The organism is Nocardia yamanashiensis, assembly GCF_021183565.1.
GTDB classification, from domain to species: domain Bacteria; phylum Actinomycetota; class Actinomycetes; order Mycobacteriales; family Mycobacteriaceae; genus Nocardia; species Nocardia yamanashiensis.
Genome location: NZ_CP089226.1, coordinates 3,529,392 through 3,586,892 on the forward strand (window position 1 = coordinate 3,529,392; position 57,501 = coordinate 3,586,892).

The 57,501-nt window shown below is 69.3% G+C and carries 51 protein-coding genes and 1 pseudogene (2 of these 52 running past the window's edge); 15 read left to right on the forward strand and 37 right to left on the reverse strand.

Features of this window, described 5'->3' with window-relative positions:
• Positions 1–922 carry the 3' portion of an MFS transporter gene (locus LTV02_RS17020; RefSeq protein ID WP_233040928.1) on the forward strand. The gene continues 314 nt to the left of window position 1, outside the view, so the window shows 922 of its 1,236 coding nt (coding positions 315–1,236); its start codon lies beyond the left edge, outside the window; its stop codon occupies positions 920–922.
• On the opposite strand, the gene LTV02_RS17025 is transcribed toward LTV02_RS17020, so the two are convergent.
• The gene (locus LTV02_RS17025; RefSeq protein WP_233040929.1) at positions 850–2,001 is read right to left on the reverse strand and encodes an epoxide hydrolase family protein; all 1,152 of its coding nucleotides are present in this window, start codon (positions 1,999–2,001) and stop codon (positions 850–852) included. The two genes, LTV02_RS17020 and LTV02_RS17025, sit on opposite strands and share 73 nt — an antisense overlap.
• A gap of 63 nt (positions 2,002–2,064) precedes the next feature.
• On the opposite strand from LTV02_RS17025, the gene LTV02_RS17030 reads away from it, so the two are divergent.
• Together LTV02_RS17030 and LTV02_RS17035 are read left to right on the forward strand one after the other, a co-directional pair.
• A complete protein-coding gene (locus LTV02_RS17030; protein WP_233040930.1) occupies positions 2,065–3,012 on the forward strand; it encodes a helix-turn-helix transcriptional regulator in 948 nt (315 codons plus the stop codon).
• 72 nt (positions 3,013–3,084) lie between these two features.
• Complete coding sequence (locus tag LTV02_RS17035) at positions 3,085–3,360, forward strand: hypothetical protein (RefSeq protein WP_233040931.1); 276 nt, start codon at positions 3,085–3,087, stop codon at positions 3,358–3,360.
• A 6-nt stretch (positions 3,361–3,366) separates the two neighbouring features.
• On the opposite strand, the gene LTV02_RS17040 is transcribed toward LTV02_RS17035, so the two are convergent.
• From LTV02_RS17040 to LTV02_RS17055, 5 genes and pseudogenes are all read right to left on the reverse strand, one after another.
• Positions 3,367–3,810 carry an SRPBCC family protein gene (locus tag LTV02_RS17040; protein WP_233040932.1) on the reverse strand — a complete coding sequence of 148 codons (444 nt, stop codon included), beginning with the start codon at positions 3,808–3,810 and terminating at the stop codon, positions 3,367–3,369.
• A gap of 106 nt (positions 3,811–3,916) precedes the next feature.
• On the reverse strand, positions 3,917–4,363 hold the full coding sequence (locus tag LTV02_RS17045; protein ID WP_233040933.1) for a flavodoxin domain-containing protein: 447 nt from the start codon (positions 4,361–4,363) through the stop codon (positions 3,917–3,919).
• Entirely contained in the window at positions 4,360–4,584 is a 225-nt protein-coding gene (locus tag LTV02_RS39630; RefSeq protein WP_408639371.1) for a hypothetical protein, read from the reverse strand. The genes LTV02_RS17045 and LTV02_RS39630 overlap by 4 nt, the downstream gene beginning before the upstream one ends.
• Before the next feature lie 41 nt (positions 4,585–4,625).
• Positions 4,626–4,886, reverse strand: a pseudogene (locus LTV02_RS39750) (sigma factor); the annotation flags it as partial.
• 13 nt (positions 4,887–4,899) lie between these two features.
• Positions 4,900–5,562, reverse strand: coding sequence for a respiratory nitrate reductase subunit gamma (locus LTV02_RS17055; RefSeq protein ID WP_233040934.1), 663 nt, complete (start codon positions 5,560–5,562; stop codon positions 4,900–4,902).
• A gap of 282 nt (positions 5,563–5,844) precedes the next feature.
• On the opposite strand from LTV02_RS17055, the gene LTV02_RS17060 reads away from it, so the two are divergent.
• Positions 5,845–7,245, forward strand: a complete 1,401-nt coding sequence (locus tag LTV02_RS17060; protein WP_233040935.1) for a serine hydrolase domain-containing protein — start codon at positions 5,845–5,847, stop codon at positions 7,243–7,245.
• A 32-nt stretch (positions 7,246–7,277) separates the two neighbouring features.
• The gene (locus LTV02_RS17065) at positions 7,278–8,285 is read left to right on the forward strand and encodes a poly(ethylene terephthalate) hydrolase family protein (RefSeq protein ID WP_233040936.1); all 1,008 of its coding nucleotides are present in this window, start codon (positions 7,278–7,280) and stop codon (positions 8,283–8,285) included.
• A 76-nt stretch (positions 8,286–8,361) separates the two neighbouring features.
• Here the strand turns inward: LTV02_RS17065 and LTV02_RS17070 are convergent, their stop codons facing one another.
• The 7 genes from LTV02_RS17070 to LTV02_RS17100 all read right to left on the reverse strand — a co-directional run bounded on the left by LTV02_RS17070 (position 8,362) and on the right by LTV02_RS17100 (position 16,725).
• The gene (locus LTV02_RS17070; protein WP_233040937.1) at positions 8,362–9,378 is read right to left on the reverse strand and encodes an alpha/beta hydrolase; all 1,017 of its coding nucleotides are present in this window, start codon (positions 9,376–9,378) and stop codon (positions 8,362–8,364) included.
• 120 nt (positions 9,379–9,498) lie between these two features.
• Positions 9,499–9,894, reverse strand: a complete 396-nt coding sequence (locus LTV02_RS17075; RefSeq protein WP_067714447.1) for a MarR family winged helix-turn-helix transcriptional regulator — start codon at positions 9,892–9,894, stop codon at positions 9,499–9,501.
• A gap of 142 nt (positions 9,895–10,036) precedes the next feature.
• Positions 10,037–11,044, reverse strand: a complete 1,008-nt coding sequence (locus tag LTV02_RS17080) for a pyridoxal phosphate-dependent aminotransferase (protein WP_233040938.1) — start codon at positions 11,042–11,044, stop codon at positions 10,037–10,039.
• A 17-nt stretch (positions 11,045–11,061) separates the two neighbouring features.
• Entirely contained in the window at positions 11,062–12,072 is a 1,011-nt protein-coding gene (locus LTV02_RS17085) for a 3-oxoacyl-ACP synthase III family protein (protein ID WP_233040939.1), read from the reverse strand.
• Positions 12,073–12,074: 2 nt separating this feature from the next.
• On the reverse strand, positions 12,075–12,734 hold the full coding sequence (locus LTV02_RS17090; protein WP_408639372.1) for an SRPBCC family protein: 660 nt from the start codon (positions 12,732–12,734) through the stop codon (positions 12,075–12,077).
• Positions 12,731–14,707 carry a thiamine pyrophosphate-binding protein gene (locus LTV02_RS17095; protein WP_233040940.1) on the reverse strand — a complete coding sequence of 659 codons (1,977 nt, stop codon included), beginning with the start codon at positions 14,705–14,707 and terminating at the stop codon, positions 12,731–12,733. The genes LTV02_RS17090 and LTV02_RS17095 overlap by 4 nt, the downstream gene beginning before the upstream one ends.
• Positions 14,708–14,922: 215 nt before the next feature.
• On the reverse strand, positions 14,923–16,725 hold the full coding sequence (locus LTV02_RS17100) for an AMP-dependent synthetase/ligase (protein ID WP_233040941.1): 1,803 nt from the start codon (positions 16,723–16,725) through the stop codon (positions 14,923–14,925).
• A 166-nt stretch (positions 16,726–16,891) separates the two neighbouring features.
• Between LTV02_RS17100 and LTV02_RS17105 the strand changes: the two genes are divergently transcribed.
• The 4 genes from LTV02_RS17105 (at position 16,892) to LTV02_RS17120 (ending at position 22,303) form a co-directional block, all read left to right on the forward strand.
• The gene (locus LTV02_RS17105) at positions 16,892–18,091 is read left to right on the forward strand and encodes a PucR family transcriptional regulator (protein ID WP_233040942.1); all 1,200 of its coding nucleotides are present in this window, start codon (positions 16,892–16,894) and stop codon (positions 18,089–18,091) included.
• A complete protein-coding gene (locus LTV02_RS39255) occupies positions 18,088–19,275 on the forward strand; it encodes a PucR family transcriptional regulator (protein ID WP_269821632.1) in 1,188 nt (395 codons plus the stop codon). The genes LTV02_RS17105 and LTV02_RS39255 overlap by 4 nt, the downstream gene beginning before the upstream one ends.
• A 380-nt stretch (positions 19,276–19,655) precedes the next feature.
• Positions 19,656–21,419: a sigma-54-dependent Fis family transcriptional regulator gene (locus tag LTV02_RS17115; protein ID WP_233040943.1), complete on the forward strand. Its 1,764-nt coding sequence runs from the start codon at positions 19,656–19,658 to the stop codon at positions 21,417–21,419.
• A gap of 92 nt (positions 21,420–21,511) precedes the next feature.
• Entirely contained in the window at positions 21,512–22,303 is a 792-nt protein-coding gene (locus tag LTV02_RS17120) for a VOC family protein (RefSeq protein ID WP_233040944.1), read from the forward strand.
• On the opposite strand, the gene LTV02_RS17125 is transcribed toward LTV02_RS17120, so the two are convergent.
• From LTV02_RS17125 to LTV02_RS17160, 8 genes are all read right to left on the reverse strand, one after another.
• Complete coding sequence (locus LTV02_RS17125) at positions 22,287–23,726, reverse strand: glycoside hydrolase family 76 protein (protein WP_233040945.1); 1,440 nt, start codon at positions 23,724–23,726, stop codon at positions 22,287–22,289. The genes LTV02_RS17120 and LTV02_RS17125 overlap by 17 nt on opposite strands.
• A gap of 10 nt (positions 23,727–23,736) precedes the next feature.
• A complete protein-coding gene (locus tag LTV02_RS17130; RefSeq protein ID WP_233040946.1) occupies positions 23,737–25,437 on the reverse strand; it encodes an FAD-dependent oxidoreductase in 1,701 nt (566 codons plus the stop codon).
• 18 nt (positions 25,438–25,455) lie between these two features.
• Positions 25,456–26,535 carry a polyprenyl synthetase family protein gene (locus tag LTV02_RS17135; protein WP_233040947.1) on the reverse strand — a complete coding sequence of 360 codons (1,080 nt, stop codon included), beginning with the start codon at positions 26,533–26,535 and terminating at the stop codon, positions 25,456–25,458.
• Positions 26,532–27,650 (reverse strand): flavodoxin-dependent (E)-4-hydroxy-3-methylbut-2-enyl-diphosphate synthase, encoded by a 1,119-nt coding sequence (ispG, locus tag LTV02_RS17140; RefSeq protein ID WP_233040948.1) that lies wholly within the window; start codon positions 27,648–27,650, stop codon positions 26,532–26,534. Before ispG ends, LTV02_RS17135 begins: the two co-directional genes overlap by 4 nt.
• Positions 27,647–29,560 (reverse strand): 1-deoxy-D-xylulose-5-phosphate synthase, encoded by a 1,914-nt coding sequence (locus LTV02_RS17145; protein WP_408639403.1) that lies wholly within the window; start codon positions 29,558–29,560, stop codon positions 27,647–27,649. Before LTV02_RS17145 ends, ispG begins: the two co-directional genes overlap by 4 nt.
• A gap of 62 nt (positions 29,561–29,622) precedes the next feature.
• Positions 29,623–30,612, reverse strand: coding sequence for a 4-hydroxy-3-methylbut-2-enyl diphosphate reductase (ispH, locus tag LTV02_RS17150; protein ID WP_233040949.1), 990 nt, complete (start codon positions 30,610–30,612; stop codon positions 29,623–29,625).
• Positions 30,613–30,644: 32 nt separating this feature from the next.
• Entirely contained in the window at positions 30,645–31,673 is a 1,029-nt protein-coding gene (locus LTV02_RS17155) for a polyprenyl synthetase family protein (RefSeq protein WP_233040950.1), read from the reverse strand.
• Positions 31,674–32,065: 392 nt separating this feature from the next.
• Positions 32,066–33,148, reverse strand: a complete 1,083-nt coding sequence (locus LTV02_RS17160) for a polyprenyl synthetase family protein (protein ID WP_233040951.1) — start codon at positions 33,146–33,148, stop codon at positions 32,066–32,068.
• Positions 33,149–33,666: 518 nt separating this feature from the next.
• On the opposite strand from LTV02_RS17160, the gene LTV02_RS17165 reads away from it, so the two are divergent.
• The gene (locus tag LTV02_RS17165; RefSeq protein WP_067714430.1) at positions 33,667–34,512 is read left to right on the forward strand and encodes a 3-hydroxybutyryl-CoA dehydrogenase; all 846 of its coding nucleotides are present in this window, start codon (positions 33,667–33,669) and stop codon (positions 34,510–34,512) included.
• A gap of 97 nt (positions 34,513–34,609) precedes the next feature.
• On the opposite strand, the gene LTV02_RS17170 is transcribed toward LTV02_RS17165, so the two are convergent.
• Together LTV02_RS17170 and LTV02_RS17175 are read right to left on the reverse strand one after the other, a co-directional pair.
• Positions 34,610–35,476, reverse strand: a complete 867-nt coding sequence (locus tag LTV02_RS17170; RefSeq protein WP_233040952.1) for a GNAT family N-acetyltransferase — start codon at positions 35,474–35,476, stop codon at positions 34,610–34,612.
• A 351-nt stretch (positions 35,477–35,827) separates the two neighbouring features.
• Positions 35,828–37,318, reverse strand: coding sequence for an MFS transporter (locus LTV02_RS17175; protein ID WP_332909585.1), 1,491 nt, complete (start codon positions 37,316–37,318; stop codon positions 35,828–35,830).
• 111 nt (positions 37,319–37,429) lie between these two features.
• Here LTV02_RS17175 and LTV02_RS17180 point away from each other — a divergent pair, with 111 nt between their 5' ends.
• Positions 37,430–38,317, forward strand: coding sequence for a LysR family transcriptional regulator (locus LTV02_RS17180; protein WP_233040953.1), 888 nt, complete (start codon positions 37,430–37,432; stop codon positions 38,315–38,317).
• A gap of 76 nt (positions 38,318–38,393) precedes the next feature.
• Entirely contained in the window at positions 38,394–39,611 is a 1,218-nt protein-coding gene (locus tag LTV02_RS17185) for a cytochrome P450 (protein WP_233040954.1), read from the forward strand.
• Between the two features lie 6 nt (positions 39,612–39,617).
• On the opposite strand, the gene LTV02_RS17190 is transcribed toward LTV02_RS17185, so the two are convergent.
• Positions 39,618–40,466, reverse strand: coding sequence for a 1-acyl-sn-glycerol-3-phosphate acyltransferase (locus tag LTV02_RS17190; protein WP_233040955.1), 849 nt, complete (start codon positions 40,464–40,466; stop codon positions 39,618–39,620).
• Positions 40,467–40,894: 428 nt separating this feature from the next.
• Here LTV02_RS17190 and LTV02_RS17195 point away from each other — a divergent pair, with 428 nt between their 5' ends.
• Positions 40,895–42,223: a hypothetical protein gene (locus LTV02_RS17195; protein WP_233040956.1), complete on the forward strand. Its 1,329-nt coding sequence runs from the start codon at positions 40,895–40,897 to the stop codon at positions 42,221–42,223.
• A gap of 110 nt (positions 42,224–42,333) precedes the next feature.
• Here the strand turns inward: LTV02_RS17195 and LTV02_RS17200 are convergent, their stop codons facing one another.
• Both LTV02_RS17200 and LTV02_RS17205 read right to left on the reverse strand, forming a co-directional pair.
• Positions 42,334–43,101: an ABC transporter permease gene (locus LTV02_RS17200; RefSeq protein ID WP_233040957.1), complete on the reverse strand. Its 768-nt coding sequence runs from the start codon at positions 43,099–43,101 to the stop codon at positions 42,334–42,336.
• Positions 43,101–44,051 carry an ATP-binding cassette domain-containing protein gene (locus LTV02_RS17205; RefSeq protein ID WP_233040958.1) on the reverse strand — a complete coding sequence of 317 codons (951 nt, stop codon included), beginning with the start codon at positions 44,049–44,051 and terminating at the stop codon, positions 43,101–43,103. Before LTV02_RS17205 ends, LTV02_RS17200 begins: the two co-directional genes overlap by 1 nt.
• A gap of 112 nt (positions 44,052–44,163) precedes the next feature.
• On the opposite strand from LTV02_RS17205, the gene LTV02_RS17210 reads away from it, so the two are divergent.
• The gene (locus LTV02_RS17210; protein ID WP_233040959.1) at positions 44,164–44,889 is read left to right on the forward strand and encodes a TetR/AcrR family transcriptional regulator; all 726 of its coding nucleotides are present in this window, start codon (positions 44,164–44,166) and stop codon (positions 44,887–44,889) included.
• A gap of 94 nt (positions 44,890–44,983) precedes the next feature.
• Here the strand turns inward: LTV02_RS17210 and der are convergent, their stop codons facing one another.
• From der to LTV02_RS17240, 6 genes are all read right to left on the reverse strand, one after another.
• Positions 44,984–46,399 carry a ribosome biogenesis GTPase Der gene (gene der / locus LTV02_RS17215; protein ID WP_233040960.1) on the reverse strand — a complete coding sequence of 472 codons (1,416 nt, stop codon included), beginning with the start codon at positions 46,397–46,399 and terminating at the stop codon, positions 44,984–44,986.
• Positions 46,396–47,064 (reverse strand): (d)CMP kinase, encoded by a 669-nt coding sequence (gene cmk / locus LTV02_RS17220; protein WP_233041604.1) that lies wholly within the window; start codon positions 47,062–47,064, stop codon positions 46,396–46,398. Before cmk ends, der begins: the two co-directional genes overlap by 4 nt.
• A 62-nt stretch (positions 47,065–47,126) precedes the next feature.
• The gene (locus LTV02_RS17225) at positions 47,127–48,164 is read right to left on the reverse strand and encodes a pseudouridine synthase (RefSeq protein WP_233041605.1); all 1,038 of its coding nucleotides are present in this window, start codon (positions 48,162–48,164) and stop codon (positions 47,127–47,129) included.
• 600 nt (positions 48,165–48,764) lie between these two features.
• On the reverse strand, positions 48,765–49,490 hold the full coding sequence (gene scpB, locus LTV02_RS17230) for an SMC-Scp complex subunit ScpB (protein ID WP_408639404.1): 726 nt from the start codon (positions 49,488–49,490) through the stop codon (positions 48,765–48,767).
• An 80-nt stretch (positions 49,491–49,570) separates the two neighbouring features.
• Positions 49,571–50,461, reverse strand: coding sequence for a segregation and condensation protein A (locus LTV02_RS17235; protein ID WP_233041606.1), 891 nt, complete (start codon positions 50,459–50,461; stop codon positions 49,571–49,573).
• 95 nt (positions 50,462–50,556) lie between these two features.
• Positions 50,557–51,450: a ParA family protein gene (locus LTV02_RS17240; protein ID WP_067714416.1), complete on the reverse strand. Its 894-nt coding sequence runs from the start codon at positions 51,448–51,450 to the stop codon at positions 50,557–50,559.
• Positions 51,451–51,823: 373 nt separating this feature from the next.
• Between LTV02_RS17240 and LTV02_RS17245 the strand changes: the two genes are divergently transcribed.
• A complete protein-coding gene (locus LTV02_RS17245) occupies positions 51,824–52,078 on the forward strand; it encodes a hypothetical protein (RefSeq protein WP_233040962.1) in 255 nt (84 codons plus the stop codon).
• Between the two features lie 7 nt (positions 52,079–52,085).
• On the opposite strand, the gene xerD is transcribed toward LTV02_RS17245, so the two are convergent.
• The 5 genes from xerD to steA form a co-directional block, all read right to left on the reverse strand.
• Positions 52,086–53,015: a site-specific tyrosine recombinase XerD gene (gene xerD, locus LTV02_RS17250; RefSeq protein ID WP_233040963.1), complete on the reverse strand. Its 930-nt coding sequence runs from the start codon at positions 53,013–53,015 to the stop codon at positions 52,086–52,088.
• A 102-nt stretch (positions 53,016–53,117) separates the two neighbouring features.
• Positions 53,118–53,792 (reverse strand): NUDIX domain-containing protein, encoded by a 675-nt coding sequence (locus tag LTV02_RS17255; RefSeq protein ID WP_233040964.1) that lies wholly within the window; start codon positions 53,790–53,792, stop codon positions 53,118–53,120.
• Positions 53,789–55,516: a CTP synthase gene (locus tag LTV02_RS17260; RefSeq protein ID WP_067713715.1), complete on the reverse strand. Its 1,728-nt coding sequence runs from the start codon at positions 55,514–55,516 to the stop codon at positions 53,789–53,791. Before LTV02_RS17260 ends, LTV02_RS17255 begins: the two co-directional genes overlap by 4 nt.
• Positions 55,517–55,657: 141 nt before the next feature.
• Entirely contained in the window at positions 55,658–56,575 is a 918-nt protein-coding gene (locus LTV02_RS17265) for a copper transporter (RefSeq protein ID WP_233040965.1), read from the reverse strand.
• A gap of 7 nt (positions 56,576–56,582) precedes the next feature.
• Positions 56,583–57,501 carry the 3' portion of a putative cytokinetic ring protein SteA gene (gene steA, locus LTV02_RS17270; protein WP_067713710.1) on the reverse strand. Its footprint extends 293 nt past the window's final position, so the window shows 919 of its 1,212 coding nt (coding positions 294–1,212); its start codon lies beyond the right edge, outside the window; it ends in the stop codon at positions 56,583–56,585.

Genomic DNA, 57,501 nt, shown 5'->3' on the forward strand with positions numbered 1-57,501 from the left:
GCTGGCCACGCGGCTGGCGATGGGGTTCGCGCACGGGATGTTCTGGGCCATCGGGGTGAGTATGGCCATGCGGCTGGTGCCGGAGCAGCACGCCAACCGGGCGGCGGCGGTGGCCTTGTCGGGGATCTCGATCGCCACCGTGGTGGGGATTCCACTGGGCACGTTGCTCGAGAGTCTTACCGATTGGCGGACAACGTTTTTGATCTGGAGCGCCCTCGCGGCGGTGGTGGGTGTCGCGGTGGCCGCCGTCATACCGTCGCTGCCTTCGGAGAACGCGGTGTCGGTGCGGGAGGTGTTCCGGCTGCCGCTCGACAATCCGCGGCTGCGGGCGGTGATGGTCGCCGTAATGCTGTACGTGCTCGGGCATTTCGGGGCGTACACGTTCATTCGGCCGTTCGCCGAGGAGAATTCGAACGCCTCGGCCGGGTTCGTCACCGGACTGCTGATGGTCTACGGGCTGGGCGGCGCGGCCGGGAACTTCCTCGCCGGGCAGGCCGTCGCCCGGAACCTGCGCGCAACATTCCTCACCGCCGGTGCGGGACTGGTGGTTTCGCTGCTGTTGCTGCTCGCCTTCGGCGATTCCCGCACCGGACTGGTGCTGGCCATGGTGCTGTGGGGCGTCTCGTTCGGCGCGGCCAATCTGTGCCAGATCAATTCGACGCTGGCCGCCGCACCCGACGCCTTCGAGGCCGCCATGTCCATCAACACGCTCGGCTACAACCTGTCGATCGCGTTGGGCGCGTTGTTCGGCGGCCTGCTGGCGGACGGCGCGGGGGTGAACGGAGCCGTCTGGTTCGGGGTGGCGCTGTGCGCGGCATCGCTGTTCGTCACGGCCACCACCCCGGACGGTCAGCGCAGGTCGCGGAAGAATTCGCGAATGTCGGCGACCAGCAGCGCGGGTTCCTCGAGCGCCGCGAAGTGACCGCCGTGGTCGACGTCGGTCCAGCGGACGATGGTGTTCGAGGGTTCGCAGTAGCGGCGGATGCAGACGTCGTGGGCGAAGGCCAGCACGGCGGTGGGCACCCCCGAGTTCGCGGGCCGCTCACCCCAGGAGCCGACGTTCGCGTAGCCGACGTAGGCCGCGGAGCCGGCGGTGCCGGTGAGCCAGTACAGCATGACATTGGTGAGCAGCCGATCGCGGCTGATGATCTTGTCGGGCAGCACGTTCCGGGGGAAGGTCCACTCCCGGAACTTGTCCATGATCCAGGCCAGCTGACCGACCGGGGAATCGACCAGGCCGTAGGCGAGGGCTTGCGGACGGGTGGATTGGATGGCGACATAGCCGAATTCCTCGCGCATGAAATCGTTGATCCGGCGCACCCGGTCGAGTTCCAGTTCGCTCAGGCCCTCGCGTTCACTGTCCGGGAAGGGTACCGGGGGCAGGTTGGTGCCGCCGTTGACGTGCACGCCGATCACGTGATCCGGTGCGGTGCGGGCGACTTCGGGGCTGACCGAGCCGCCGATGTCACCGCCCTGCACGCCGTAGCGCTCGTAGCCGAGACGGTTCATCAGCTCGGCCCAGGTGCGGCCGATGCGGGCCCTGGTCCAGCCGGAATCGTTGATGGGACTGGAGAATCCGAAGCCGGGCAGGGCGGGGATCACCAGGTGGAAGGCGTCGGCGGGGTCGCCGCCGTGCGCGCCCGGATCGGTCAAAGGCCCGATCACGTCGAGGAATTCGGCAATCGAGCCGGGCCAGCCGTGGGTGAGCAGCAGCGGCGTCGCCTCCGGTTCGGCGGAGCGCACGTGCAGGAAATGGATGCGCTGCCCGTCGATTTCGGTGGCGAACTGCGGGTAGCGGTTCAATTCGGCTTCGGCGGCGCGCCAGTCGTATCCGGTGCGCCAGTAGTCGACCATTTCACGCAGCCAGTGCACGGGGACGCCGGTGTCCCAGTCGTCGCCGGGCAGCGGGGCGGGCAGGCGGGCGGCATCCAGTTTGGCGCGCAGATCATCGAGCTGTTCCTGGGCGATTTCGATGCGGAAGGGAAGGATCTCGTTGCTCATGAGAACTACGGTAGGAGCCGGTTAGGACAGGTTCCGCCCTAGGTGTCGGGCAGAATCGGATTCGTGCTGGAAACCTCCGCGCGACTGCTGCGCCTGCTGTCCCTGCTCCAGACTCCGCGCGACTGGACCGGCGCGGAACTGGCCGATCAACTCGAGGTGGATGTGCGCACGGTGCGCCGCGATATCGAGAAACTGCGCACGCTCGGCTATCCCGTGCACGCCAGCGCCGGGTCGGCCGGGTACCGGCTGGGCGCGGGCGCGAAACTGCCGCCGCTGCTGCTGGATGACGAGGAGGCGATCGCCGTCGCCATAGGCTTGCGCACGGCCGCGGGCGGCACCATCGCCGGGATCGAGGAGAGTTCGCTGCGGGCGCTGGCCAAGCTCGAGCAGGTGCTGCCGTCGCGGCTGCGGCATCGCATGACCGCGTTGCAGGCCGCGACGGTCGCGGTGCCCGCGGGCGGCCCGCAGGTGGACCCGGACACCTTGACCGTCATCGCCGCCGCGATCCGCGATCAGCATCGGCTGCGGTTCGACTACCGTACCCACGCCGGCGAATCCGCCCGCCGCACAACCGAACCCCATCGTCTGGTGCACACCGGCCGCCGCTGGTATCTGACCGGCTGGGATGTCGATCGCGAGGACTGGCGCACCTACCGGGTGGATCGGCTCACCCCGCGCATCCCCACCGGTCCGCGCTTCACTCCGCGCGAGGCGCCCGACCCGGCCGAGCTGGTCTCGCACGGCATCACCAGCGCGCCCTACCGGCACCAGGCCCGCATCCTGCTGCACACGCCCGTCGAAACCGCCGCGGACCGCATCGCCCCCACGGTCGGGGTCCTCGAACCCGTGGACGCCGAATCCTGCATCCTGCACACCGGCGGACCATCGCTGGCGGCCATCGCCTTCTACACCGTGTCCTTCGGCTTCGAATTCCGTGTCCTGCACCCGCCCGAACTCGCCGATCACGTCCGTGACCTGGCCGCTCGGCTATCCCGCGCGGCCGGCGGGTGAAAACGCCGCGAATCCGACACGCCAGGCATCGATGCCACCTTCCTCCCCTCCCACTGCATACGCTGCCTGCTCATGAAGGGGATACCGCATATAGAGCCCGAGCAACTCTTCGAGGAGCACGCGCTCCTGACCTTCACCATGCTGGCCACGCAGCTGGCCGATGCCGGGCACAGCCTGGCCGATGCCGAGGTCAGCATCGACGTCACCGAGCGGACCGACGACGAGGTGGCGGCGATTCGCCGGCTGGCCGCCGAACGCGGATTCACCGCGCTACGCCTGGTGGACGATTCGGTCCTGCCGCGGCGCGGGACCGTCACCTCCGAGGCGAACGGCTCGCTGCCGCGCTGATCCGGGTCAGCGCTCGAGCACCTCGCGCAACCGCGACAGGGTGGTCTTCCAGCCGCGTTCCATGGCATTGCGCGCCATCTTCTGCCGCCGGTCCTCGATATCGAAACCGGTCTGGGTCAGCAACAGTCGCGTCCCGCGTCCCTCGGGCTGGATCAGCCAATCCACCACCCAGCGCGCGGGACGCTCGGCGCGCAGATCCACCCAGCTGATGGTGAGCCGCTCCCCCGGGCTGGCCGTCAGCACCTCGCAGGCGATCTCGCCGGGCGGCGTGCCGGGCACCGCGAAGACGAAGCGGGTGCCGACCGCCGCCACGAATCCGCTGGAGCGCAGTTGTAGCCAGCGCTCGACCAGATGCGGTTCGATGAGCGCCTCCCAGAGGGCATCGGGTGGCTGCGGGAAGAACCCGCCGATCTCGACCGCAGCCGGATTCAACTCCGCGTCGGGCAGCATGCCTCCACCATGGCACGAGCGGAGCGGTTCGGCCACGCGACGCGGCGATCTTGTGGGAATCTCCGAAAACGGCAGGTGCGCAATGGAATCGATCCCAGACGGCGTGTCACGGCCGGTCGCGGAGCTTTTCGGCGAAGGCGCGGGCGGCGGCCAGATCGGCCGCGTCTGGGCGGCCCTTGCGGATGCCGCCGACGGCTTTGAAGGGCAGCCAGGTGTCGAGGGCGCGGCAGGCGAAGGTGTCCACCACCTGGTAGCCCTTGCCTTCGAGTTGCTGGACGAGCGGATGCGTGCGGGGCGGGAATCCGCTGGTGACGTAGACGAACGCGCGACGCGGGCGGCCCTCGGGCAGTGAGCGGACGAAGTCGCGCAGACGAGGATGGAAGGCGAGGTTGAAGATGCCGGAGCCGAAACCGACGAGGTCGTAGTCCGCGAGCGCGGCGGGGTCGATCTCCTCGGGCTCGAGGATGGGGGCGTGCAGGATCGGGGCCATCTGCTCGGCGATGCGGCGGGTATTGCCGTGCGAGACCGAGACGCAGACGAGTGCGGTTTTCATGTGACGCTCCTTTTCTGGTGGGTCCGGATATCTCGGAGACACCGGCGGGGGCCGCCGACTCGGGTGAGAACGGCGGGCTGGGCGTTGTAGGCGGCGACCTCGAAATCGGTGTCGGCCAGGTATTTCCGTTGCAGGCCGAGGACGAACTGGGCGACCTTCGCGGCGCCGAGAATGGGATACCGGGCCGCGCTGACCTTGCCGCCGCCGTCGGAGATCTGCACGACGTCGGGTGCGAGCAGCTCCAGCAGCGCGCGGGTGTCGCCGGTGCGGGCGGCCTGCTGCCGACGTAGTCCTCGCGGCGGCGGGAAGTGGTGCGTAAATGGTTGAGCGCCTGCCGGGTGACCGTCCGGGTCAGGTACGCGCGCGGATGTTCCACCGCCGCATGGTCGACGGCGCTCCAGCGCAGATAGCTGTCCTGCAGCACGTCTTCGGCATCGGCCGCGCTGCCCAGGATCTCGTAGGCGAGGGTGAACAGCAGCGGGCGCAGCCGAGCGAACTGGTCAGTTCCCCCGAAGTCCGCCATGCGGACCAAATTATCAGCGCGCGACCGCGAGCACGGCGAGCCGCGAGGTCTGCCGCAGCATCCGGATGGCCGGAATGCTGAAGATGCCGGCCAGCCGGGTGTACGGCCAGATGGCGATGAGCAGCATGACGATGAGCCCGCGCGCCTGATAGAGCGCGGGGGCGTGCGCCATCACCGCGGGCTGCGGGTGCAGCGTCAGCACCGAGCGCGACCAGGTGAAAAGCGTTTCGGCACTGCGGTATCGGCCGTCGCCGGGGGTGGCGTCGAAGGTGACCAGCATGGCCGAGAGCACGGTGGCGACGAGCACCGGCAGGGTGAGCCGGTCCACCGCGGAGACGCGCCGGCGGGCGTCGGCGGCGATCAGCGGGGGCACCAGGATGAGCGCGGCGCCCGTCATGGCGAGCGGGATCGCGACGACCTGCAGCACGATGATGAGGATCCGGATGCCGCCCTCGGGACGCGAATCCGGTCCGGCGGCAAAGACTTCGGTGACGCGGGCGACGAACAGGATGGGCACGCCGATCCGGAAGGCGTGGATGCCGAAGCGTTCGGCGCGGTCGATGTGCGGCCCGTAGAGGTGACCGCGGAACCCGTCGCGGCGGTAGCGCCAGAGATGCCCGATCACGCACGAGAGGATGGCTCCGTAGGGCAGCAGCACCCATAACGCGATCATCATCGTCGATTTCCTTGCCCGCTTCGGATCCGCTCCCGACGCGCACCTTACTGTCGCACGGAACCGGTCGCTGGAAAAGTGCCGAAAGGCTCCTAACCAGTAGAGATTCCGACCGGCCGGCGACCGGTCACCCGGTTTTTCCGGTGCCGCGCCGAGCGCTTTCGAGCGGATTGCCTCAGACAGTCCATTGTGTCGGCGGTCACCACCGGCTACGGTATGTGACACCACACAGTCTCAGTTAGCTACCGGGCCGATCGACCGGCCCCGCCGAGGGGTTTGAAGTCCATGCGTTTGCATCGCACGAGCCGGGCAGCGGCGCTCGGTATCGCCGCCTTCGCGGCCCTGTCCCTGACCGCGGCCCCCGCCCCGGCCGAGCCCGCGGACAGCGGGGCGTGCGCGGAACCGGAGGCGGGCAAGGCCTTCGAACGCCGGGACGCGGGCGCGGCCGGCATGGACGCGGCGGCGGTGACCGATGCCCTGGATTTCGGGCAGCGCGCGGGCGGCTACGCGGTGCAGGTGTACCGGCACGGCTGCCTGATCGGCGACCGCACCCCGACCGCGAATCTGCCGCTGCCCCTGGCCAGCGCCAGCAAGGGGGTGGCGTCGCTGGCGGTCGGGCGCGCGGTCACGCTCGGCTACTTCGGCGTGGACGATCCCCTCATCAGGTTCTTCCCGCAGGCCGATGCCGCGCACGCGAATCTCACCGTGCGCCAGGTGCTCACGCAGTCCACCGGCCTGCACTTCAGCTGGCCCGCCGACATCGCGGGCATCCAGACCGACGAGGTGCTGCAGAGCCTCGCCTCCCCCGCGGAGTACGAGCCGGGCACCACCTTCCAGTACGCGCAGTCGGTGCTGGCGCTGCTGCCGAAGATCATCGAGATCAGCACCGGGCTCGACTATCAGGAGTTCGTGCAGCGAGAACTCATGGGCCCGTTGGGAATCGATCGCGAGAACTGGATCTGGTTGCGCGACCGCAGCGGCAATACCGCGGTCAACGGCGGGCTGGCCATGCGCCCGGCGGATCTGGCCCGCATCGGAACCCTGATGCTGCACAACGGTTCCTGGCGGGGACAGCAGCTGATCGACGCGGGCTACCTGCGCGAGGCCACCACTCCGAGCCCGGCCAATGCCGGGTACGGATTCCTCATGTGGCTCAATGCCGGTGACACCTATCGCGGTGTCGATGTGCCGACCGCGACCCTGTACGAGCATTCGGTGTTCACCGGTTCCCCGCGCGACACCTACGCCTTCTCCGGCGCGCTCGGGCAGTTCGTGGTGGTGGTGCCCAGCCGCGATCTGGTGATCGTGCGGCTCGGTGTGCCCGCCAAGATCGAGATCAATAATCTGCAGGCGCTGCTGACCGGAACCTCCAACCCGGACAACAAGGAACTGTTCCGCCGCCTGTCCGCCGCGGTCACCGATGTGCCCGGCGAACCCTACGACGATCCCTACCGGTATCCGGCGCCGAGCAAGCCGCTGGCCAAGGATCTCAGCGAACTCGCCCGGCTGATCGATCCGGTGAACGCCGCGCAGATCCTGCTGGGCGTCGGACCGTACGCCTCGACCGGCTGCAATCTGCTGTGGTGCAACGGGAAACCGGTGCCGGTGGATGTTTTCGAGCTGCTGCTCGATGTCGGCGGCCAGGTGCTCGCCGCAGCGCAAGGGCTCGGCAATACGCCGCGCTGAACAATTCGAACGACAAGGGGAGGCCCTCGACGATGAGGACGTTCACCACTCTGAAAACCGCTGCGGCCGTGGGGCTGCTGGCCTTCGCGGCGTGCGCGGCGCCCACGTCGGCGTACGCCGACGAACCCGCGCCCGCCGCCACCGCCCAAAGCCTGTACGCCACACCGGGACCCCATCGGGTGGCGACGCCGGTCACCACGAATCCGTGCCAGCAGTCGGTGTACGGCATGATCGCCCACATCACCGTCACCGTGTTCGGCAACGCCTCGGAATTGCAATGCACGCAAGCGTTTCCGGGCGGACTGGAATCGCCGATCGGCGTCAACACCTACTACCCGGCCGATATCGCCGACCTGCCGGAGGCTCCCCTGGTGGTGCTGACGGGCGGCATCCTGTCCGTGCCCGGCAATTACGATCAGCTGGCCCGGCTGTACGCCAGCCACGGGTTCGTCGTGGTCATCCCCTACGACTTCTTCAACTCCACGGTGGATGTGCCGACCCTGGGCCTGGCCGTGGCTATCCTCGCCGATCGCGACGCCGCCTCGCCGCTGCACGACCGGATCGACCTGAGCCGCACCTTCTTCGCGGGACACTCCGGCGGCGGGCAGGCGTCGCTGCAAGCGGGCACCCTCTACCCCGCCATCGCCGCGCTCATCGATCCGTCGCTGCGCATCGCGGGCGTGCTGGCCATCGAACCCGGACCGCTGGCGGTGGGCGCGCTGATCGGCGTCCCCACCCTGTTCCTCACCGGCTACAACGATATCGTCGTCCCCGATTTCGCCTGGGTGCGCTGGTGGCAGTACAACCTCATGTTCAACGCCCCGTCCTGGATCGCCAATGCGCGCGGCGTCACCCATTTCTCACCGGTCGACGCCCCCGAGAACTACCGGGCCGCGGGCACGAGCGTGGCCTGGCTGAAATACCTGGCCTTCGGTGACGAGACCGCCAAACACTATTTCGTCGGCGCGGATTGGCAACTGCCGGCCGACAAGACGTTCTTCAGCGTCGAACGCAATGCGCAGGCGAACGCCTTGAACTGACCGCGAGCGCACGGCAAAAGAAATCAGCGCCCACCGAATTCCGGTGAGCGCTGATTTTCGAGGTTTCGGAAGACCGTCAGATCCCCATGCCGCTGGCCAGCATCGGCCACGACTTGTGCAGCGCCTCTTCCCAGTACGGCCAGTAGTGGGTGCCGACCGGATTGAACTGGTAGGTCGCCGGAATGTTCAGCGAATCCAGCTTGGACTGCAGGTTATGGGTGCAGCCGTTCACCGCGGCCTCGATGATGACGCCGAGGCTCAGGTTGATGGCGCCGGTGACGCCGGGCGCGTTGTCGAGGTAGTACTGCACGTCCTCCAACAGCGGCAGACCGCTGCCGCTGGAGATGTAGAGCTGGGTGCCGCGCAGCTTCTCGGCGTTCACGACCGGATCATTGGCCGCCCACAGCGGGGAATCCGCCGGGCCGTACATGTTCTCGGTATTGCCGCCCGCCCAGGTCTCGGTGGCCAGCTTGAGGAAGCGCTGACCGGCCGGATCGGCGATCTGCGCGCAGCCGCTGTAGGCGGCGACGGTCTTCCACAGGCCCGGCTTGGCCTCGGCCAGCTGCAGCACCGAGGTGCCGGAGGTCGAGAGCCCGGCGAGGGCATTGAGCCCGGTGGACTTGAGTTCCTTGTCCAGCAGCGGCGGCAGTTCCTCGGTGAAGAACGTCTTCCACTTGTTCAGGCCCAGCTTCGGGTCCGGCTTCTCCCAGTCGGTGTAGTAACTGCCGAGACCGCCGATCGGCTGGATGACATTGACCTGCTTGTCGGCCAGCCATTCCAGGGCATTGGTGCGGGCCTTCCAGTTCGCGGTGCCCTCACCGCCGTCCAGGCCGTTGAGCATCCAGAGATTCGGCGCGGATTTGGATTCGTCGGCCGGCCGCTGCACATCGACCAGGATCTCCTTGTCCATGGCCGCCGAATACACCTTCAGATGCCAGTTGCGCCCGTCCTTGGTATTGGCGGTGATGGACGCGGGCTTCTGCGGTTCCGCCGACGTGTTGCCCACGGTCAGGCCCACCGCCAAGGCGATGGCGGCCGCGACAGCGGCGGTCCGCCCGGCGGCGGACTTTCGCGCCGGTACTCGATAACGCACCTAATACTCCCTTTTGTGCCGGGCTCGCTCAGCCCGCGGTCGAGCCGTTCCCCGTCGCTATGTCTTTCGCCGAGGCAAACGTGTTACTCGACAATGTCTTTCAAATGGGAGTGCCCCGTGTCAAGACATGGGAGGCAGGGGCGCGGGCGAAACCTGCGCCAAGCGGTCGCCGAGCTCGTTGATCCGGTCGCGCAGATCGATCAAAGTCTCGATCGGATAGCCGACCGCGTCCATGGTCGACTCGATCATGTCCTGGGCGCGGCGCTGCAATTCCCGGCCGGCGGCGGTGGCGCGCAGATGCACGGTGCGGCGATCGGTTTCGCTGCGCACGCTGTCCACCAGACCGCGGGCCTGCAGGCGCGCGATGATCGGCGAGACCGTGCCGTAGTCCAGGCGCAGGTGCTCGCCGAGCTCCTTCATGGTGATGCCGGGAAACTCCCACAGCGCCAGCAGTGCCAGATACTGCGGATAGGTGACGTCCATGGCGTCCAGGTGCGGGCGGTACGCGGCGGTCATGGCCCGGGAGGTGCTGTACAGGGCGAAGCACAGCTGGGTGCTGAGAGATAGCAATTCGTGATCCACGTCCGCGTCCGAGGCCGGGTGCCCACCGGCTTCGGACCCGGTATGTGGTCGAGCGTCCATTGTCACAGGGTACGCATTACGGGATCGCGGTCCGTACCGCGGTGAGGACGGCGGTGGTGGCCGCGTCGTCGCCGACGGTGACCCGGATGCCCTCCGCATAATCCTTGACCTGGATGCCCGCCTCGGCGAAGGCGTTCCGCAAGCCGAATCCGACCGCTTGGTCAGGGGTGAAGACAAACGCGAAGTTGGCGGAGCTGATCGGCACCGGCAGCCCGAGGGCCCGCAGTCCCGCGCCGAGCCGGGCGCTCTCGGCGCGAATGGCCTCCACCCGCGCGGTGAGCTCGTCCGCGGCGTCGTAACAGGCGCGCACCCCGACCTCGGCGAGCGCGTGCATGGCGAACGGCACCTGCCGGTGCGCCATCCGGCCCATGGTGACCGGCAGGCCGACCGCGTAGCCGATGCGCAACGCGGCCAGCCCGAACGCCTTCGAGAAGGTCCGCACCACCACCAGATTCGGATGCCGGTCGAGCAGGTCCAGGGTGGCCAGGCGCTCGCCGTGCGGGACGAACTCCAGGTACGCCTCGTCCAGCACCGCGGTCACGGCCGGATCGAGAGCCGCCAGGAAATCCGACAGCGCGCCCGGATCGAGGCGGGTGCCGGTCGGATTGTGCGGATTGCAGATCACCACCAGGCGGGTGCGCGCGCCCACCGCAGCGGCCATGGCGCGCAGGTCCTGGCAGCCGCCGGGGGTGAGCGGCACCGCAACCGCGCGGCCGCCCACCATTTCGGTGAGCATGGGGAAACCCTCGAAAGTCGGGGTGGCCATGACGACTTCGTCGCCGGGGCGGACGAATTCCTGCAGCAGGGTCATGAACACGCCCGTCGCGCCCGCACCCACCACCACGCGGTCCGGGGCGACGCCGATCCGCTCGGCGATCAGGCGGGGCAGGCGGCCGGGCCGGAATTCCGGGTAGCGGTTGGCGGCCACCAGCGCGCGTTCGAGGGCCGCGTGCACGGACGGCAATGGGCCGTAAGGGTTCTCGTTGAGCCCGAGCCGATGCCCGAGCTCGATGGTGTGCGTCATGCTCGGTTCCGATCCGTTCAGCGTCCGCCCCAGCGCACCGCGGCCGCGGCGGCGAAGTCACCGGCGTGCGCGAAGCCCGCGAACATGACCAGCGATCCGGCGGGCACCCGGCCCTCGTCCACGGCGCGGTCGAAGGTGACGGGAATGCCCGCGGCGAACAGGTTTCCGCAATCGTCGAAGGTGTCGGGGTGCTTGTCGGCGGGCAGTTGCAGGGCGTCGCGCCAGTTGCGCAGGAAGGCGCGATTGGGCTGATTGGTGACCAGCAGATCGAGATCGGTTGCGGGAACGCCGATCCGGGTGCACACCGCCTGCGCCACCTCGGGCACGATGCGATTGCCGCGCGCCAGCACCCGCACGATCTTGGATTCGGTGAAGCCGACGTGCATCTGGCCGGGGCCGGCCTCCCAGTACTTGCGCGGCGGGTCGGCCAGCACCGTCATCTGGCCGGCGTACTGCGGCAGGTGCCGGGTCTCGATATCGAGGATCGGCGAATCCCCGGATTTCACCAGCAGTCCCGCGCCCGCGCCGTCGCCGGGAATGGCGGCTTGGGGTTTGCCGCGCACCTGTTCCTGGGTGAAAACCTGTCCGGCGCAGTTCTGTACGGTCACGATGAGCGCGGATTTGGCGTCGGTGCTCGCCAGCAGCTGTCGGGCCAGTTTCATCCCGTGCACGAAGGCCGCGCAGCCGCCGTTGTGCAGGTCGATCAACCATTCCGGATTGATGCCCAGCCGCGCCGCCACCTCGCCGCCGTTGCCGACGATGCCGGTCTCGGGCAGCTGGGTGTGCACGATCAGAATGTCGATGTCGCGCAGCACTTCCCGGCCCTGCCGCGCCAGGATCGGGGCGACGGCGCGTTCGGCCATATCGGCGACGGATTCGCCGGGAGCGATATGGCGGCGGAACTTGGGGGCCTTGAACATGACGTTGCCGGTCACATCGTCAGGGTCGGCATGCTGGGCGAAATAGTCGGCGGAGACGATGTTCTCGGGCAGATACCCGGCGACGTCGAGGAGGCTCACGGTGCTCATGGTCAGTTCATCCATTCCGGCTTGATGGGCTGGCCGGCGGCGTGGCGATGCTCGCAGATGGCCTTGAGATTGCGCAGTTCCAGCAGGTGCCCGGCGGCGAAGAGGTGCCAGAAGTCGCCCACCCACACCGGGCGGTCGGCGGGGGCCGTTTCGGGGTAGCCGTTGTCCTCGTAGAACGGATGGCGGCAGTTGGTCCAGGTGATCACCGAACCCGGCTTGTTCAGCACCAGCTGCGCGTCCACCACGCGCATCAGGTAGATCATCCAGAGGTGTTCGCCCTGATCCCAGGAACAGTGGTAATCCACCGTCCGTGCCTGCGGATTGGCGACGGTGCGGGTGTAGATGCGGGTGTGCGAGCCGATGCGGTCGTCCGACACCCACAGGTCCGGTTCGCCGGTGCGCTCGAATCCCCGCATGCTGTAGGTCCATTCGCACAGGCTGCGGGTGTCGGCCAGGTATTCGTACACCTCGTCCGGCGGCGCGGCCACGTACTCGTGAACGGTGCAGTAGTCGCCGAAGATCTCGTCGTGCGGGTACACCGCGCGCGTCATGTCCAGCACCATCGGCATCCCCTCCTTCATGGCGAGGGTCTCGATGCGGTACACCCCGGGCACTCCGACGTCGGGTACTTCGACGGGGGCGATGCGGGCGGCTTCGGTCATGCGGACAACTCCTTCAGGAAGGGGGCGAAGGGCGGAATCTCATCGGGATCGCAACGCAATTCGATGAAGGCGGGCCCGGAGGTGGTACGGGATTCGTCGAGCGCGCGTTCGAACTCTTCGAGCGTGCTCGCGGTGAAAACGGGCAGCTGCGGGAACATGGCGGCCATCGCGGCCCCGATCCGCGCCTGCCCGAACCGGTTGTAGGTGTACTCCCCCGAGTAATAGAGCTGTTCACGCGTCACGCACATGGCGTGCGCGTTGTTGTTGAACACCACGAACGTCACCGGCACGTGATACTCCACGGCCGTGTGCACCTCGTGCCCGTGCATGAAATACGCACCGTCCCCGGCGATCACGACGCTGCGCCGTCCTCGCCCCAGGGCCGCCCCGATACCGGCCCCGAACGCGTACCCCATCCCGCCCATCCCGAGCGCGATCAGGAACCGCCCGTCCTCGGGCACCGGCAGGTAATGCACCACGGCCGCACCGGTATTCCCGGCATCGGCGACCACGGTCGTCCCCGGCTCCAGCCGCTCCCGCAGCGCCAGCACCGCCTCGCGATACCGAACCCCGGGCCCGGTCGCGGGAGGAACCACCAACTCCGGCAACGCCACCCCGGGCGACCTGCCCGGGTCCGTCATCCCGGGCAGAGCCACCGCTTCCGTCGTCCCGACGTGCTGTCGACCGGGATCCACCCCCGGTTCCCGCATTCCGGCCGGCAACCCGCCGGAATGACGAGGTTCGAGCCCGTCGGCCCGACGGGATGCGAGCGCTTCGGAACGACCGGCGGCTTCAGGCAATTGCCCCAGCAGGTCTTGCAGCCGCGCACGCAATTCACCGGGCACCTGCACATCCGCTCGCGCATAAGGTGATTCACCACCGACGCTCACCACGCGAGCGCACGCGAGCAGCGGCTCGTCCAGCCCGGCCCGCGCGGTCATCGGCAGCGTCGCGCCGACCAGCACGCAGACGGCGGCCCGCCCCACCAGCTCAGGCACGTGCGGATGCCCCATGATGCCGGTGATGCCCCCGAATCGCGAATCCCGGTTCGGGAAAGCGTCTTTGGCATCCGGCGTCACCAGCACCGTGGCATCCAGCACCCCCGCCAGCCGCGCGAGTTCCGCCCGCGCACCGGCCCGCCCCACCTCCGGCCCCGCGATGAGCACCACGGGCCCCCGCACCGCCGCCAGCAGCGAACCGACCGCTCGCGCGGCGGCATCGGCATCCGCACGCGCCGAATCGTGTGCGGCAACGCCGGTCTCCGCCACGACGCCGGACGCAGCGGCGGCGGCGTGACCGGACGAGGGGTCTCGGTTGGCGGTCGAGGTGGCACCGTTCGCGGCTCCACCGAAGGGCGACCGGACGGCATCCGCCCCGCGCCCCGCTGGTCGCGGCTGGGCAGTGGCGGACTGAATATCCTTGGGTAGCAACAGAACTGCGGGGCCTCCCGCCACGGCGGCGGCGAGGGCGCGGTCCAGGGCGGCGTCGATTTCGGCCGGCTCGACGACTTTCTCGCAGTGGCGGGCTACCGCCGCGAAGATGCGTTCGGCGTCGAGGAGGCCGGGGCCGCCGCTGGTGTCCTGGAACGCGCCGCGGCCTTCCAGGGTCAGGGGCGGCTGGCCGATGAGGGCCAGGACGGGAATGCGGGAGTCGTAGGACTCGGTCAGTCCGGCAAGGAGATTCATGGCGCCGCCGCCGGAGGTGGCGGCTACGACGCCGAGGCGGCCGGTGGCGCGGAAGTAGCCGTCCGCCATGGTGGCGGCGCCGAATTCGTGTTTGGCGACGATGCCGGTGATGGGGTGGGTGGTGCGGTGCAGAGCGTCGTAGAGGTCTTCGATATTGGCCCCGCCGACGCCGAAGACGTGAGTGGTGCGGGCGGCGAGGCGGGTGACGATCAGGTCGGCGACGGTCGGAAGGTCCGGCCGCGCGGCGGGTTCGGCGGTCGGCGCTGAGATTGATCGTGAGCGATACATCGCCCACAATGTAACTACCCCGAACTGACTCAGACAATGTGTGCCACGTCACACCGCACCACGAAATAATTTGCCGCGCAAAGGGTTTCGAGTGCACGACGGCCCCACCGGCGCGGGCCGGTGGGGCCGTGGGGTCCGGGTCGCGGCGACGCCCGGACGAACCATCTGGGTTACGGGTTATACGAAGCAGCCGTCCCCAGAGTTCGATTCGTTGCTCAGCTGTAGAGCGCGGCGATCTCGGCGGCGTACTTCTGCGCCACCACCGCGCGCTTGAGCGACATCTTCGGGGTCAGTTCGCCGCCCTCCTGGGTCCAGTCGACGCTCAGCACCCGGAACTTCTTGATGCCCTCCGCCTTCGAGACCTTCGCATTGGTCTCGGCGATGGCGGTCTCGAGTTCGGCACGCAGCGCGGGCAATTCGATCACCTGCGCCAGCGGCAGCGCACCGTCCAGGTCGTGGCGGGCCAGCCAGCCGGGCAGCGCTTCGGGATCGAGGGTGATGAGCGCGCCCACGAACGGCTGCGCGTCACCGACCGCCATGCACTGGCTGATCAGCGGATGCGCGCGCAGCGAATCCTCGAGCTGGGCGGGCGAGACGTTCTTGCCGGCCGCGGTCACCAGGATCTCCTTCTTGCGCCCGGTGATCGTCAGATAGCCGTCGGCGTCGAGCGCGCCGAGATCGCCGGTGTGGAACCAGTCCTGCGTGAACGCCTCCGCGGTGGCGGCGTCATTGTGCCAGTACCCGCCGAACACCACCGGTCCGCGCAGCAGCACTTCACCGTCGTCGGCGATCCGGACCGCGTGTCCCTGAATGGGTTTGCCGACCGTGCCCACCCGGATCTCGGCGGGGGTGTTGACGGTGATGGCCGCGCTGGTCTCGGTGAGCCCGTACCCCTCGTAGACCGGAATGCCCGCGCCCCGGTAGAAGTGCCCGAGCCGCGCCCCGAGCGGTCCGCCGCCGGACACCGCGCGCTCACACTTACCGCCCAGTGCCGCACGGAGTTTCCCGTAGACGAGCCGATCGAACAGCGCGTGCTTGAGGTTCAGCAGCAGTCCCGCGCCGCCGTTCTCCTGCGCCTGACTCCACGCGATGGCGGTGTCGGCGGCGGCATCGAAGATCCGGCCCTTGCCGCCGTCGTGGGCGCGCTGCTTGGCCCCGTTGTAGACCTTCTCGAACACCCGCGGCACGGCGAGAATGAAATCGGGCCGATAGGCCGCGAATTGCTGTGGCAGCGTGGACCAGTCGCTGGAGTGCGCGACCGTCACCCGCGAGGCCAGCGCCGCCACCGAGATGGCGCGCGCGAAGACGTGCGCCAGCGGCAGGAACATCAGGGTGCGCCCGCCCGCCACCATGGCATCGGTGAGCGCGAGCTGTCCGGCGGTGGCCTCGGCGAGCAGATTGCGATGGGTGAGCACCACGCCCTTGGGCCGCCCGGTGGTGCCGGAGGTGTAGATGAGCGTCGCGGGCGAGTCCGCGGTGACGGTGGCGCGCCGCGCCTGCAGCTCCGCGTCGTCGACGTCCGCGCCGCGCCGGGTCAGTTCACCGATGGCGTCGCCGTCGAAGCGCAGCAGCTCCCGCAGTTCCGGCGCCTGCACGGTGGCCAGGGTGCGCGCGTGCGCGAGATGCTCGACCACGACCAGTTTGGTGCCGGAGTCGGCGAGAATCCATTCGGCCTGATCGGCGGCCGAGCTGTCGTAGATCGCCACCGTGCACGCGCCCGCCGCCCACACCGCGTAGTCCAGCAGCGCCCACTCGTAGCGGGTGCCGGACATGATGGCCACCCGGTCCCCCGCCTCGATGCCGGAGGCGATGAGCCCCTTGGCCACCGCGGCCACCTCGCCCGCGAACCGCGCGGCGGTGATATCGGTCCAGCCGTCGGCCGCCGGCACCTGGAAGACCACGAATTCCGGCCAGTCACGGGCGTTTCCGGTGACGAGATCCGACAGCGCCGCGTCCTGCGCGATGGTGTAGGACGCGGGCACCGCCAGCTCCCGGGCGGCGGCGACAGTGGTTCCCATGCAGTTCCTCTACGATCCTCGGCGAACAGTGCCGGACGACATAGTCCGGTCGGTCAGCTGACTATCGTGTCGGGATGAGGGCCAGGTCACAATGGACCGGGGCCCAGCGCGGATTGTGCGCATGCACAATCACGGCGGTGCGCGAGGCCCGCTAGCATCTGGTTTCGTGTCCGCCCGTCCCGCCGTGTCCCCCGCCGTCGCGCGGATCAGCGGGCTGCTGCTCGCCGATATCGACGCGCTCTCGGACGCGGTGGCCGATGCCGTCGGCGCGGTGGAACCGGTATGGCTGACCAGCTTCAACTACAAGCGGTTGCGCGAGAACAATCGGCGGCAGCTGACCGCGGTGCTGACCTATCTGGCGGGTGGAACCGATACCGGGCTGCCGATCGCGCGGGCGACCGGGCGGCGGAGCGCGCAAGAAGGCGTGCCGCTGCCCGCGATCCTGCGCACCTACCGGATCGCGGCCCGGGTCACCTGGGATCGGGCCATGGCGCTGACCGGGGACGAACTCGGCGCGGGGCGGGCGCTGCTGGCGACCGCGTCCGAGGTGTGGCAGCTGGTCGACGATTATTCGCAGGCCATGACGCTGGGTTATCAGGAGGTGCTGAGCGAGATCCAGCGGCGCGACAGCCGGCTGCGGGACGCGGCGCTGGACGCCCTGCTGACCGGGCGGGCGGACGGGGCGGACCTGCGCGAGTACGCCGATATCGTGCGACTGCCGCTGCAGGGCGGGTTCGCGGTGGTGGCGGCGGCGTCGGAAACGACCGCGGCCGAACCGCTTCCGGGGGTGGGCGAGACTTTGACCGCGCTGGGCGTGCGGTCGGCGTGGCGGGTGCGGGCGGACACCCAGCTCGGCATCGTGGCGGTCACCGAGAGTTTCACGCTGGACCGGCTGGCCGGGCTGCTGGGTGAGCGGGCCGGTGGCCCGGTCGGCATCAGCTGCGCCTACGGCACGCTCGCCGATACCCCGGCCGCGCTCCGGCAGGCCGAATTGGCTTGTGCCACCGCACCTTCGGGGTCCGGCCGGGTGGTGCGCTACGACCAGGCGCTGATTCCGGTGCTGCTCGCGGGCGCGCCGGAGATCGCCGACGCCCTCACCCAACGGGTGCTGGGTTCCTTGCTGGAGCTGCCCGAGCACGATCGGACCACCTTGCTGGACACCATGTCCGCGTGGTTCGCCTCCGAAGGCGAGGTGGCGGCGGTCGCGGCGGCGCTGTTCTGCCATCGCAATACGGTGCGGTTCCGGCTGAACCGGATCACCGATCTCACCGGCCGCCGTTTCTCGGCACCGGCCGAATCCGCCGAACTGTTCCTGGCCGCGCACGCCTACCGCACCCGGCGCTCCGATCAGCAGCGCGGCGCATGAGCTACCGGTCCGCGTCCAGCAACGCCTTCATCGCCGCGGCCGGACGCGCACTGCTCGCCGATATCGACGGCCTGGTGGCCGAGGTGGCGGCCGCGATCGAGGCGGCGGAACCGGCGTATCCGGAACGGGCCACGCCGGAGGGCCTGCGGCACAACAACCGTCAGCATCTGGTCGCGCTGCTGTCGCATCTGGCCGGGGATCCGGACGCGGGCATCGAGGTGGCGCGGACGAACGGGCGGCTGCGGGCGCAGCAGCGCATTCCGCTGGCGGTGGCGCTGCGGTCCTATCGCATCGGCGCGCGGGTCACCTGGGAGCGGGCGCTGACCTACGCGAACGAGAATCCCGGGGACGAGCGCGCGCTGCTGCGGCTAGCCTCGGACGTGTGGCAGCTGATCGACGACTATTCCGAGGCGCTCACCCTCGGGTATCGCGAGGTCGAGAGCGAGCTGCAGCGGCGGGACGCGCGGGTGCGGGAGGCGGCGCTGGACGCGCTGCTGGCCGGTGACGGCGACCCGCCCCGGCTCGCCGAGTACGCGGACCTGCTGCGGCTGCCGCGCCAGGGCCGGTACGCGGTGATCGCGGCCGCATCGGAATCGGCTGCGGCGGAAGCGCTTCCGGGTATCGGCGAGGCGCTGTCCGCGCTGGGCGTGCGCTCGGCCTGGCAGGTGCGCGCGGACTGTCAGCTCGGCATCGTCGCGGTCACCGACGGTTTCACGGTCGAGCGCCTGGTCAGCGTGCTGACCGCGCGCGTCACCGGTCCGACCGGCGTGAGCACCGTCTACGACGGCCTGGATGCGACCCCGGCGGCGCTGCGCCAGGCCGAATCGGCTTGCGCCGCCGCGCGATGCGAGACCACCCGCGTCACCCGCTACGAACAGGCCCTGGTCCCGGTGCTGCTGGCCGACGCGCCCGAACTGGCCGCGGCCCTGGCGGACCGGGTGCTCGGCCCGCTGCTGGCGCTCCCCGAGCACGACCGCGACAGCTTGCTGGACACCATGACCGCCTGGTTCGCCTCCGACGGCGAGGTGGCGGCCGTGGCGGAAACCCTGTTCTGCCACCGCAATACGGTCCGCTTCCGCCTCAACCGCATCGCCGACCTCACCGGCCGCCGCTGCACCGCCCCGGCCGAATCCGCCGAACTGTATCTGGCCTTACAGGCCTACCGCACGCTGCGCATCCGCTGAGCCCACCGGTCACCGGGGGCGGACACGACAACCGGCCCCGCTCGCGGCGAACGGGGCCGGTTCGCCTTCGGGGGGCGATTTCCCGTGGCGTAACGCTGCCCCGGACCGGGCCGCGACCTTGGGCGGGGAATCGCGGGGCGACGCCGTTGTCGCCACGGTCCGGGGCAGATCCGCCGAACGGCTTGCCGTGGCGCACCGTCTGCTTGCTCGCGCCACGGCCGGATCTGCCGTCGGTGTAATCAGTTTCCACAGTGCGCGATGGATTCGCTGTCCTACTTTGGGACAGTTACGCCTTGACGGCGGGCCGGGTGGCTGCGGACAATCCGAGCATGGCGGCGCGGCCGGCCTTTCGTGGATGATCCGATGCTTTTAGGAGTGCGGTGGACCCGGGTGATGAGGTCGTCCGCGTCGAGCGGGCGCGAGACTCGTTCGTCACCGATGGTGAAGTGCGGCCCGGCGCGGTCTCGGGTCTGGTGCTGGCCTCCTGGCGGCGCTCGCTCGACGCGGGGGTCAGCGATCTGGTGAACGTGCTGGATCGCGGATATCAGGGTGAACTGGACCTGACCACGCGTTTCGTGAACTGCGCGGTACCCGTGATCGAGCGCCTGCAAACGGAATTGGCGGAATTGCCGGTCACCATCGCACTCACCGATCAACGCTCGCGGGTACTGGTGCGGCGCGACAATCAGCGGTTCCTGAGTGAGCTGTTCGACGAGGTGTACTTCGCGCCCGGGTTCGTCTACAGCGAGGATTCGGTGGGCACCAACGGCGTCGGCACCGCGCTGGCGGCCGGCAAACCCGTGTTCATCCAGGGCCCCGAGCATTTCGCGGAGAACATCACGGTGTTCGCGTGCGCGGGCGCGCCGGTGCGCGATCCGCTGACCGGTGCGGTGCAGGGCGTGCTGGATCTGAGCTGCCTGGCGCAGGACGCGAATCCTTTGATGCCGGTGCTGATCCGGGAGGCGGCCCGGCATATCGAAGCCGAATTGCGGGCCACAGGATCCTTGCGCCAGCAGGCGGTGCTGGATCGATTCCTGCGGGTGGCGCGCGCCGGGCGCGGGCCGGTGGTGGCGCTGGGCGGGGACGTGTTCATGACCGACGCGCGCGCGGACGCCGAACTGAGCGCGCACGATCGGGGCCGCCTGCGCGAGGTCGCCGTCGAATTGGCCGGGGCGCGTGAGGGTACCGAGGTGCTGGTGGATCTGCCCACCGGCCGGACCGCGCGGGTGCAGGCCAGCACGGTGCTCGCGGGCGCGGAGGTGGCCGGGGTGGTGTTGCAGGTGGATCTGGCCGTGCCGCAGCCGCGCGCCGAACGCCGCCCCGCCAGAACCGTTGGCATTCCCGAACTTCCGGGCGTCTCGCCGATCTGGCGGGCGGCCGGGGCGGAAGTGCTCGAGGCCGCGCGCGCCAACCGGCCGGTGGTGGTGCACGGCGAATCCGGCACCGGCAAGCTCACCCTGATCACCGCCGCGCACCGGCGGGTGTATCCGACCCGCCCGCTGGTGATCATCGAATGCCGCTCCGGCGCACCACGGTTCGACCGGCAATGGCCGGGCAGCGAACCGGCCACCATCGTGCTGGCGCATGTCGACGAGCTCGATCCGCGGCACGCTCCGGCGCTGGCGGCGCGGCTGCACGGCACCGATCACGGCAAGCATTGGCTGGTGGCGACGGTGACCACCGACGCCGAGGCCGAACGCGCCCGATCGGAGGAAGTGCTGCGGCATTTCGGGCATTCGGTGACGGTGCCCGCGCTGCGGCATCGCCTCGACGATCTGACCCAGCTGGTCCCGCACCTGCTGCGCACGCTGGCCCCGCGACGGGAGGTGGCGTGCGCGCCCGACGCCATGCGGGTGCTGTTCGGTCACGATTGGCCGGGCAATATCGCCGAGTTGCGCGATGCCCTGCACACCGCGCTGACCCGCCGCCCGGCCGGTGCACTGCGCCGCGCCGATCTGCCCGAGACCTGCTTCGTCACCGGCCGGCGCACCCTGTCGCAATTGGAGGCGGCCGAACGCTCGGCCATCGTGCGGGCGCTGACCCAGACCGGCGGCAACCGGCATCGCGCGGCCCAGCAGCTGGGGATCGCGCGCTCCTCGCTCTATCGCAAGATCGAGCTGTACGGCATCAAGCCGATCCGCTGAGCCGGGTCTCGTTTCGATCGACCCGGCGCGATTGCCGAAAGTGTGCCGTACTCTGAAACGGGCCTTGTCGGAGCACTCTATGGAGGATCGCAATGCCCACTCGCGACACCGCTTGGCCGCAGGGAACACCGTGCTGGGTCGATTGTTCCGTCGATGATCCGGCCGCCGCCCGCGACTTCTACGCCCAGCTGCTGGGCTGGGAGATTCTCGATAGCCCACCCGAAGCCGGCGGGTATCTGATGGCCATGATCGATGGCCGGCCCGCCGCCGGGATCGGCCCCAAGATGGGTGATGTCGCCATGCCGTCGGTGTGGACCACCTACCTGGCCGCCGACGATGTGGACGCACTCGCCGGGGTGATCACCGCCGAGGACGGCGCGGTCTTCATGCCGCCCTTCGATGTCATGGACGTCGGCCGCATGTGCATCGCCGCCGACCCGACCGGCGGCGTCTTCGGGCTCTGGCAGGCCAAGGCGCACACCGGGGCCGGCATCTTCAACGAGACCGGCGCGCTGTGCTGGAACGAACTGCACACGCCCGCCTACAGCCGGGCGCAAGGTTTCTACAGTGCGGTGTTCGGCTGGACGTTCACCGAGATCGGCGACGGCGAGAACTTCGTCTATTCGACCTTCGCGCCGGCCGGGACCGAGCGGCCCGCGGGCGGCATGATGGACACCACGCCGATGGGCGGCGATCAGCCGCCGTACTGGCTGACCTGGTTCCAGGTGGACGGCACCGATCAGGCGCTGGCCAAGGCGACCGGGCTCGGGGCGACGGTGCTGATGGGTCCCGACGACAGTCCGTTCGGGCGGATGGGGATTCTGCGCGGCCCACAGGACGAGGTGTTCGGCGTGATCGACACCAATGTCACGATCGAATCCTGAGCGTTAGCAAGGCATCCAGGGCGGCGGCCTGGGTGGCGAAGTTGGGGCGGTCGTCGGCGGCGGCCGCCCCTTGCCAGCGGAAGCCGTATTCGTCGGCGGTGGCCTGGAGTGAATTCGCTTGGCGGGTGAGGAATTCCGGGTTCGCCACGCGGGAAGCGCCGGTGTCCAGGAGTTCCCGGTAGGCGCGGACGAAGACGCCCCGATAGGTTTCGGCGTCGCGGCAGCCGGGGCCGGGGCAGTTCACGGCGCTCGGTTCGGTCAGGACGCCGTCGTCGAGGAAGGGTGAGCCGGAACCGGTTGCGGCGGCGGCGATCCGGTCGGCGGCGGCGAGCGGCTCCGGATTGTTCGTCGCTCGATGCAGGGCGACCAGACCGCTGATCAAGGCGGCTTGGCCGTAGGTCCAGCGGCGGTTCTCATCGACCAGGACGCAGGTGCCGTCGTAGCGGTCCAGGTGGTCGTTGATCAAGCCGGTGGAGTCGAGCAGCGGGCGGCCCGAGCGGGCGGCGAACCAGTCCCAGGTGGTGGCGGCGCGGTCCAGGTAGGTGGTGCGGAGTGCGGGGTCGACGCGGGTCGCGAGGGCGGCCACGGCGGTGAGGTAGAGGCCGTTGGTGATCGAGTTGACCTGTTCCCAGGGGCGCAGTTCGGGGTCGACTCCGGTTCTCGCCCAGGCCAATCCGCCGCCGCAGAACGAGGCCCGCCGATCGTCCATCCGGTCGACGATGCGGCGCGCGGCCTCGAGATAGCGGGCCTCGTGGGTGAGGTCGTAGCCCTCGATCCACGCCAGGGCCCACCACAGCTCGTCGTCGTTGTAGCCGGTGTCACGCGGGATGCCGAGCTCGGCGACCGCGCCGTGCCGGTAGATCTCGTCGAGGTAGCCCAGGTACTGGCGGTCGCCGGTGCGGGTGACGTAGTCGAGCAGGGTGGTGAGTGCGTTGGCGCTCTGCCAGGTGCTGGAGTCGTTCTCCCACAGTCCGGTCCGATGGTCGTAGCGGTCGAGGAGCCGTTCGAGGGCCCGCTCGACCCGATCGGGTGCGGGATCGTCGGCGGAAGTCCAGCGGGTGCAGCGGATTTCGGCGCGGTCACCGGCCTTGCCGCAGGCGCGCAGGCGGTCGCCGCCGTAGCGGTGGGAGTCGGTGCGCGCCGAGGCGCCGTGTTCGGCAACGGCTGCCGTGCCGACGCGGCCCGCCCGGACGCGCAGCTCACCGTCGCCGCGATCGAGCCAGACCGAATCGCCGGGCCCGCCATTGTCGATGGCCGCGGTGGCGCGCCCGTCGGCGGCGGTGAGGGTGATGACGCGCGACCACACCCGCACCGGCGCGGCCACCTCGTGGGCGGGCTCCGGACGGGACAGCACGTGGATCACCGCCGCCAGCACCACGATGCCGGCGAGGGCCCACCAGCGCGCCGCCTTGGATCCGCTCACCTCCGACACGCTACGGCGTCGCCCAGGCGGGTGGCGACGCCGTGCGCGGCTGTGAGCGGGCGGCGGACAGAAACGCTTGGCGGCCGGTGATTTTCACGCGTGGACGGCCGGTCGCGGCGCCGGCGGCGCGTTCGGCGGCGTCGATGGCCCGCCAGCCGGTGCGGTCGATGCGGTCCGGGCAGCGCGCGGACAAAAGTTCGAGCAGTTCGGGGCGGCCGCCGGCGGGGGTGGGCAGGCGTCCGGCCAGAAAGTCGGCGAGCAGGTGCTGCACGGTTTCCTCGGCATCGACGCGGTTGGCGCCGATCACGCCGCGCGGGCCACGTTTGATCCAGCCGGTGACATACATTCCCAGCAGTGGTGCGCCGGCGGCGTCGAGCACCCGGCCTTCGTAGTTGGGGATCACCCCGCGCGCGGGATCGAAGGGCAAGCCCGCCAAGGGTTCTCCGCGATATCCGATGGACCGCAAGACCAGCGAGGTGTCCAGCAGTTCGGTGTGCGTGGTGGGGCGAACCCGCGATTCGGCTCCAGCCATCTCGTTGCGGGCGTACTCGATGCCGGTGACGTGGCGTGAGCCGTGCAGGGCGATCGGCGACGCCAGGTAGCGCAGGTCGATCCGCCGCTGCCGTGGAAGACGTTCGGCCCGTGCGTATTCGACTGCGAGATCCCATTTCAGCCGGGTCGCGGGGCCGCCGCCGTCCAGTTCCGCGCGGCTCGCCGGATCGAGGTCGAGGTCGTGCTCGGCGACGACGATATCGACACCGGTCAGACTGCCCAGCGCCAGGAACTCCGGGCCGGTGTAGGCGGCGTGCACGGGGGTGCGGCGGCCCAGGACGACCACTTCGCGAATTTTGCTGTGCCGCAGGGCCACCAGGGCGTGGTCGGCGATATCGGTGGCGGCCAGTCGCTCCGGGTCGGTGACGAGGACGCGGGCCGCGTCCAGGGCCACATTGCCGTTGCCGACGATCACCGCGCGGTCGCCGGACAGGTCGAACCAGTGGTCAGCGTAGGCCGGATGCCCGTTGTACCAGGCGATGAACTCGGTGGCGGAGTGGCTGCCGGGCAGGGACTCCCCCGGGATGCCGAGGCGCCGGTCCCCGGACGCGCCGACGGCGCAGATCACGGCGTGATGGTGCGCCAGCAGTTCCGGCAGGCCGAGGTCAGCGCCCACCGTCACGTTCAGATGCAACGCGAAAGCCGCGGAGCCGAAGGCGGATTCGAAGGATGCGGTGATCTGCTTGGTGTCGGGATGGTCGGGCGCGACACCGGACCGCACCAATCCCCAAGGCGTGGGCAGTTTCTCGAACATGTCGACTTCGACGTCGGTGTGTTGCAGCAGTGCCCGCGCCGCGTAACAGGCCGCGGGCCCCGATCCCACGATCGCCACCCGCAGCCGCCGGTGCCCCCTGGGCAGGCGCGGCGCGGCGGGCAGCAATCCGGCCGGGTCCGCCTGTAAGGGATGCGCTTCGAAGTACGCGGCATTGATCTCGGTGTATCGCCGCTGCGGCGCGAGCAGGTCCTCCTCGGCGAAGATGGCGTTCACCGGGCAGGCGGGCACACAGCTGCCGCAGTCGATGCAGCCGGCCGGATCGATGTAGAGCTGTTCGGCGGCAGTGAATTCCGGTGTGCCGGGCACCGGCCGGATGCAGTCCACCGGGCATTCCGGGACGCACACGGCATCGTTGCAGCAGGGTTGGGTGATGACGTAGGCCATGACGCGTCTCCCGGGATTTCAGGCCGTTCGGGCGATGACGGCTTCGGCGGCGGCGCGCAGTCCCGCCACGGCGGCGGGCGGCAGCGGCGCGGTGGCCAGCACCGCGCGCACCTGCTGCCAGCGTTCGGCGATCATCCGCTCCACCTCCGGACGTGCGGTGGCGTCCAGGATTTCGCAGCAGACGGCCGCGCCGCGCTCGTCCAGGCCGGGATTGCCGACGAGCTGGTCCAGGTGCGCGCGCTGCCCGGCGGTGGCATGGCGCAGGGCCAGGGCGAGCAGGGCGGTGTGCTTGCCGTCGCGCAGGTCCGAGACCACGGATTTGCCGGTGCGCGCGGGATCGCCGAACACGCCCAGCAGATCGTCCTGCAATTGGAAGGCCTCCCCCAGCGGCCGCCCGTAGTCCGCCAGCGCCCGTTGCACCTCCGCGTCCGCGCCCGCGAGCGCCGCGCCCAATTGCAGCGGCCGGTGCACGGTGTAGGCGGCGGTCTTGTAGCGGATGATCTCCAGGGCCCGTTCGAGGTCGCGGGTGGGCCGCCCGGTGGTGAGCAGATCCAGGTACTGGCCGTAGCTGACCTCGGTGCGCATGGCGTCGAGAACCGGTGTGGCGGCGGCCGATTGCGCCGCCGACAAGCCCGCCGTATGCAGCAGTTCCTGCGACCACACCAGGCCGAAATCGCCGATCAGGATGCCGGCGTGGGCGCCGAAGCGGTCCGCGCCGGCGCCGCGCGCCGAGCGGGCGCGAGCGGCGACGGCGCGGTGCACGGTCGGCTGATCGCGCCGGGTGTCGCTGTCGTCGATGATGTCGTCGTGGATGAGGACGGCGGCGTGGAACAACTCCACCGCCGCCGCGACCCGCACCACCGCGGGCGGCAGCCCGTCGCCGCCGCCGGCGTACCAGCCGAGCACGCAGAACAGCGGCCGGATGCGTTTGCCGCCCGCGAACAGGAACGCGCGCACCGCCTCCACCACCTCGGCGGGCAGCCCGGCGGCCGCGGCGGATTCGGCTTTGGCGGTGAGGAATTCGTACAGCGCGCGCTCCACGTGGGCGCGGATGCCGTCGTGATCCACGGGCGAGACGGTGAGCGTGGGCGTGCTCATGACGCGGACTCCTCTCCATTGCCGTCGGTCAGGGCGAGCGCTTCCTCGAGCAGGGCGTCCACGATCGAGTGCTCGGGCACGGTGCGCACCACGCGGCCGCGGACGAAGATCTGGCCCTTGCCATTGCCGGAGGAGACGCCCAGGTCGGCCTCGCGGGCTTCGCCGGGACCGTTGACGACACAGCCCATGACGGCGACGCGCAAAGGGTGCGGGAACCCCGTGAAGGCGGCTTCGACCTTGGCCGCCAGGTGGTGGATGTCGACCTGTACCCGGCCGCAGCCGGGACAGGACACGATCTCGAGCTGGCGCGGGCGCAGGCCCAGCGATTGCAGAATGTGATTGCCCGCCTTGACCTGTTCCACCGGCGGCGCCGAGATCGAGACCCGGATGGTGTCGCCGATGCCCTCCTCCAGCAGCACCCCGAAGGCGACCGCGGATTTCACCGTGCCCTGAAAGACCGGTCCGGCCTCGGTGACGCCGAGATGGATGGGATAGTCGCAGCGGGCGGCCAGCAGCCGGTTGGCGGCGATCATGGTGCGCGGATCATGGTGCTTCACCGCGATTTTCAGGTCCCCGAAGCCGTGTTCGGCGAACAGCGCCGCTTCGTGCAGCGCCGATTCGACCAGGGCTTCCGGGGTGGCCGCGCCGTGCTTGGCCAGCATGCGCCGATCCAGCGAGCCGGCGTTCACGCCCACCCGGATCGGGATCCCCGCCGCTCCGGCCGCCCGGGCGATCTCGCCGACGCGATCGTCGAATTCCTTGATATTGCCGGGGTTCACCCGCACCGCCGCGCACCCGGCGTCGATGGCCGCGAACACGTACCTGGGCTGGAAGTGGATGTCGGCGATGATCGGCAGCGGGGACCGGCGCACCAGGGCGGGCAGCGCCGCCGCGTCGTCGGGGGTCGGCACCGCGACCCGCACGATATCGCAGCCGGCGGCGGTGACCTCGGCGATCTGGCGCAGGGTGGCGTCGAGATCGGCGGTGCGGGTGGTGGTCATGGTCTGCACCGGGATGGGCGCGCCGCCGCCCACGGGCACCCGGCCGACGTGGATCCGCCGGGTGCGATGCCGCGGCGGTAGCGGGCGCGGCAGCTCCAATTGCGCGATGGTCATGGGGAAACCTCCGACCGATCGGCACCGAGCGCGCACAGCACGGTGTGCACGATCTCGGTGGTGGTGAGCCCGGATTCGGCGAGCAGCGGACCGCGTTCGCCGTGCGGGAGGAAACGATGCGGCAGCGCGAGCCGCCGCACGGGGACGGCGATCCCCTGGTCGGACAACGCTTCCGCGAGCGCGGGCCCGACCCCGCCGCGCCGGGTGCCGTCCTCCACGGTGAGCACCAGGCGGTGCCCGGCGCACAATTCGGTGAGCCGCTCCGCGACGGGCAGCACCCAGCGCGGATCCACCACCGTGGCCTGCACGCCCGCGGCGGCCAGCATCGCGGCCGCCTCGAGACAGACGCCCGCCAGCGGACCGACCGCCACCAGCAGCACATCCGGATGTTCGGCGCGGCGCAGCACATCCAGTCCGGACCAGCGCTCGGCCGCCGGAATATCCTCGCCCACAGTGGCTTTCGGGTACCGCAGCGCCGTCGGCCCGCTCTCGTCCGCCACCGCCTCGGCCAGCAACTCCCGCAGCCGGGCGGCATCACGCGGCGCGGCGACCCGCATCCCGGGCACCCCGGCGAGCATGTCCAGATCCCACATCCCGTGATGGCTCGCCCCGTCCGGCCCGGTGATCCCGGCCCGATCCAGCACGAACGTCACCGGCAGGCGATGCATGGCCACATCGAACAGCACCTGATCGAAGGCGCGGTTCAGGAACGTGGCATAGATCGCCACCACCGGATGCACACCCGCCATGGCCAGCCCGGCCGCACTGACCACCGCGTGCTGCTCGGCGATCCCGACATCGAAACACCGATCCGGGAAGCGGCGCGCGAACTCTCCCAGCCCGGTCGGCCCGGGCATGGCGGCGGTGATCGCCACGACGTCCGCGCGCGCCTCGCCGATCCGCACGATCTCCTCGGTGAACACATCCGTCCACGCCCGGCGTCGTGGACGCTGCTCCGCCGCAGCGTATTTCTGCTCCGCTGCTCGAGCGCGCGAGGCGGCCGATGTCGCATCGGCGTCGAGCGCGCCGGTTCGATCCCGACGCGGTGCGGCCGCCGAGCCGCCGAGCACCGGTCCCGGCGAGTGGCCGGCCGCGCGTTCGGCCGCGGGTATCGGGCCCGTGGTGTGCATTCGTTCCGGGTCGGCGCAGGCGGGTTCGTAGCCGAGGCCCTTGATCGTCAGGGCGTGCACCACGACGGGGCGGCTCAGGCATTTCGCTCGGCGCAGGGCCGATTCCAGGGCGGCACAGTCGTGGCCGTCGACGGGGCCCAGGTAGTCGAAGCCGAGGTGTTGGAAGAGGTTGCGGCTCAGCGGGTTCCGGGTGCCGGGTGCGGCGCGGAGGGCGGCCAGGTGGGCGGCGATCGCGCCGGCGGTGGGCGAGTAGGAGTAACCGTTGTCGTTGAGCACCACCACCACGGGGCGGCGGGCGGCTCCGATATTGTTCAGCGCCTCGTACGCCATACCGCCGGTGAGCGAGCCGTCGCCCACCACCGCCACCACCGCGCGGTCGGATTCCCCGAGCAGCACACGGGCTTTGGCGATCCCGTCCGCGTACCCGAGGGCGGTGGAGGCATGACTGTTCTCGATCACGTCGTGGCCTGATTCGGCGCGGCTGGGATAGCCGGACACCCCGCCCGGCCGGCGCAGGGTCGCGGCGAACTCGGCGCGGCGGCCGGTCAGGATCTTGTGCGCGTAGGCCTGGTGGCCGGTATCGAAAAGCAGTGTGTCCCTGGGTGATCGGAACACCCGGTGCAGGGCGATGGTGAGCTCCACGACGCCCAGGTTGGGGCCGAGGTGCCCGCCCACGTTCAGCACGGTGTCGATGATCAGCGCACGGAGCTGCGCCGCGAGCACGGGCAGTTGTGCGGCGGGCAGGGCGCGCAGCCGTTCGGGGGAATCGATATCACGCAGTGGCGCGGGGAGATTCGCGGCGTCCGAGCCGGTCTCCGGGGGCGTCGTGACGGCCGTGGTTCTCATGACCGTCTCCGCACCGCGGCAGGGGCCGCGAAGAACACGTCCTCGGTGAAGCTGACGTGCTCGCGCACGGTGAGCGGGCCGAAGCGGCGCAAGGCGCGCAGCACCTCGTCCACCAGCCGCCCGGGCGCGGACGCTCCCGCGGACAGTCCGACGGTGGCCGCGGGCACGATCCACTCGGGCCGGATTTCGGTGAAATCGTCGATCAGATACGCCGGAATGCCCTGGCGGCGGGCCACTTCCACCATGCGCTGCGAATTGGAGGAGTTGGCCGAGCCGACCACCAGGAACACCTCGCTGCGTGCGGCCACTTCCTCCACCGCGCGCTGCCGATTCGTGCTGGCGTAGCAGATGTCCGCACTCGCCGGGCCGTGCAAGCGCGGGAAACGCCGGCGCAGCGCGGCCACGGTCTCTGCCGTCTCCTCCACCGACAGCGTGGTCTGGGTGAGATAGGAGACCCGGTCCGCATCTGGCACGGTGAGCGCCAGCGCCGCCGCCGGACTGTCGATGAGCACGGTGGCCTCGGGCGCTTCGCCCGCCGTGCCTTCCACCTCCTCGTGCCCGGCATGCCCGATCAGCACCACGGTGTCGCCGCGCGCGGCGAAACGCCTGGCCTCCGCATGCACTTTGGTCACCAGCGGGCAGGTGGCGTCCACCACGGTGAGCCCGCGCGCGGCCGCGGCCGCGCGCACCGCCGGTGACACGCCGTGCGCGGAGAACACCACGGTCGCCCCGGGCGGCACCTCGTCGAGCTCTGCCACGAAGATCGCCCCGCGTGCCGCCAGGTCCGCCACCACGTGGGTGTTGTGCACGATCTGTTTGCGCACGTACACGGGTTCGACGCGGTCCGGGTCGGCCAGCAGCCGTTCCACGGTGTCGATGGCGCGCTCCACGCCCGCACAGAACGAGCGGGGCGCGGCCAGCAGCACCGTGCGCGGGCGGGGATCGGCAGGCTTGTCCAATAACGCTGTAGCAGGCTGTGCGTCCATGGTGGCTGACTCTCCTTGTATTCGTGCCTTCGTCACTTGTCGCGATGCGCGACCAATTGAGCGAGCGTGATCAGATCCCCGCAGGCGGGCCGATCCGGCAGCGCCGCAACGGCTTTGCGAATGCGCCGCTCGGCTTCACGCTGGGTCCATCGGCGGGCGCCGCATTCCTCGATCAGCCGTGCCGCACAGGCGATCTCGCTGGGGGTCAGGGGCTCCTCGCCCCGGTAGAGCACCGCCAGCTCCCGGCCCGCGTCGGTACCCGATTCCAGGGCGGCCACCACCGGCAGTGATCGTTTCCGCCGCCCCAGATCGCTGGAGGGCTTACCGCTGGCGGCCGGATCGCCCCAGATGCCCAGCAGATCGTCGATGGCCTGGAACGCGATACCCAGCTCGCGCCCGAACCGGTTCAGCCGATCGACCGCATCGGGTTCCGCGTCCGCGCACAGCCCGCCCAGCGCGCAGGCGCACCCGAACAACGATCCGGTCTTTCCGACGGCCATCCGCTCGTATTCGGCGATGGAAGTGCCGCAGCCGATTTCGATGGCGCAATCCTCGTGCTGTCCCCGGCACAATTCGATGACGGTGCGCTCCAGCCGATCCACCGCGATCACGGCGGTGCGCTGCGGCATATGCGTCGCAAGCACTTTGGCGGCCAGCGCGTGCAGGGCATCGCCGAGCAGTATGGCGTCCGCGAGTCCCCATACCCGCCATACGGTGGGCCGCCCGCGCCGGAATTCGTCGCCGTCCATGACATCGTCGTGGACCAGGGTGAAATTGTGAATCAATTCGACCGCGGCCGCCGCGGGGGCCGCCGCGGCCGCGAGCCCGTCGCAGGCGTAGGCCGCCGCCGTCGCCAGCGCCGGGCGCAGCCCCTTGCCGGAGTCGGCGCGCACGGTCCGGCCGTGCGTGTCCCACCAGCCGAAATGATATCCGGCCATGCGGCACAAGGGTTCCGGTAGCGACAGCACCGCCTCGCGTAGTACCGGTTCCAGGACGGCGCGGGCCCCCGCCAGCAGTTCGGCGGGGCGGCGGACGGGCGGGACGAAAGCTGTCACGGTCATGACGGCGCTTCTTTCACGGCATGAGACGGGAGTAGCGGCGGCATTTCGCGGGCCGGCGGGGACCGGTGCGCTATTTCGCGCACCACGAAGACGCCCTGCACCATCCGGACGGAATTGCGGCGCTCCTCTTCGAATTCCGCCCCTTCAGCGGGTGGGGAAATCAGGAAGACGAAACGGATGCATGGCACATCCCCGGGAATAGGCAGAACGGAATATCCTGCACGATAACGAGATACGTCGGGAGGGATTCTGCGACCGATCGGGCTCTCCGGCACGAGAGCGCTGCGAGTTCACAAAGCGTATTGCTCAAAGTCTACGTCCGAATGCAATTTCAGTAAAGGTCTCAACTACCCGGAAACCTGCTGCCGGCTGCGATCCGCAGGCCCGCACCGCTACCGGTCGGTCCCGGTCAGCCGTTGCGCCAGGGAGCTGAGGAACTGTTTGGCGGGGGCCGGAATCCCGATGCGCTCCAAGGCATCCAGGGCCTGTTCGCGGCGGCGCGCCACCATCCGCTCGATCTCCGCGCGCGCTCCGACCTCGATCATGATGTCCCGGCAGATGGTCGCGCCGCGACTGTCCAGGCCCGGATTCCCCAGCAGCGCACGCAATTCCACCGCCGCCCCGCCGCGCGCCCGGCCCAGCGCGGCGGCGACCAGGGCGGTGTGCTTGCCGTCGCGCAGCACGTCCACCCGGGAGCCGTCGGTGGCGCGGTCGCCGAACACATTGTGCAGATCCTCGTTCAGGTGCACGGCCTCGCCCAGGGCCGCGGCGTAGGCGGCCAGGCCCTCCTGGACCAGCGGGTCGGCGCCGGCCAGGCGGGCGCCCAGTTGCAATGGGCGCTCGCAGGTGTAGGCCACGGTGCGGTATCGGATGATCTCGAGGGCGCGGTCCAGGTCGTCGGCGGGGTCGCCGGTGGCCAGCAGGTCGAGGTATTGGCCGTAGATCACCTCGACGCGCATGGCGGTGATCATCGAACCGGCGGCCACGCGCTGGCGGGCGCTGAGATGGGCGGTACCGACCAGTTCGTCCGACCAGGCCAGGGCGAGATCGCCGAGCAGCAGCGCGGCCTGGCGGCCGAAGCGATCGCGATCGGGTTTGTCGGTGTAGCGGGCGGCCAGCGCGCACGGGATGGTGGGATGCCCGCGCCGGGTGATGCGGCGTTCGATCACATCGGTGTGGATGAGCACGGCCGCGTGCAGCATCTCCAAAGCGGCGGCCACCCGGATCACCGCCATCGGCAGGCGTTCGCTGCCGCCGGCCGCGTACCAGCCGAGCACGCACAGCAGCGGGCGCACGCGGCGGCCGCCGGAGAAGACGAAGGAATGCAGCCCGTCGACGAAGTCCGCGGGTAGTCGGGCACGGTCGGAACCGCGCGCCTTGTCGGCCAGGAAGCCCTCCAGCACGATATCGACGCGTTCGCGCACACCGCGCAGATCACCGGGCATTGTGAGCTCACCGTTCACCGGGTCGAACATGTCGTCGCCTCTCCGCAGCACCAGGGAAAGATTTATCGCATTGCGTCCGAAGGAGATTCGTCGCTCAGCTATACCGCGGATCGGTTCCGTGCCCTTCGATGAAGCTCTCGTGCCGACACCGGCAGCAATACTTCCGCATACATGCCCGACCGTTCTCGCCGCATCGCGACCGACCGGTAGTGTCGTCGATCGCGCGGCCCAGCTGACCCGGAAGAATTCTAATACCAGCGCCTAGCAACGGTAAAGCCATCGAAAGTGGGCCAGCTGCCGGACATTTGACCATGAGTGTTTCGGTTGTCTTCGAACTCGTTGCGCGCTACCGGCTTTCGACCGGCTACCCGCAGGCGACAGATTTCCCGCCCGACGCGACTCGCCGTGCGCCGTCGCCGGCGGTCGCGTGGCGCGGTGCGGACACCGGATCGGGTGAGACCGGGCTCACCTCCGCCGCCCGCCGGAATCCGGGCAGATCGGGCCGCGATACGGTTTGCGGCAAAGGACACGAGCAAGGAGAAGACGACGTGCAACGAATCGGTGTGATCGGTGGCGGCACCATGGGTGCGGGAATCGCCGAAGTGGCGGCGCGGGCGGGCGGCGACGTCCTGGTCCTGGAGCGCGATGCCGCCGCGGCGGACGCCGCCGTCGACCGGATCGGCAAGTCCCTGGCCCGGGCGGTCAAGTCAGGCCGGCTCGAGCAGGCCGCCGCGGACGAAGCGCGGGCGCGCATCACCCTCACCGTGAACATCGACGACTTCGCCGACCGCGAACTGGTCATCGAGGCCGCGCCGGAGATCGAGTCGCTCAAGGCCGACTTCTTCGCCAAGCTGGACGCCATCGTCTCCCCGGACGCCATCCTGGCCACCAACACCTCCTCGATCCCGGTCATCCGGATCGCCAACGCCACCTCGAACCCCGGTCGCGTGGTGGGCGTGCACTTCTTCAACCCGGTGCCGGTGCTGCCGCTGGTCGAGATCGTGGTCACGCTCAAGACCGATCGCGCCGTCGCCGACGCGGTCACCGCCTACGCCCGCGACGTGCTGGGCAAGCGCACCATCGAATCCAAGGACCAGGCCGGGTTCATCGTCAATGCGCTGCTGATCCCCTACCTGTGCAACGCGATTCGCATGTTCGAGACCGGCTTCGCCTCCGCCGAGGACATCGACGAGGGCATGGTCAGCGGCTGCGCCCATCCGATGGGCCCGCTGCGCCTGACCGACACCGTCGGCCTGGACGTGACCCTGGCCGTCGCCGAATCGCTCTACGCGGAATTCGGCGAGCCGCAGTACGCCCCGCCGGTCCTGCTGCGCCGCATGGTGGAAGCCGGCTACCTGGGCCGCAAGGCCGGTCGCGGCTTCTACACCTACTGAGCCGCAATACTTTTCGCCGCGCGCGCCATCCGATCGGGTGGCGCGTGCGGCGTCGTTTCAGGGCGCGGGGGTGGTGAGCCGGGTGATCGCCTGGGGTTCAGCCGCGCACGCTCGAGGGGGCGCGTGAGATACGGCCGCCGAGGCGTTCGTTGACGGCGAAGCCGTGGCGGCGGCACCAGTCCGCCAGGCGGGGGACGGCGGAATCGTCGTCGCGGAAGGTCGGCACCAGCTGGCCCACGATATGCAGGTGCTGGGCGTCGGCGGCGCGGCAGAGTTGTTGCAGCGTGGCGGTGCCCAGGCCGGTGCCGCGTAGTTCCGGATTGACGGTGATGCCGTCGAGTTTCACCGTGTCGGCGTAGATCTCGAAGTCGACCTCCACCAGATCGTCGTCCCGGCGCAGGGCTTCGATATCCGCGGGCAAGGGGCGCAGCACGCCGGGGAGGTGATCCGAAAGGCGTTGCCGCGCAGCATCGTCCGGGGCCGTGCGGGTGACCGCCAGGACCTGGTCGGTGAGCTCCTCCACGACCACTCGATCGCCGACGGCGGCCAGCGGGCGGGCTTCCTCGCAGGCGGTGGCGATCACCTTCAATTGCCGCGTCCAATGCGGATGTTCGGGCTCGTACCGAGTGATCAACTCCGCGAGCGTGTTCTCCAAGCAGATCGAGATCCCCCGCGCCCGCAACCGCCCGCCGGACAACACGCCCCACCGATGATCCTCCGCCCCCACCCCGTGCTGCGCCAGCTGCCGCCGCAGCGTGTCCCGCCGCGAAGCCGCGGCCGACACCGGCGCCCCCGGCAGATAATGCAACCACCGCTTCCATCCGGTGAGATTCGCGCGAATCCGCCCCGAGGCCACATCCGCACTGGCCTCGAGATAGTTGCACAACGCTTGCTCACGCCGCTCGACAAGCTCACTGGCCCGCCCGTCGCCCGCCGCTCCCAACCGCGACTCACCCTCGCTCATGCGAACCACGCTAGCGTCCAGTATCCGAACAGCTGGTCATAGGCGCGGCAGAGTTCAAATAGATTCCCGCCCACACCGCCTTCGGGCTCACCGGCAGAGCAACGCCAGAAATTCGCCAACTACCTGACGCAGCCGCCCCAAGTACCCGATCATGCCGCGCCGATCACCCGACCGCGCCGCCCCAATCACCCATTCATGCCGGCCGATCGCCCGTTCATGGTGTGTCGGAAATCCACCGCGACCACCGCTTCTGGACGCGTCGCCCCAGGCCAGGACGGCGGGACCGTAGGAATGCGCGCGCAGCGACCACGCCGCGCCGTATCGCCCCAACAGCGCCGACCCCGGCGGAAGTCAATGCCTGTCGTACGCGGGTTCTGAGCGCGCGCCGCCGCGCGCCAAGACGCCGAGCAGCAGCGCAGCGATCGTGAACAGCGCCGCCACCGCGCACATCACTCCCGCCCAGCCCGCCGCCGCGTAGGCGATGCCCGCGGCGCTGCCGACCACCGCGCTGCCGAGGTAGTAGGCGAACAGGTACAGCGAGGAGGCCGCGCCGCGCTGGACCGCGAGCGCGCCCACCCAGGCGCTGGCCACGGCGTGGGCGGCGAAGAATCCGAAAGTGAACAGCAGCACGCCGGGGATGATCACGATCAGCCGATCCGGAATCGTGCACGCCAGGCCCGCTCCCATCAGCAGGACCGACACGCTCAGCACCCGGTGGTGCCCGCGCCGGTCCGCGAGCCGGCCCGCCAGCGCCGAGGCCGCCGTGCCCGCCAGGTACAGCACGAAAATCGAACCCGCTACGGCCGCAGGCAGATCGAAGGGCCGCTGGGTCAGCCGGTAGCCGAGGAAGTTGTAGACCGAGACGAAGCTGCCCATCAATACGAACGCCAGGCCGAACAACGCCGCCAGCCGTCGATCCCGGAGTTGCGCCGCCAGATCACCGAGCACCGTCCGGAATCCCGCCGGCCGCGCCACGAACCCGCGCGACGGCGGCAGCGTCTTCACGAACCAGATCGCGCACCCGGCCGCCGCGATCGACACCGCCGCCTCGGCCCATCGCCACGACCCCAGTGCCAGGGTGAACGACGGAATCAACCGCCCGGCCAGCCCGCCGACACTCGTGCCCGCCACGTACACCCCCATGGCCGCACCGAGACTCGCACCGCCGATCTCCTCGGCCAGATACGCCATCGCCACCGCGGGCACCCCGGCCAACGCCAACCCCTGCGCCGCCCGCACCGCCAGCAGCGCGTCCAGCGACCCGCACAGCGGCAGCAGCAACCCCAGCCCCGACGCCAGCACCGCCGACCCGATCATCACCCGCGTCCGCCCCACCCGCGAGGACAACGCACTCACCGGCACGATCGCCAGCGCCAGGACCCCCGTCGTCAACGACACCGCCAACGCCGCATGCGCGGGCGTCACCCCGAACGCCGCCGACAAACTCGGCAGCAACGCCTGTGCGCTGTACATACTCGCGAACGTCGTCAATCCCGCCGCGAAGAGCGCTCTGATGATCCGTTGCTCCCGTTGCTCGACGCCACCGGCATCCCGCGCCGTACGCACCCGCTGCTGCGGCGCGGGAAGCGGAACCGCTTGCGGAACAACGGTTTGCGCCGGCGCGGCCTGCGGCGGTACGCCACCACCGGCGCCGGCGGACGGATCAGCGAGCCGACCGCTCAGCGCGGCACCATGGCCGCCACCCGCGCGGTCCCGCGAAAGGCGCGTGACGCCCCTCCGCGCGCCGCCCGGATCAGTAGCGGATTCCGTGTCGGCGAGGCTGCGCGGCGGGACGTTCCCGACCGGTCGGTGGCCATCGGCGGCGGGTTCGGTGGTGGTCATCGGGGCTGCGCATCGTATGTCATATCCCCAGGCTGGGCGACTGGCACTTAGAACGGAAATGCATCATTATCAGCGTTTATATGTTGTAGATGCATATAGCGAGGAGGCGGGGTGCTCGGGGCGGATCTGGAGTGGTTCACGACACTCGCGGAGTTGGAGAACGTCACGGCCGCGGCGGAGCGGTTGCATATCGCGCAGCCGACCCTGTCGCGAATGCTGGGACGGCTCGAGACGCGAGTGGGGGTGCGGCTGTTCGATCGGCAGGGGAAGCGGCTGGCGCTCAACGAGTTCGGGCGGGTGTATTACGAGCATGCGCGGCGGGCGCGGGCGGAATTGCAGGCCGGGGAACAGGCGGTGGCGGATCTGGCGAATCCGGCGAAAGGGGTGGTGCGGCTGGCGTTTCTGCACTCGTTCGGGAGCTGGATGGTGCCGCGGTTGATCGGGGACTTCCGGCGGGAGTCGGGGCGGATCGCGTTCACGCTGTCGCAGGGGGCGGCGGAGGTGATAACCAGGCAGGTGCTGGAGGGGTCGGCGGACCTGGCGATCGTGTCGCCCCGGCCTACCGACACGGGGCTGGGATGGAAGCTCCTGGCGCGGCAGCCGCTCGCATTGGGGGTGCCGGCGGACCATCGGGCGGCGGGACGGCGGCAGGTGCGGTTGAGCGAATTGCGGGATGCCGACTTCATCACCATGGCGCCGGGGTACGGGATGCGGCGGATCTTCGACGAGCTGTGTGCCGCAGCCGAATTGCGTCCCCGGATCGCCTTCGAATCGTCGGATCTGATCACGGTGGCGGGGCTGGTTGCGGCGGGCCTGGGGGTGAGCGTGCTGCCGGCGGAGGAACCGGTGCCGCCGGGGGTGGTGCTGGTTCCGCTCGGCGATGCGGGAGCGGTGCGCGAGGTCGGGCTGATCTGGTCGGCGACGGCCACGCCCGCCGACGCGGTGCGGCGGTTCCGGGATTTCGCCGAGGAGTGGGCGCGGGCACGGCGGAGCCGATGACCGGCGGGCGCATTCACGCCAGCTCGAAAACTACCAAGCGGCTGCTTGATTGGCGGCGGCGTGCCAACCTTGCTGCATGGATGTCGACCTCACCGCTCTCGACCGCTTCGCGCACGGCTTCCCGCACGAGGTCTTCGACATGCTGCGCCGGGAAGCACCGGTGTGGTGGCATCCGCCGACCGTCAATACCCCTGGCGGGGAAGGGTTCTGGGTCCTGAGCCGCTACGCCGACATCGTGGCCGCCGCCGGCGACGGCACCACCTTCTCCTCCACCACCGGCGGCAAACGCACCGGCGGCGGCACCCTCATCGAGGATCTGCCGCCGGAACGCGCGGGCGCACTGCTGAACATGATGGACGACCCCCGGCACGCCCACATCCGGAAACTGCTGATGTCCAGCGTCGCCCCGCGCACCCTGACCCTCATCGAAGCCGAACTGCGCGGGCGCGCCGACCGGATCGTCTCCGCCGCACTGGACCTGGGCGACTGCGACTTCCTGGTCGATCTGGCCGCCGAACTCCCGCTGCAGGCCGTCGCCCAATTGCTCGGCGTCCCACAGGAAGACCGCCACCAGCTCTTCGACTGGGCCACCACCGGCCTGGACTATGACGACCGCGAACTCGGCCAGAGCACCGAACGCACCCTGCGCGCCTCCGCGAACACCTACGCGTACGCCACGAAACTGCTGGCGGACAAGCGCGTCGAGCCCGGCGAGGACCTCATGTCACTGGCCGCCCAGGCCGAGGTGGACGGCGCGCCGCTCTCGGATATGGAGCAGCACATGCTGTTCAGCCTGCTGATCGCGGCGGGCAGCGAGACCACCCGCAATGCCATCGCCATCGGCATGCTCGCGCTCATCGACCGCCCGGAACTGTGGAAGTCCCTGCAGCGCAATCCCGCCCAGCTGGAGACCGCCGTCGAGGAAATGCTGCGCTGGGCCTCCCCCACCCCGTACAACCGGCGCACCGCCACCCACGACTGCATTCTCGGCGGCCGCCGGATCCGGGCCGGGGACAAGGTGACGCTGTGGTGGGCGTCGGCCAATCGGGACGACGAGGTGTTCACCGACCCGCACCGCTTCGACCTCACCCGCCGCCCGAACCCGCACGTGGCGTTCGGGCGCGGCGGGCATTTCTGTCTCGGCGCGGCCCTGGCCCGCATGGAGATGCGGGTGTTCTTCCGGGTGCTGCTGGATCGCGTCGCCGCCGTAACCCGCACCGGCCCGGTCGAATACACCCGCAGCAACAAGCACACCGGGGTCCGGCACATGCCGGTGCGGATCGAAGCGCGCTGACGGCTCTCAGAGCAGGCCGGCCAGCGCCGACAGCGGTCCGGGCAGGCCCTCGGCATGCTTCTTCAGGCCCGTCAGCACCGGATTCGGGGTTTCGGCGCGCAGCCGGTCCAGCTCGGCCTGCATGGTGCCGACCGTCTGCTCGTAGGCGGCGTCCACCAGCACGGTGTCCTCGGGATCGCCGACCTCGGTGGACCAGTCCAGCGCGGGCAGGAAGCTGACGCTCACGTGCGCGGGCAGCGGAATCTGCGGCAGGATGGGCGCGACGCCGAAGGGCAGGCCGACGGTGTACGGAAACACCTTGGCGCGCACCAGCTTGTCGAGCTGCAGCAGTTTCGCGGTGCGTTCACCGCGGCTGAGCACGAAAATGGAGTCGTGGCCGCCGTTCGCCACCGCCGGGATGACCGGCACGCCCAGCTTCATGGCCAGGCGGATGAAACCCTTGCGCCCCGCGAAATCGATCTTGCCGCGGTCGGTCCACGGCCGGCACGCCTCCCAGTCGCCGCCCGGGTAGACCATGACCGCGCCGCCGTCCTTCAGCCCCGCCGAGGCCGCCTCCTGCGAGGCCGCGATGACGCCGAAGTCACGCAGGCTGTCCCCCAACAGCGGTGCGCGCAGAAGGATTTCGTGGGCGACACCGAAGCTGGGCTCGTCCGGGCGGCGCTCCATCATGGACATGAAGGTGATCCACACCTCGGGCGCCCAGTAGATCGAGGAGTGATTGCCGATCACCAGGGCCGGGCCGGACGCGGGCAGATTCTCCAGGCCGCTGACGGTGGGCGTGAAGTAATTGGTGTAGGCCCGGGCCAATGGCAGCAGCGGGTGGTTGGGGTCCGGGCGCTTCATGGTTTCGCTCATGTGTTTGTCCTGTTCTGTCACGATGCGGAGGGCGGGCGGCCCGCGACGACACCCGCCGACGTCCGAATCGACGTCGAGCAGAACAGAATTGCCCCCGGTCACATCCCCATTGATAGAACCCGACTGCCGCGTCCTCGCGGTCCCGTTCGGCGTGTGTGCGCAGATCGCCACCTTGCGATTGGATGCCCCTGCATCGCCCTCCTGCACCTTCAACGTTATCGACCCTAACGCTTGCTTGGTAGAGAGTGTGCGAAACCCAACATTCGCGCATATAGCTCCGGCATCGGCCGATTACCCGCCCTAGGATGCGGAAACCTCCGCCGCCGTTGACAAACCAGACAGACGGTATTTGCGGCCCGATCGCCATCCGCTTTGTTACGGTGTACTCGCGCTAGCTGAGGTGTAACTACGACCGTTCGGAGCCGCGCATGCCGCGGTATCGCACCGCCGTCGAAACTCGATACCGGGACGCCGTCCACGCCGCGGCGGCATTCCTCGCCGCCACCGTCGCGGGCCTGGCGCTCATGGTGCCCTTCGATTTTCGGTGCATCGGCGAATCCGGCTCGCTGCAAACCACACTCCTGATCTTCAATGTGCCGCGGGCCAGCGCCGCCGGCGCGCTGGTCGCCGTCGTCACCGCGGTCATCGTCGGCATGTTCGGGCTGCGCGCGGCATGGGCGACGGCCTTCGGTTCCGCGCTGGTGGTGCTGATCGACCATCTCGTCGTGCACGCGCCCGTCGGCGGATCGCTGGCCTCGGCCAACTTCATCGACTCCATCTTCGCGGGCATACTGCTCGGCGCGGCGGGGGCGGCGGCCTTGAAACGCGGTGAAACCGCCGCCGCCGGAGCGAAACTCACCGTGCCCGCCATCGGGTATCTACTCGGCGGCATCGCCAGTACCCTGCTCGGCAATGTGGTGGAAAACGCTGTCGGGCAGAGCGATTCGAACTCACTGCTGGATCGCGCCTTCGTGGATATGCCGCCGGTGTGGCTGATCGCGGCCACGACGTGCGCGATCGCGGCCAGCCTGCTGCTGTCCGGGGAACGCGCGATCGCGCACCACACCACCGCCGTGGATCTGCCCTTCGGGCCGATCTTCGCCGCCGCCCTGCTCATCACCGCGCTGGCCGGGACCTCCGAATGGCTGGCCCGGCGGGCCGAGGGGCTCGGCGATGTCGCGATCGCGGTCGTGGTGACCGTCGGGGCGGCGTTGATCGCGGCGCTGCTGCTGCCCAGGCGCGACGGCACGCTGGTCTTGCTCATGGTCGCGACCGCGGCGACCGCCACCACCATCACCGCCAATCCCCCGCCGCCGTGGACGCTGCCGCTCGGGCTCGCGGCCGTCGCCGCCGGGTTGTACGCCGGCCGGCGCCGGCCCGCTCCCGTGTACGCGGGGCTGGCGGTCAGTGTGCTCGCGGTGTACGCGGTGTTCACCACCGCGGTGGCGCAGGACAGTTCGGTCATCGCGATCCTCGGTGGGCTGGCGCTGTGCGCGGTGTCCGGGTATTGCTTCGGTTCGGCGCTGCCGTCCATCGCGGCGGGTACCGTGCTGGCGCTGGCCGTGCAGTTCGTGCCGTCGGCGCTGGCGGCGCTGCGGGATCGGCGGATCGGCATTCCGTGGAATTCGGAGCTGTGGTCGTGCGGGGCCGACCGGCCCGCCACCTATGTGCCGGGATGGACGGCGGTGGCCATCGCGCTGGGATGCGTGCTGGCCATCCTGCTGCTGCGACGGAAGCGGCCCGTGCCGGACCGCTGATCGTCGTTGCCGTTCTTTGGACTGCCATGGAATTGCACTGCGGGTTCCGACATTCGCGACATTCATGCCTAGATGCGCATATCGGCGTAATCGAATGCCAGAACCGTTCGTCAATCCCGGCCGCGCCGCTTGTAGACCGCGCCCGCCGCCAGGTAACCGATCAGTCCGATGCTCACCCACCATGCCGTCGCGATCCACGCGCTGTTCCCGATCGGCGTATCCATGAGCAGCCCGCGCAGCGTCTCCGTCACCGAGGTCACCGGCTGATGCTCGGCGAAACCGCGTAGCCAGCTCGGCATGGTCTGCGCCGGTACGAAAGCGCTACTGACATAGGGCAGGAACATGAAGATGAACATGAAACCGTTGGCGGCCTCCGGGTTCGACGCCAGCACGCCCAGCGCGGCGGCCACCCAGGACAGCGCCAGGATGAACAGGGCGAGCACGGCCAGCGCCCCGAGCCAGCGCAGCGGATCGGTGGTGGGCCGGAAACCCAGCGCCACGGCGACCAGGACCACCAGGCCGGTGGTGCACAGATTGCGCACCAGGCTCTCGAGTACGTGACCGGTGAGGATCGCCGAGCGGGAGATCGGCATGGCCCGGAACCGGTCGACAATGCCGTTGTGCAGGTCGGTCGCGACGCTCACCGCCGTGCCGCCCGATCCGAAACCCGCACACAGCAATAGGATTCCGGGCACCACGTAGTCGATGTACGCGCCGTCGACGCGCATGGCGCCACCGAACACGTATACGAACATGAGCAGGATGGTCACCGGGACCGCGAGCGTCATGATCATGGTGTCCGGGCTGCGCAGGGCGTGCCGCAGATTGCGGCCCACCATGGTGGCCGAATCCTCGGCCCCGCGAAGCAGAGTGATCATTACCGTTCACCTTTCGTGGCGGATCCGGTCAGGGCGAAGAAGACATCGTCGAGATCCGGGGTGTGGATGGCGAGTTGGTCGACGGTGACGGCGTGCGCGTCGAAATGGTCCAGTAGCCTGCGCAATTCGGCCATGCTGCCATCGGAGGGCACCTGCAGCGTCAGCTGATCGGTATCCACCTCGGCCACCGGCACCGCGCGCGCCGCGGCCGCCAGTCCCTGTTCGTCGGCGAAGCTGAGCCGGATATGCCCGCCGGGCGCCAGCTTCTTCAGCTCACCGGCGCTGCCCTCGGCCACGATGCGCCCCTCGTCGAGCACCGCGATACGGTCCGCGAGCTGATCCGCCTCCTCCAGGTACTGCGTGGTGAGGAAGATGGTCACCCCCTCCCCCACCAGGCGGCGGATCACCTCCCACAGTTCACGGCGGCTGCGCGGATCCAGGCCGGTGGTGGGCTCGTCCAGGAATACGATGCGCGGATCGCCCATCAAGCTCATGGCCAGATCCAGCCGGCGGCGCATCCCGCCCGAATACGCGCCCGCCCGCTTGCCCGCCGCCTCCACCAGATCGAACTGCTTCAACAACCGCTCGGTACGCACGGCGGTTTCCCGCCCGCCCAGATGCAGCAGCCGGCCCATCAACCGGAGGTTCTCCGCGCCGGTGAGCACCTCGTCCACCGCCGAGAACTGGCCGGTCACGCCGATGAGCCCGCGCACCGCATCCGGTTCGCGCCCCGGATCGCGCCCGCCGACCCGCACCTGCCCGGCGTCCGGCCGCCCGAGCGTGGTCAGAATGCGGACCACGGTGGTCTTGCCCGCCCCGTTCGGCCCGAGTAGCGAGAACACCGTTCCGGCAGGCACTTCCAGGTCGATGCCGCGCAGCACCCGGTGCTCGCCGAACGATTTGGCCAGCCCCGCCACTTCGATGGCAGGGCGGGTTCCGGTTGTCGTCATGAGATCCCCGATTCAGAAACTGTGTATGCAATACACTGTGTTTACAGGCTACACAGTTTCAGGCATGGCGCAAGATGTAAGCAACGAAACAGGAGGCCGGATGGAAAACCGCATGGATGTGCGCGTCCTACCGAAGTCGATGAAGCTGCTCTGGGACCTGGACGGCGCCGGCAGCCGCGGACCCAGACGCGGCCTGAGCCTGGACCAGATCCTGGACGCCGCCATCGCCGTCGCCGACGCGGAAGGCTATGCGGCCCTGTCCATGAGCCGCGTCGCCAAACAACTCGGCTTCACCCCCATGTCGCTGTACCGCTATGTCGACAGCAAGGAAACCCTCGTGGAACTGCTCCTGGACCGCGTCATCGGCCCCGCCCCCGAGCTACCCGCGGGCGACGGCTGGCGGCCCGCCCTGGAGGCCTGGGCCTGGGCGGAATTCCACGCCATCCGCGCCCACGAATGGTGGCTCGACATCCGCATGTCCGGCCCGCCCACCGGCCCCAACAATATGGACTGGCTCGAAACCGGCCTGTCCGCCCTCGCCGACCTCCCCATCCCCGAACCTCAACGCCTCCAACTGATGGTCAACCTCTCCCTCTACGTCATCGGCCGCACCCGCTTCCTGCGCGAAATGACCAAGCGCGCCAAGGAAGAACACGACTACACCGCCGTCCTGCTCCAAGTCCTCGACCCGGCCCGCTACCCCACCGTCAGCCGCGCCCTCCAGAACAACGCCTTCGAAGACGACGGCATGCACTGGGAAGAGGCCGACTTCCGCTTCGCCCTGGACCGCCTCCTCGACGGCTACGAGCGCTACATCGAAACCGCGGCGGCCCCTTGAAACCGGCCGCGGCTCAGCGGTATCCGGATACACGAACGCCCGGCGCACCTGGTGGACCAGGCGGCCGGGCGTTCGGAGAACCGAGCAGCTCGGGTTACTTCTTGCGTTCCCGCTTCTCGCGCACGCGGACGTTCACGCGCACGGGGGAACCGTCGAAGCCGAACTCTTCACGCAGACGGCGTTCGATGAAGCGGCGGTAGCCCGCTTCCAGGAAGCCGGTGGTGAACAGGACGAACGTCGGCGGGCGGGTGGACGCCTGGGTGGCGAACAGGACTCGGGGAAGGCGGCCGCCGCGCATGGGGGGCGGGGTGGCGGCGATGACTTCCTTGAGCCAGTTGTTCAGGCGGCCCGTCGGGATGCGCTTGTCCCAGGATTCCAGAGCGGTTTCCATTGCGGGGACGAGCTTCTGGACGGCGCGGCCCGTCTGAGCGGAGATATTGACGCGCTGGGCCCAGCGAACCTGAACCATTTCGCGGTCGATCTCGCGCTCGAGCATCTCGCGACGGTCCTCGTCGACCAGATCCCACTTGTTGTAGGCGATGACCAGGGCGCGGCCGGTTTCGGCGACCATGGAGATGACGCGCAGGTCCTGCTCGGTGATCGGCTGGGAGGCGTCGATGAGCATGACCGCGACCTCGGCGGATTCGATGGCGCCCTTGGTGCGCAGCGAGGCGTAGAACTCGTGGCCGCTGGCGTTCGAGACCTTGCGGCGCAGGCCGGCGGTATCGACGAAACGCCAAGGCTTGCCGCCCAATTCGACCAGCGAGTCGACCGGGTCGACGGTGGTGCCGACCACATTGTGCACGACCGAGCGTTCCTCGCCGGTCAGCTTGTTCAGCAGCGAGGACTTGCCGACGTTCGGCTTGCCGACCAGCGCTACGCGGCGCGGGCCGCCCGCGACACCCGTACCCTCGCGCGGGGTTTCGGGCAGGACGCGCAGGATCTCGTCCAGCAGATCGCCGGTGCCGCGACCGTGTGCGGCCGAGATCATGTGCGGCTCACCGAGACCCAGCGACCACAGCACCGCCGCGTCGGCTTCCAGCTTCTGATTGTCGACCTTGTTGGCGACCAGCAGCACGGGAGTCTTGGAGCGGCGCAACGTCTTCGCGACCGCCTCGTCGGTGGAGGTCGCGCCGACCGTGGCGTCCACCACCACGACGATGGCGTCCGCGGTGTCCATGGCGACCTGCGCCTGCCGCGCCACCGACTGCTGCAGGCCCTTGGCGTCGGGCTCCCAGCCGCCGGTGTCCTGCACCATGAAACGCCGACCGGCCCAGGTGGCCTCGTAGGAGATGCGGTCCCGGGTCACGCCCGGGATGTCCTCCACCACGGCCTCGCGACGCCCGAGAATACGGTTCACCAGCGTCGACTTGCCCACGTTCGGGCGGCCGACAATGGCCAGCGTGGGCAGCGGAACGTGCTCGGCGTCCTGCTCGCCCTCGAATTCGGCCACATCCCAATCGGATTCGTCCGACCAGATGCCGTCACCCGCGAAGGTGTCCTGGGTCACTGCCCGCCTCCTGCCGAAATACGCTGCGCCACCACGCGATACAGCTCGTCGATGGTCTCGTCCTTGGTCAGCTCGCTGGTGTCGACCAGAATCGCGTCCTCGGCGGGACGCAACGGCGACACCTTGCGGGTCGAGTCCAGATTGTCGCGGCGCTGCACATCGGCCAGCACGCCTTCGTAATCGTCGCCGCGGCCCTCGGCGATGTTCTGCGCGTTCCGGCGGAAGGCACGGGCCTCCGCGGACGCGGTCAGATAGATCTTGACGTCCGCGTCCTGCAGCACCACCGTGCCGATATCGCGGCCCTCGACCACGATCCGGCCGGCGGCGAACGCGATCTCGCGCTGCAGGGCCACCAGCTGCTCGCGCACCTCGGGCACCGCCGACACCGCGGACACGGCCTTGGTCACCGCGTTGCCGCGGATCTCGTCCGACACGTCCTCGCCGTCGAGCTCGATCACCTCGCGGCTCGGATCGGTGCCGATGGTCAGCGGCAGTTCCTTGACGGCCACCACGATCGCGGCGGCATCGTCGAGGTCCACGCCGCTGCGCAGCACGCGCAGGGTCGCGACCCGGTACATGGCGCCGGTATCGAGGTAGCTGGCCCCGAGCCGGGTCGCCAGCAAGCGCGACACGCTCGACTTGCCGGTGCCCGACGGGCCGTCCATGGCGACGACCAGCTGCGCCGAACCGGTCAGCGCGCCGGTCGTGTCGATCAATCCCACACCGTTCACAACGACACCGCCTCGTAAAGCTTCCCGATTTCGTCCCGGCCGAGCACCCGCAGGGTGCCGGGCCGCTGGTCGCCGAGCGCGACCGGGCCGATATGCGTACGGACCAGCGCCTTCACCGGGTGATCGACCGCGGCGAGCAGCCGGCGCACGATGTGCTTGCGGCCCTCGTGCAGTACCACCTTCACCAGGGACTTACCCTGGCCGACCTCGAGCACCACGAACTTGTCCACCTTGGCGGGACCGTCCTCGAGCTCGACGCCGTCCTTGAGCAACTTGGTGACGTAGCGGGTGTTGACCTCGCCGTCGACCGTGGCCAGGTAGGTCTTGGACACCTCGAACGACGGGTGCATCAGGCGGTGCGCCAGATCGCCGTCATTGGTGAGCAGCAGCAGGCCCTCGGTGTCGGCGTCCAGGCGGCCGACGTGGAAAAGGCGCTGACCGGCGGCGATGCGCTCGGCGACAATGTCACCCACGCAGGGGCGGCCGTGCTCGTCGGACATGGTGGACTGCCAGCCCTTGGGCTTGTTCAGCGCCAGGTAGACCTGCTCGTCGCGAACCACGACGCGAATGCCGTCCACCCGCACCACCGCGTTCTCCGGGTCGATGCGCAGACCCTGCTCGCGCACGATCTTGCCGTCGACCTCGATGCGACCGGCCTCGATCATCTCCTCGGCCGCGCGGCGCGAGGCCACACCGGCCTTGGCGAGCACCTTCTGCAGCCGCTCGCCCTCGCCCCACGGGAGCTTCTTCGGGCCCTGCTGCTCGGTGTCCACGTGCTGATGCCGCGCCGGCTTGGCATTGCTGATCAGCACCGGACCCTGCGCCTGCTTCTCCGGCTTCGGCTTCTTCCGCGAAGGCGAAGTGGTCGGGGCCAGCGGGCGTCCGCCGCCGATCCGGCCGCGGCTGGCATTGCGGTCCTGACCGAAACCCGTACGGTCCGAACCGAACCCGGTCCGTCCCTGCCCACCGCGGGCATCGCCGCCGCGAGACTGGTTGTCGCGCGCGGAGTTTCCATACGAGGAACCGCTGCGCATGGCCGCGCCGCCGCGCGAATCGCCGTAACCGGAACCACCACGCGAGCCGGAATTGCCGTAACCGCTTCCGCCGCGCGCACTTCCGCCCGCGCCGGAACCGCCGCGACCGGCATACGAACCCGAGCCGCCACGGGAATCGCCGTAACCGGAACCACCACGGCTGCCGCCGTACGAGCCGGATCCGCCGCGCGAGTCGCTGCCGCCACGGCCACCGCTGTAGCCCGCACCGCCGCGCGAATCGCCGTAACCGGATCCGCCGCGGCTGCCGCCGTACGAGCCGGATCCACCGCGCGAGTCGCTGCCGCCACGGCCGGCGCCGTAGCCCGCGCCACCGCGCGAGCCGGATCCACCGCGGGAATCGCCATATCCGGATCCGCCGCGGCTGCCGCCGTACGAGCCGGATCCACCGCGCGAGTCGCTGCCGCCACGGCCGCCGCCGTAGCCTGCGCCTCCGCGCGAGTCGTTCGAACTTCCACCGCGCGATTGCGCGGACCTCTCGGTCCGGCCGCGGGTGGGTCGCGAGCCGCCCTGCGGCTCGAATCCCCGTTGTCTACGTTCCGGTGTGCCATCTCGGCGAGCGGGAGTATTCACGTTGTCCAATCAATCTTCGGTGCCGAGGTCGATATCCGCCTCGGCGGGCTTTTTGAGCCTGGTGAACCGGGGATCGGTTTCCAAGCTCTCGTTGATCTCGTCGATCAGGTCGACGCCCGGGAGCAGGGGCGCCAACGGCGGCAGATCCGCCAGGGACGCGAGGCCGACCCGTTCCAGGAACAGTTCGGTGGTGCTGTACAAAGTGCCGTTGGTCTCCGGGTCCGTTCCGGCCTCCGTGATCAGCCCTCGCGCCAGCAAGGTCCGGATCACACCATCCACATTCACGCCGCGCACCGCACTTACTCGGGCTCGGGTAACCGGTTGACGGTACGCGATCACCGCCAGTGTTTCCAAAGCGGCCCGGGTCAGTTTCGACCGTGCGCCGTCCAACAGCATACGTTCCACATACGGTGCGTATTCATTCCGTGTGTAGTAACGCCAGCCGTCGCCGACGAATCTGAGATCCATGCCACTGCGGCGGACGTTCAATTCCGCCGACATCTCGCGCAGCACCTGGGTGACGCGGCGCGTGGTGTCGTTCAGCGCCGAGGCCAGCAGCTCCGCCGGGGCGGGCGCGTCCACCACCAGCAGCATGGCCTCGAGCGCCGACCGGAACTCGTCGTCGCCGAGCTGCTCGGACCCCTCGTCCTCGCCGAACCCGGCCGGGGTCTCGGAGCCGCCGGCCGCATCGTCCTCGAAGGCCAGCACGGCCGCCGCGGCGTCGGCATCGGACATGACCGGCGCGTCGTGCGTCACGTCCGGCGCCGCCTCGGGTTCGCGGTCCTGCGGTGTGGCGGCGTCGTGCCCTGCCTCGGTCACCCGTAATCCTCCTCAATCGTCACCGGCGCGGGCGGCTGGTCGTCGAGTTCGCCGATCCAGCTGACCGAGAGCGGGCCCAGCGGGTCGGGCTGCTCGAATTCGATCGTCTTGCCGCGGTACAGCTCCAGCAGCGCCAGGAAGCGCGCCACGATCTGGATCGGCGATTCGCAGTCGGCGCACAGTTCGTGGAAGGTCGTCCAGCCGCCCGCCCCACGGCTTTTCAGCATTTCCAGTACCAGCGCGGCCTGCTCGGCGATCGAAATGGTGTGTTGATGAATGTGATCCACACCCACCCGCGGTGCCGGACGCGGCCGGAACGCCGCCGCGGCCACCTGCGCGAACCCGGCGGCGTCAACTCCCAGCGTAACGTCGGGCAACAGCTCCAGGTAGCGATCTTCCAGGGCGACCGCGCGCGGATACCGTTGCAGCGCCGCCGCCTCGAGTTCGGCGAGCAGTTCGGCCACCTGTTTGAAGGCGCGGTACTGCAGCAGCCGGGCGAAGAGCAGGTCACGGGCTTCGAGGAGTTCCAGGTCCTCCTCGTCGGTGACCTCGCCGGAGGGCAGCAGGCGGGCGGCCTTGAGATCCAGCAGGGTGGCGGCGATGACCAGGAATTCGGTGGTCTGATCCAGGATCTTGTCGGCGCGCAGGCCCTGTTCCTCGGACAGGCTGGCGGTCAAAGCCTTGGTGTAGGCGATGAATTCGTCGGTCACCTTGTGCAGGGCGATCTCGGTGACGTCGAGCCGGCGTGAGCTGATCAGCTGCAGCAGCAGATCGAAGGGGCCCTGAAAGTTGCTGAGCGTCAGATGGAACTTGCCGGATGTGCCCGAATTGTCCGTTGCGGCAGGGGTGTCGACCGCCGGGGTCGCGGGCTCCCCCGCCGCCACCATATCGGCGAGCACGCCGTCCACCGGCGAATCCGGCCCGGGCACGGCGGAATCCGCCTCCGCCGATACAGGCACGGACGCTGCGTCTGGCGAATCGCTCAACGGCCCGACCGGTGAATGACTTCCCGCGCCATGGCGCGATAGGCCTCGGCGCCACCGGATTTCGGAGCCCAGGTGGTAATGGGCTCACCGGCTACGCTGGCGTCCGGGAAACGCACGGTCCGCGAGATCACCGTGTCGTACACGAGGTCGCCGAACACCTCCACCACGCGCGTCATGACCTGACGCGAATGCAGCAAACGGGCATCGAACATGGTGACAACGATGCCGTACAGGGTCAGCTCGGGATTCAACCGGTCCCTGACCTTCTCGACGGTATCGTTCAGCAACGCCAGGCCGCGCAGTGAGAAGTACTCGCATTCCATCGGAATGATGACGCCGTCGGAGCAGGCCAGCGCGTTCACGGTGAGCAGGCCCAGGGACGGCTGGCAGTCGATGAGGATGTAGTCGTAGCGGCTGCGTAGCGGCGCCAGCGCGCGACCGAGCGTCTGTTCCCGCCCCACCTCGTTGACGAGCTGGATCTCCGCGGCGGACAGGTCGATGTTGGACGGCAGCAGGTCCATGTTCTCGACCTTGGTGTTCATCAGCACGTCGTCGACGCGGACCTTGCCGTTGCCGATCAGCAGATTGTGGACGGTCAGGTCGAGATCGTGGTGCGCCACACCGAGACCCGCCGACAGCGCGCCCTGCGGATCGAGATCGACCAGCAGCACCCGCCGCCCGCATTCGGCCAGCGCCGCACCGAGATTGATGGTCGAGGTGGTCTTGCCCACTCCGCCCTTTTGATTGCACATGGCAACGATCAGCGCGTCGCCGGAATGGTCCGGCGCGCCGGGTTCGGGGATCTCACGCAAAGGACGCCCGGTCGGACCGAGTTCCGCGCTGGGGGCCACATCCGCGGCCTCCCACAGGGTTTGCGCGGCGGTTTCGATCCGCTGGCCCGCACCACCGGTAGTCGTCACGTCCGCTGCTCCTTCGACGTTCCTGCCCTTGCCCCGCCCGCAGCTGGTGTGCCGGTGGACGGCGCGCCCGGCCGCGTGTGCGGACCGGTCCCTACTAGACGCTACCGTCTGTTCGCGCAAGACCTATGTTCGGACACGCGCCCTAAACCTGCACTTCAGGGTGGGTGCAGAAGGCCCCTTTCCGGTCTCGTGGCCGGTCGAGGGCATTCTTCGGTTGTGGGACAGCAGGTTACGGGGTACCGACCAGGATTCCAGCAGATCAACCGAGATACATGCGAATCGGCCCGATCGAACCCGGCCATGTCCCCTCCCGCTGCCCGCGAAAAACCGGTAGGACTCCACCATGGAGAATTTGCGATTCTATTTCAAGCTCAGCGATGTTCGCCCCGAACCGGCCGCGGTCATGCGCCGGTACGAGGTGGACGGGATCACTCGTTCGGAGTCCTATCGGTTCAAAATGGGCGGGTGGGCTCCGACCGAATTCTTCTACCGGTACTGGCTCGGCCACAACGACAGCGACTACATCGAGGTGTCGCAGGCCGAGGCCGAGGCGGCCATCGAGACGATCAAACGCCGTGCCGCCGAAGGCTGGCGCTGATCATCGCCTATCGCGCCCGCGGGTGCGCGGTCGCCCAGACCTCGTGCAGCGTACCGACCGTGACGAGCGTGTAGATCTGCGTCGTCGTCACCGAGGCATGACCGAGCAACTCCTGCACCACCCGCACGTCCGCTCCCCCGTCCAGCAGATGCGTGGCGAACGAGTGCCGCAGTGTGTGCGGCGAAACCTGCGCCGCGATCCCCGCCCGCTCGGCCGCGGATTGCAGTATCTGCCAAGCGGTTTGGCGCGATAGTCGCCCCCCGCGATGGTTCAGGAACAGCGCCGGAATCCCCCGCCCGCGCAACGCGAGCGCAGGCCGCCCCCGCACCAGATACGCGTCGACGGCAGCCAGCGCGGGCCGCCCGATCGGCACCATCCGCTGCTTACCGCCCTTGCCCCGCAACACCACTGCTCGCTCATCGGCATCGATGTCATCCACATCCAGCCCGGTGATCTCGGAAATCCGCGCCCCCGTCGAATACAGCAACTCCAGCAACGCCCGATCCCGCAACCCCCGCGGCCCCTCCGACAACTCTCCCCCGGCCGCCTCCAGCAACCGCGAAACCTGCTCATAAGGCAGCGCTTTGGGCAACCGCCGCGCCGGCGCAGGCGGCTTCACCGGATGCGCCACATCCCCCTCGGTAATCCCCTCCGCCGCCGCGAACCGATGCAACCCCCGCACCGCCACCAACGCCCGCGCTGCCGAACTCGCCGCCAACGCCGGATGCTCGCCGTCCCCCGCCCGCAACGCCACCACGAATTCCCCGATATCGGTCTCCGACACCCGGGCCAGCGTCTCGACCCCCCGCCCCGTCAGAAAAGCTCTGTACCGCTCCAGATCCCGCCGATAAGCCGCCAGCGTATTGCGCGCAGCACCCCGCTCGACCGCCAAATGGTCGAGATAAGCATCGATCTGCCGTGTCAGCACGGCGAGCATCCGGGCATGCCGCCCATCATGGCAGTCCCCACCGACAGCCGAGCCGATCGCGATCCACGCGGTGTGTTCGGACAGCGCGACGCGTACGCGCGGCAGTGCGGATTACGCCTGTGCGGCTTTGCGTTCTAGGAAGGCCGTGGGCATGCCCGGCCACGGGGCGTCGGCGGGGCGGAGTTCGGCGCCGGTGGCGCGGGCGGTGGTGAGGGCCAGGACGCCGGCGACGGCGGTGGCGTTGGTGATTTCGCCGGCGAGGGCTCGGCGGACGGCTTCTTCCAGGGGGACGCGGAGGACCTGGAGGTCGGCTTCTTCGCCTTCGGGGGCGGGCTGGTGGGTTTCGTAGAGGTCGGTGGCGTAGTAGACGCGCAGAGCCTCGTCGGTGAACCCGGGCGAGAGTGCGACATCCACCAGGACCGCCCACTCGCGGGCTGCCAGCCCGGTTTCCTCGGCCAATTCGCGCTTCGCGGCTTCGAGGGGGTCCTCGCCTTGTTTGTCGAGGAGGCCGGCGGGGAGTTCGAGGAGGCGGCGTTTGATCGGGTGGCGGTATTGGTTGATGAGGACCAGGTTGCCGTTGTCGTCTACGGCGGCAACGGCAACCGCGCCGTGGTGTTCGATCACTTCGCGTTCGGCGACCTTGCCGCCGGGCATGACGACCTGGTCCAGGCGCAGGGCCAGGATGGCGCCCGAGTAGACGGTGCGGCTGGCGACGGTGTCGAACTCGTGCGAACCGGGCGCGGAATCAACCGATTCCGCGCCCTTATCGCCTTGCGAGGATGTCATTTAGACACTTTCTCACCCTCATCGGCCGGAACCGAAGCGGGGATCTCCACCGGAAGCTGCAGGGCGGCCTGATATTTCAGGGCGGCCTGGATCAGCGCGGCGAAGAGGGGGTGCGGGCGGGTCGGACGCGACTTGAGTTCCGGATGCGCCTGGGTGGCGACGAAGAACGGGTGCTTGTCCTGCGGCAGCTCGACGAACTCGACCAGGTGGCCGTCGGGCGAGGTGCCGGAGAACTTCAGACCGCTCTTAGCGATCTTGTCGCGGAACTTGTTGTTGACCTCGAAGCGATGCCGGTGCCGCTCGGACACCTCGGTCTCGCCGTAGGCCGCCGCGACCACCGAACCCTTCTCCAGCACAGCCGGATACGCGCCGAGCCGCATGGTGCCGCCCAGATCGGCCTCGCCGGCCACGATCTGCTCCTGGTCGGCCATGGTCGAGATGACCGGGTACTTGACGTCCGGTTCGAACTCGGTCGAGTTGGCATCGGTCATGCCGACCGAACGCGCCGCCTCGATGACCACGCACTGCAGGCCCAGGCACAGGCCCAGCAGCGGAATGCCGCGCTCGCGGGCGTACTTGATCGCCCCGACCTTGCCCTCGATGCCGCGAATGCCGAACCCGCCCGGGATCAGCACGCCATCCACATCGGAAAGATGCTGACGCGCACCGGCTTCGGTCTCGCATTCGTCGGACTGCACCCAGCGGATGTTCACCTTGGCCTGGGCGGCGAAACCACCGGCCCGCAGCGCCTCGGTGACCGAGAGGTAGGCGTCGGGCAGATCGACGTACTTGCCGACCAGCGCGACGGTGACCTGTTCGCGCGGGTTGTGCACCCGGTCCAGCAGGTCGCCCCACACGGTCCAGTCCACATCGCGGAAGGGCAGGCCGAGACGGCGCACCACGTAGGCGTCCAGGCCCTCGCGGTGCAGCACCTTCGGAATGTCGTAGATCGACGGCGCGTCGGGCGTCGAGATGCAGGCGTCGACATCGACGTCGCACATCAGCGCGATCTTGTTCTTGAGCCCCTGCGGCACCTCGCGGTCGCAGCGCAGGATGAGCGCGTCGGGCTGGATGCCGATATTGCGCAGCGCCGCCACCGAATGCTGGGTCGGCTTGGTCTTCAGCTCGCCCGAGGGACCCAGGTAGGGCACCAGCGTGACGTGCAGGAAGAAGCAATTGTCCCGGCCCACCTCGTGGCGGATCTGCCGCGCCGCCTCGAGGAACGGCTGCGACTCGATATCGCCGACGGTGCCACCGATCTCGGTGATCACCACATCCGGCACCTGACCGTGCAGGTCCGGCCCCGACATGGCGAGGATGCGGCTCTTGATCTCGTCGGTGATGTGCGGGATCACCTGCACGGTGTCGCCGAGGTATTCGCCCCGGCGCTCCTTGGCGATCACCTTCGAATAGACCTGACCGGTAGTGACATTGGCGTCACCCGATAGATCTCGATCGAGGAAGCGTTCGTAGTGTCCGACATCGAGATCCGTTTCCGCGCCGTCCTCGGTCACGAACACCTCACCGTGCTGGAAGGGGTTCATGGTGCCGGGATCGACGTTCAGGTACGGATCCAACTTCTGCATGGTGACGCGAAGACCGCGTGACGTGAGCAGCTGACCGAGGCTGGAGGCGGTCAGTCCCTTACCGAGTGAAGAGGCGACACCGCCGGAGACGAAGATGTGTTTCGTGGCCGCGCGCGCCGGAATCCGTGATTGACCCACGGGACTTCACGGTAACACGGATTCGGGATGCCGATCGAATGCCACGCACACCGGTTGCTCACGATTGGCTCGATTCCCGCCCCGCCCGGCTACATTTCCGGCCGCTGAGGGTGGATCCGGCGGCGCGGCGTGCGGATTCGCTCAGCGCGGCATGGCCGCGACTGTGAGCGAGGTCGCCTTCGCCCCGGTGCCGTATCGGCCGGTGCCGCCGCTCAACTGCTCGGTGAGCCCGAGCACGGTGGTGATGCGCCCGATCTCGTGGTCGAGATTGTCGACGGTGGTCACCGCGGACAGCCCGGCCTCCGAACGCGCCACCGCGATCGGCCCCGGACCGTCGGCGGCCCCGTAGCGACCCGCCAGCACCACGCCGGCGCTGTGCGAGCGCAATCCGCCGGCGAATCGGGCCAGGATGGTGCCGCGATTGTTCTCCTCGGATTTGGCCCCGTCGCCGACCACCAGCACCGCCAGCTGCGCGGGCTGCAGTTCGGTGAAGTTCAGGAACCCGCCGCCGCGCAGCGTCTCGAGGGCCAGCCCGCGTTCCTGCGCGGTGCCGCGCGGCTGTCCGGCCGGATCGGTCAGCAGGGTCTGGCCGAGCAGGTCGCCCGCCAGGCTGCCCTGATCCGCCGCGTCGATCTTCAGCTGGGCGCCCGCGGGCACCACGTTCACCAGGGCGGTCCGCAGCCGATCGCCCTCGGCGGAATCGGCGAAAGCGCCGGTGAGCCCGACCCGTCCGGTGACGGTGGCCCCGGCATTGGTCAGCGCGGCCGTCACCGCGTCGGCGTCGGCGTTCTCGGCGTCGGGCGCGGTGAACACCAGCACGCTGCGATTGGCGAGGCTGCCCGCCAGCAGTTTGCCCGCCGCCCCCGCCAGGAACGCGTCGGACGCCTTCACCTGTTCGGCGAGCCGGGCGTTCTCGGCGGTCAGGGCGTCCAGCTTCTGCCGGTCCCCCGTGCCCGGGAACAACCCGTCCCCGTGGGTGCGGGTGCCGAGTACCACGCCGAGCGCCAGCGCCAGGAAGACCGCGGCGAGCGATACGGCGTGATGGCGAAACGAGATCATGCGGCCCCTACCTCGGCTTGTCGAGAAGTCCCTGAACCCAGAGCGAGAAACGATCCCAGCTGTGCGCGACCGAGGTGGTCAGCTCACCGCCCATGTGGGTGGCCAGCAAAGCGACCACGATGGCGACCAGCGCGGCCAGCACCACCAGTGCGACGGCCCACCCGGAACCCCGGTGACGGTACAGCGCCGCAACGGCTTTCGCATCCATCAGCCGCGTGCCCAGTTTGAGGCGGGTCAGGAAGGTCGCCGGATTCGAGTCGCGCCGGCCACGATCGAAGAAGTCGTCCAGGGACGCCGCCGCGCCGACGGTCACGATGAGCGAAGCCCCGTGATGCCCGGCCAGCAGCAGCGCCAGATCGGCGGGCGCGCCCGAGGACGGGAAGGTGGTGGCGCCGATGCCCAGATCCTGGATGCGCTCCAAACCCTTTGCGTGCCCGTCGGTATCGGCCGGCAGGATGACTTCCGCGCCGCATTTGAGCGTGGTGGCGGTGATCTCCTCCGGGTCGCCGACGATCAGGTCGGGCCGATATCCGTTGCGCGTCAAGGTATCCGCGCCGCGGCCCACGCCGATCAGGATGGGCGCGTACTCCTTGATGAACGGCTTGATCCGTTTCAGGTCCTCGGCATGGTCGGGCGCGTCGGCGACGATCACGACATGCCGCTTCTTCATGTCGAGTACGACCTCCGGCACCCCGATTCCATCGATCAGCAAGGAACTTTCGGTGCGGATGAACTCGATGGTGTTGCCCGCGAACGCTTCCAGATGATCGGCGAGGCCGTTGCGCGCCTCGATCATGCGTTCCGCGATCCCGGCCTCGGTGAGCTCGATGCCCTCGACGAGCGCCTCGGGTTCCTTCTTGGAGACCTTGTCCGCGTACACCACGCCGTCGGCGACGCGGACCTTGGCGCCGTCCTTGATCTTGGTG

Coding starts and splice junctions, on each gene's coding strand:
- LTV02_RS17095 (WP_233040940.1), bottom strand. CDS start 14,707: ATGTATCGCTCACGATCAATCTCAGCGCCGACCGCCGAACCCGCCGCG.
- LTV02_RS17205 (WP_233040958.1), bottom strand. CDS start 44,051: ATGACGACAACCGGAACCCGCCCTGCCATCGAAGTGGCGGGGCTGGCC.
- xerD (WP_233040963.1), bottom strand. CDS start 53,015: ATGCTCGCCGTGCTGACACGGCAGATCGATGCTTATCTCGACCATTTG.
- LTV02_RS17120 (WP_233040944.1), top strand. CDS start 21,512: ATGCCCACTCGCGACACCGCTTGGCCGCAGGGAACACCGTGCTGGGTC.
- LTV02_RS17160 (WP_233040951.1), bottom strand. CDS start 33,148: ATGTTCGACCCGGTGAACGGTGAGCTCACAATGCCCGGTGATCTGCGC.
- LTV02_RS17195 (WP_233040956.1), top strand. CDS start 40,895: ATGCCGCGGTATCGCACCGCCGTCGAAACTCGATACCGGGACGCCGTC.
- LTV02_RS17065 (WP_233040936.1), top strand. CDS start 7,278: ATGAGGACGTTCACCACTCTGAAAACCGCTGCGGCCGTGGGGCTGCTG.
- LTV02_RS17055 (WP_233040934.1), bottom strand. CDS start 5,562: ATGATGATCGCGTTATGGGTGCTGCTGCCCTACGGAGCCATCCTCTCG.
- LTV02_RS17175 (WP_332909585.1), bottom strand. CDS start 37,318: ATGACCACCACCGAACCCGCCGCCGATGGCCACCGACCGGTCGGGAAC.
- LTV02_RS17265 (WP_233040965.1), bottom strand. CDS start 56,575: ATGATCTCGTTTCGCCATCACGCCGTATCGCTCGCCGCGGTCTTCCTG.
- LTV02_RS17085 (WP_233040939.1), bottom strand. CDS start 12,072: ATGAGCACCGTGAGCCTCCTCGACGTCGCCGGGTATCTGCCCGAGAAC.
- scpB (WP_408639404.1), bottom strand. CDS start 49,490: ATGTCCGATGCCGACGCCGCGGCGGCCGTGCTGGCCTTCGAGGACGAT.
- LTV02_RS17130 (WP_233040946.1), bottom strand. CDS start 25,437: ATGGCCTACGTCATCACCCAACCCTGCTGCAACGATGCCGTGTGCGTC.
- LTV02_RS17045 (WP_233040933.1), bottom strand. CDS start 4,363: ATGAAAACCGCACTCGTCTGCGTCTCGGTCTCGCACGGCAATACCCGC.
- LTV02_RS17035 (WP_233040931.1), top strand. CDS start 3,085: ATGAAGGGGATACCGCATATAGAGCCCGAGCAACTCTTCGAGGAGCAC.
- LTV02_RS17190 (WP_233040955.1), bottom strand. CDS start 40,466: ATGAGCGAAACCATGAAGCGCCCGGACCCCAACCACCCGCTGCTGCCA.
- LTV02_RS17075 (WP_067714447.1), bottom strand. CDS start 9,894: ATGACCGCCGCGTACCGCCCGCACCTGGACGCCATGGACGTCACCTAT.
- LTV02_RS17200 (WP_233040957.1), bottom strand. CDS start 43,101: ATGATCACTCTGCTTCGCGGGGCCGAGGATTCGGCCACCATGGTGGGC.
- LTV02_RS17040 (WP_233040932.1), bottom strand. CDS start 3,810: ATGCTGCCCGACGCGGAGTTGAATCCGGCTGCGGTCGAGATCGGCGGG.
- LTV02_RS17210 (WP_233040959.1), top strand. CDS start 44,164: ATGGATGTGCGCGTCCTACCGAAGTCGATGAAGCTGCTCTGGGACCTG.
- ispH (WP_233040949.1), bottom strand. CDS start 30,612: ATGGACGCACAGCCTGCTACAGCGTTATTGGACAAGCCTGCCGATCCC.
- LTV02_RS17060 (WP_233040935.1), top strand. CDS start 5,845: ATGCGTTTGCATCGCACGAGCCGGGCAGCGGCGCTCGGTATCGCCGCC.
- LTV02_RS17080 (WP_233040938.1), bottom strand. CDS start 11,044: ATGACGCACACCATCGAGCTCGGGCATCGGCTCGGGCTCAACGAGAAC.
- LTV02_RS17155 (WP_233040950.1), bottom strand. CDS start 31,673: ATGACCGTGACAGCTTTCGTCCCGCCCGTCCGCCGCCCCGCCGAACTG.
- LTV02_RS17185 (WP_233040954.1), top strand. CDS start 38,394: ATGGATGTCGACCTCACCGCTCTCGACCGCTTCGCGCACGGCTTCCCG.
- LTV02_RS39255 (WP_269821632.1), top strand. CDS start 18,088: ATGAGCTACCGGTCCGCGTCCAGCAACGCCTTCATCGCCGCGGCCGGA.
- LTV02_RS17235 (WP_233041606.1), bottom strand. CDS start 50,461: ATGGTGGCGGCGGGGGAGCCCGCGACCCCGGCGGTCGACACCCCTGCC.
- LTV02_RS17025 (WP_233040929.1), bottom strand. CDS start 2,001: ATGAGCAACGAGATCCTTCCCTTCCGCATCGAAATCGCCCAGGAACAG.
- LTV02_RS17100 (WP_233040941.1), bottom strand. CDS start 16,725: ATGGGAACCACTGTCGCCGCCGCCCGGGAGCTGGCGGTGCCCGCGTCC.
- LTV02_RS17245 (WP_233040962.1), top strand. CDS start 51,824: ATGGAGAATTTGCGATTCTATTTCAAGCTCAGCGATGTTCGCCCCGAA.
- ispG (WP_233040948.1), bottom strand. CDS start 27,650: ATGACCATCGCGCAATTGGAGCTGCCGCGCCCGCTACCGCCGCGGCAT.
- LTV02_RS17090 (WP_408639372.1), bottom strand. CDS start 12,734: ATGACCGAAGCCGCCCGCATCGCCCCCGTCGAAGTACCCGACGTCGGA.
- LTV02_RS17255 (WP_233040964.1), bottom strand. CDS start 53,792: ATGACATCCTCGCAAGGCGATAAGGGCGCGGAATCGGTTGATTCCGCG.
- LTV02_RS17170 (WP_233040952.1), bottom strand. CDS start 35,476: ATGAGCGAGGGTGAGTCGCGGTTGGGAGCGGCGGGCGACGGGCGGGCC.
- LTV02_RS17135 (WP_233040947.1), bottom strand. CDS start 26,535: ATGAGCACGCCCACGCTCACCGTCTCGCCCGTGGATCACGACGGCATC.
- LTV02_RS17225 (WP_233041605.1), bottom strand. CDS start 48,164: ATGCGCAGCGGTTCCTCGTATGGAAACTCCGCGCGCGACAACCAGTCT.
- cmk (WP_233041604.1), bottom strand. CDS start 47,064: ATGGACGGCCCGTCGGGCACCGGCAAGTCGAGCGTGTCGCGCTTGCTG.